The organism is Vibrio sp. 03-59-1, from assembly GCF_013114135.1.
Classification (GTDB): domain Bacteria; phylum Pseudomonadota; class Gammaproteobacteria; order Enterobacterales; family Vibrionaceae; genus Vibrio; species Vibrio cortegadensis.
Genome location: NZ_VTYA01000013.1, coordinates 1 through 57671 on the forward strand (window position 1 = coordinate 1; position 57671 = coordinate 57671).

Sequence of the window (57671 nt, forward strand, 5' to 3'; positions counted from 1 at the left end):
ATTTCGCGAAAGAAACGACGCAAATGACGAAGACACAAATTCTTGGTCAGGCATCAAGCTCAATTCTTGCTCAAGCGAAACAAGCGCCTAACTCAGCGTTAAGCCTACTAGGCTAATGATTTTAAGCACCTTTAATCAGGTGAATTAAAATAGAGATAGTTAAAAAGTTTAAAACCCAGCGTTGGCTGGGTTTTTTATTGGAAATAATAAAATAGGGTGCTGATAGCGCCCCAAGTTAGGCCTGAAGACGCTTCTTTCACTTTTTGATGTCCTGCATAGGGTGATTTTTGTGTTGTTTATTTATACGTGTAGCGCGTTTTATGAACGATTTGATCATTGGCTTTTGGTTTGAAACGAGATGATATTTTTAAGAGGAAATCGCCCAATAGTTTAGAAGTTGATCACATTTTTCTTTTTAGTTGAAAAAAAACACAAAAAAACTAATTTTTTTCCTAAAGCTTCTAATATAGGGGCCGTTAAAGGGATTGAGAGAAATGAGATGTGCCGAGGTGTGGTGAGAGACACCAAGGCCATCAAACAATGCCTTAAGGAGATCAACTATGGCTATAAATGTAAATACAAACGTATCTGCAATGACCGCACAGCGTTACCTAAACGGTGCAGCTGAAGGTACTCAAAAATCAATGGAGCGTTTGTCTTCAGGTTATAAAATCAACAGCGCAAAAGACGACGCTGCTGGTCTACAAATTTCTAACCGTTTAAACGCGCAAAGCCGTGGTTTAGATATGGCGGTTCGTAATGCTAATGACGGTATTTCAATTGCACAAACAGCAGAAGGTGCAATGGATGAAACAACCAACATCCTACAACGTATGCGTGATCTATCGCTACAATCATCAAATGGTTCAAACTCTAAATCAGAGCGTGTTGCTATCCAAGAGGAAGTAACAGCACTTAATGACGAGCTAAACCGTATCGCGGAAACGACTTCATTTGGTGGTAACAAACTTCTAAATGGTACTTTTGGTACTCAATCATTCCAAATCGGCGCTGATTCTGGTGAAGCTGTTATGCTTTCTATGAATAGCTTGCGTTCAGATACTATGGCAATGGGCGGCAAAAGCTACGCAGCTGAAGAAGGTAAGGACGCAAGTTGGAGAGTATCGGAAGATACTGATCTAACAATGACCTATACTAATAAGCAAGGTGAAGAGAAAGAAGTCGAAATCAACGCTAAACAAGGCGATGATTTAGAGCAGCTTGCGACTTACATCAATGGTCAAAACGATGAAGTAAAAGCATCGGTTGGTGAAAATGGTAAACTACAGCTTTTTGCTTCAACTCAAAAGGTGGAAGGTGAAGTTGAATTTTCAGGTGGCTTAGCTAGCGAAATTGGTATCGGCAGCAGCCAAGATGTGACCGTTAAAGATATTGATGTAACATCTGTTGCGGGTTCACAAGAAGCGGTGTCTATTATTGATGGCGCCCTAAAAAGTGTTGATAGCCAACGTGCGTCACTGGGTGCATTCCAAAACCGTTTTGACCATGCAATCAGCAACCTTGATAACATCAACGAAAACGTAAACGCATCTCAAAGCCGAATTAAAGATACGGATTACGCAAAAGAAACAACCGCTATGACTAAGTCTCAAATCCTACAACAGGCGAGTACTTCAATCTTAGCTCAAGCGAAGCAGACACCATCTGCCGCTCTTAGCTTATTGGGCTAATACACCTAAGTTAAACATATAGCTTAAAGGTGGTAGCAGATAAGGGTATGACTGTTACTAGCCCATGAGGCGGAAGGGAGATTGTTATGGACATTTCATCCTACACATCGAACATCCAGCCTTACGGTTCGCCAAGTGGCATACAAATTGCTTCTGAAAACAATAGTGGCGCACCTAATGTTTCTCGTTCTAAAGAGGTCAAACAACCAGAGAAGGTTGTGGAAGAACACGATGTTACCGTTGGAGCTGCAATCGAACTTGCAAAAGAACGACAAGAGCTAAACAAAGAACAGCGTGTGAAGATGGTTGAAAAAATGAATGAATTTATTTCTTCCATCAACAAAGGGGTCTCTTTTAAAGTGGACGAAGAGTCTGGTCGAGATGTTGTGACAATTTATGAAGCAACAACGGGTGATATCATTCGTCAGATACCAGATGAAGAAATGTTAGAGATACTGCGGCGCTTAGCAGCCCACACCTCTAGTAGCGGATTACTAGTGGAGAAGGTATAAGTCGTTTTTGAGGTGATTTAATGAGTTTAGGCCCTATGGGGATGTCTTCTGGCATGGATATAAATGCCATGGTCAGCAAAATTGTCGATGCGGAGCGTGTGCCAAAGCAGCAACGTATCGATAATGAGCGAATGAAGAATGACTCAAGCATTAGTGCTTATGGGCGACTCAGAGAATCGCTAGATACGATGAAAAATCTGATGACAAATTTTCGTCAGGAGAAGGCTTTTGCAGTTCGAAAAGTCGATACCACCAATGATGAAGTTGTCTCAGCAACTGCAACAACAGATGCGATAGCTGGTAAATATGCCATCGATGTGTTGCAGCTTGCTCAGAGTCACAAAGTGGCTTCCGATGTCATTCCGGAAGATACTAAATTTGGCCCTGGCAAGCTGCAGGTTTCGCTTGGTGATAAAAACTTCGACGTTGATATCAGTGCTAATTCAAAATTGATTGATGTTGTTAGAGGTATTAACGGCGCCGGTAAAAATCCTGGCGTTCGTGCTTCTTTAATTAACGACGTTGAAGGCCCACGTCTTATACTGGCTTCTAATTTGTCAGGTAAAGACCATGCGATAAAAATTAACGTAGATGCCGAGCCCGGTGATGCGTTAAAAACATTTGAATATAAAACTCTTGAAGAGCGTGTTTCCGATTTAGAGAAAGCAAGAAACGCGGCTCAAGAGCTGATAGTGGCTGACGATCCTAATGCGATTAATGGCCTAGGGGCTAACTCAGAAGGTTCAGATAAAGCCAACGGCAACGACCCACTTTCTTCACAAGATCAAGTCCCACAAGATCAAACAACGGGTCCAAACGCCACTACCGATCCCAATAGTCCACAAGCTCAAACGATTGACCCTGTGACAGGCTTACCTGTGGACGCGGCAACGGATGCTCTGCAAGCTGCCGCTAAAACCGCTTCTTTATTACCACAAGATAATATTCCAGGTTGGACAGAGACTGCTTCAGGAACGCTGCTTGATTCATATTACACGCCTGAAGCTGAACTGGATTCGAAAGCGATCGAAAAAGCGCCCGATGTACCAGGCTGGACAAATACGGCTTCAGGTACGCTTACTGACTCTTTTGTGACGCCGAAAGAAGCGCAAATCCAGCTTGATAAAAAGCTCGCAGATGAAAAAGCAGCGATTGAAAATGCCGTTTTAACTGGAGAATTAACGCCAGAACAAGCAAAACACATTGAACGAGCGAAGTTATCCCCGGAAGAAAGGGCGCATCTTGAAAAAGTGGAAAAAGCTCAAGTCGATCTAGAAAAAGCTCAGCGCTCATTTGATAGTTATAATGGGATGACGGAAGTTCAAGCGGGTCAAGATTCCGTTGTTGTCTTAGATGGTATTGCTCAGTTGTCGAGTAATAACAACATTATTGAAGATGCAATTGAAGGTGTCGATTTAACTCTCAAAGGAAAAACAGAGAAGAATAAAGCTCCGGCAGAAATTGGTATCGAATACGATAGACGAAGCGTGCGAGATGATATTGAGCAGTTCGTTGCCGCTTATAACCAGTTTTATCAGATGTCTAAGCAGCTCTCTTCGGTTGACCCAACGACAGGGCAGAAAGGCCCATTAGCGGGAGACAGCATTGTTAGAGGTGCCGATTCTCGCTTAAAGAGTGTCTTCTCCAGCAGCATTTCTAAAGCACCAAAAGATATTCAAAGTTTAACCGAGTTTGGTGTCACCACCACGCGTCAAGGTACACTTGAAATCAACTACGATATGCTTGATCGCCAATTAAATAATAACTTCAATAAGTTGGAAGATTTTTTTGGTGGCAATAATGGTTTTGCAAAAAAAGTCGAAGATGCGATTCAAAGCATGACTGGTGTAACCGGTGCGATTCGTACTCGCGAAAAAAGTATGGTTGAACAGAATTACCGTTTAAGTGATGATCAAGTCACTTTAGATCGACGGATGGAAGGCTTAGAAAAGAGAACTCACTCGAAATTTACCGCCATGCAAGAAGCGACAGGAAATATGCAGTCACAGCTTTCTGGCATGATGAATGCATTAGGCTAATATGATGCAAGCAGAATTGACACTCCTTTGTGAGTTAGATCACCAATTACTGAAAGCATTAGAAGAAAAAGAAATTAATGCTGAAGAAATCGTATCCTTGGTCGATAAAAGAGAACAGTTGCTGCAGAGTACTCTGCATTTTCTAGGTGAAAACCCAGAATTTAAACAAAGTAAGCAATGGCATGAGGCTATTGCTCGAACTAAACAATTAGTTGAATTGATGCAATCAGAAACCAATCGAGTCGGGCAAATACTTCAAAAGTATCGACACGGAAGCAAATCACTTCAGCAATATAAAAAGTTTTTATAAAAGAGGAATACTATGCGTGGTTCTTTACAAGCTTACAAAAAGGTATCAGTGGATAGCCAGCTAAGCGCTGCGTCCCCGCATAAAGTGATCCAAATGTTGATGGGTGGTGCTATCGAACGCCTTATTCAAGGTAAAGCAGCGATGCAAGCAGGTAACATTCCTGTGAAAGGCGAACGTTTAGGTAAAGCTCTAGATATCATCATTAGCTTGCGTAGTTGCCTCTCTATCTCTGATGGTGGAGAGATAGCAAAAAACCTAGATCAGCTTTATGAATTTATGATTACACAAATTTCAACGGCAAATCACAAAAATGATCCTCAACCCATTGATGATGTAATTGACATTATTCGCGAAATTAAATCGGCATGGGATCAAATTCCGAACGAATATCACAATTTAACGGCTGCTGAAGTAGGAATATAAATAACTAAAGTTTAAACCAAGCTCACATCGCCTAATTGCTTGGTTGCCTTATTTTTTTAATCAAATAAAATAGAAGCCATTAGACAGCCTAATGGCTTTTTTGTTGCTGATTTCCGTAATGTGTCTATCGTTATCTTATAGAACTGTTAAAAATAGCGCTATTTCAGGTGACGTATCTCAAAGTTTGACCGCAACGTTTCAAAAATTAAGGCAATAATTCTTACTTATGCAAGGCTTAGCAAAACTGCTTGTAATTGAAGACGACGCTCAAAGTCGTTTAAATCTAAGCAACATATTAGAATTCGTTGGAGAACTCTGCGAAGTAATCAGCACCGATCAGATCAATACTATTGATTGGTCTCGTGTCTGGTCGGGCTGCATTATCGGTTCGATCAAAGGCGGTGGCTTTTCCCCGCTGCTGATAGATAAACTTGCGCAATCTAACCATATCCCGCTGTTAATCATGGGTGAACACCTATATCCAGTCGATGATCTTCCTAATTATGTAGGAGATCTTGCTCTACCTTTAAACTACCCACAATTAAGTGATGCTTTAAGACACTGCAAAGAGTTTCTAGGTCGTAAAGGCGTACAGGTCTTAGCTTCAGCACGAAAAAACACACTCTTTAGAAGCCTAGTTGGGCAGAGCCATGGTATTCAGCATGTACGTCATTTAATTGAGCAAGTTTCGAATACTGAAGCCAATGTGCTTATTCTCGGCGAATCAGGAACAGGCAAAGAGGTAGTGGCTCGCAATGTTCATTACCATTCTGCTCGAAGAAAAGGCCCATTTGTTCCTATTAACTGTGGAGCCATTCCGCCAGATTTACTTGAAAGTGAACTGTTTGGACATGAGAAAGGCGCATTCACAGGGGCGATCACATCGCGTAAAGGCCGTTTTGAGTTAGCGGAAGGTGGCACTCTGTTTCTTGATGAGATTGGTGATATGCCAATGTCGATGCAAGTTAAACTGCTTCGAGTGCTTCAAGAGCGCAGCTTTGAACGTGTTGGTGGAAACACCACGATCAAAGTTAACGTCAGAGTGATCGCTGCGACTCATCGAAACTTAGAAACGATGATTGACGATGAATCATTTCGTGAAGACTTATATTACCGTTTGAATGTCTTCCCAATTGAAATGCCAGCGCTTCAGGACAGAAAAGAGGATATCCCACTGCTTTTGCAAGAGTTAATGACTCGCATGGAAGCAGAAGGTAGCTTGCCAATTTGCTTTACCCCACGTTCTATTAACTCTTTGATGGAGCATAGTTGGCCTGGTAACGTTCGTGAACTAGCAAATCTTGTCGAGCGAATGGTGATTCTATATCCAAATAGCCTTGTTGATGTTAATCACTTACCAACAAAGTATCGCTATAGTGACATTCCTGAATTTCAGCCTGAAAATCAGCTTTATGGCACAGTTGAAGAGCAAGAAAGAGATGCCCTTGCCGATATTTTCGCTGAAGATTTTAGCTTTGATCAACCCGATGAACTTGCTGAGCATATGAACGCGCCACAATCTCTTCCTCCAGAAGGGGTGAATTTGAAAGAGCTGTTAGCCGACTTGGAGGTCAATATGATCAGCCAAGCCCTAGAGGCTCAAGGTGGCGTTGTGGCAAGAGCGGCAGATATGCTAGGAATGCGCAGAACAACTTTAGTCGAAAAAATGCGTAAGTATAATTTACAACGATAAAGAGTTCGGCTCATAGAGGATAGCGGTCAATTTTTTGACTGGTGTTAACTTATTGTTTATTAAATAATAATAGCCTGGTGTGTTTTTGCATATCAGGCTATTCTAGTTTTTAGCCGCGCCTGTTAGGAATAAAGACGACATGTCATCATCGAATAATATAGAGAATCAGTCACATTTAGATTCTGTTGAGCAGCAAGTTGAACGTTATAAGCAAGTGCTTGATGTTATGCCTGCTGGGGTCATCTTGCTCGATACTCAAGGGGAAGTTCGAGAAGCAAACCCTGAAGCTCATCGTATTCTGGGTGTGACTCTAGTCGGTGAGAAATGGTTTTCCATTATTCAAAGTGCCTTTGATCCACGTGAAGATGATGGACATGAAATATCACTAAAGAATGGACGAAAAGTTCGTCTAGCCATTTCCGCTTCTGCGACAGGCCAACTGATTCTTGTGACCGATTTGACCGAAACCCGGTTACTTCAAGCGCGTGTTGGTGACCTTCAGCGATTATCCTCATTAGGGCGTATGGTGGCATCTCTTGCGCACCAAGTCAGAACCCCACTTTCAAGTGCAATGTTATACGCTTCAAATTTAGCCGCTCCCAATTTACCTACGGCAACCAAAGACCGCTTTCAATCCAAATTGATGGATCGACTTCATGATTTAGAAAAACAAGTCAATGATATGCTGCTCTTTGCGAAGGGGGGTGATAATAAAGTTGTGAGCGCATTTACAATTCAGGATTTGGTCGCTGAATACCAACCAATGGTTGAAACTGCATTGAAAAATAATCAGATCGACTATTGCCAAGAGATAGAACATGAAGAGACGCAAATGCTTGGCAATTCCAATGCAATTGCGTCGGCATTAAGTAACCTGGTGCTTAACGCCATCCAGATTGCTGGTAAAGCGTCACAGATTGATGTTTTTTTCCGACCGGTTAATGGTGAATTACGTATTTCTGTGCAAGATAGTGGACCGGGTGTTCCCAAAGAGATTCAAAGTAAAATCATGGAACCATTTTTTACGACTCGTTCACAGGGAACAGGCTTAGGGCTTGCTGTCGTACAAATGGTCTGTCGTGCTCATGAAGGGCGACTAGAATTAATATCAGAAGAAGGGGATGGCGCATGTTTTACCATGTGCTTACCGCTAGATAAAAATCACACTGGAGAATCATAATGGCTCAAAGCAAAGTGTTAATCGTAGAAGATGACGAAGGTCTACGTGAGGCTCTCGTTGATACCTTGGCACTCGCAGGGTATGAATGGCTAGAGGCCGATTGTGCAGAAGATGCTTTAGTTAAACTTAAAGCGAACCAAGTTGATATTGTGGTCTCCGATGTCCAAATGGCGGGAATGGGAGGGTTAGCACTGCTGCGCAATATTAAGCAGCATTGGCCAAATCTGCCTGTTTTACTTATGACGGCTTATGCCAATATTGAAGATGCCGTTGCCGCAATGAAAGAAGGCGCGATTGACTACATGGCAAAACCTTTTGCCCCTGAAGTATTGCTCAATATGGTGAGCCGTTATGCGCCTGTAAAATCTGATGATAATGGCGATGCGATTGTTGCCGATGAAAAAAGTTTAAAATTATTAGTACTTGCTGAAAAAGTCGCAAAAACTGATGCGAACGTGATGGTTTTGGGGCCTAGTGGTTCAGGCAAAGAGGTCATGTCACGCTATATTCATAACGCCTCAAATCGTAAAGATGGCCCATTTATAGCGATTAACTGTGCCGCGATCCCCGATAACATGCTAGAAGCAACCTTGTTTGGTTATGAAAAAGGGGCATTTACTGGCGCAATTCAGGCGTGCCCTGGAAAATTCGAACAAGCTCAAGGTGGCACCATTTTACTTGATGAAATCAGTGAAATGGACATGAACTTACAAGCTAAGCTGTTACGTGTACTTCAAGAGAGAGAAGTGGAACGTTTGGGCAGTCGCAAAAGCATTAAGTTAGATGTTCGAGTACTAGCGACCAGTAACCGAGATTTGAAGACATACGTGTCAGAAGGTAACTTTCGTGAAGACTTGTACTACCGCTTGAATGTTTTCCCAATTACGTGGCCTGCGCTTTGTGAGCGTAAAGGTGACATCGAACCATTGGCTAAACACCTTGTTGAGCGCCACTGTACCAAGTTAGGTTTGGCGGTTCCGACGGTTTCACCTGATGCGATCAATAAACTACTTCAGTACCCATGGCCAGGGAATGTCAGAGAGCTTGATAATGTTGTTCAGCGAGCATTGATTTTAAGCGAGCAATCAAACATTACCTGTGATCATATTTTATTAGAAGGCGTTGATTGGGCAGACGCTACTAGCCTTCAAAATATTGTATCTGAAGGTAATATAGCCACACCTGAAATTAAACCTATCGCAGAAGCGGATGCATCGGTTGCAAAAATACCGAGTGAAGGGTTAGGTGGTGAATTGCGAGATCAAGAGTACGCTATCATCCTTGAAACCTTAATTGAGTGTAATGGTAAGCGCAAAGAGATGGCGGATAAGTTAGGTATTAGCCCGAGAACCTTACGCTATAAACTCGCTAAGATGCGTGATGCTGGGATAGATATTCCAAATTAGTATCAGTAAACAATCACTATAAATGGAATTTGCTGTACCATATTAGGAATGGCATATAATTTGCTCTGTCAATATTAGGGCATAACGAATAGTCAAAACTTTGGCTTCTGAGGTAAGAATGAGAATTGATGGTTTACAAGGTGAAATGCAAACCATGATGCTAGAAGCAACAAACAGCAGACCTGCGGTGACGGGAAAGCAAGCCGGAGTTGACTTCGGTGATATGTTGAATCAAGCCATTAATAATGTGAATTCATTACAAAAGACATCAGGTAACTTACAAATGCGGTTTGATCGCGGTGATGAAGATGTCTCACTTTCAGATGTCATGATCGCTAGAAATAAATCAGGTGTTGCCTTTGATGCGACCATTCAGATTAGAAATAAGCTGGTGGACTCTTACAAAGAATTGATGAATATGCCGGTATAAATTTTGGGTAGTAAATAGTGGCTGACGATAATAATTCTACAGACTTAACCGTGACAGATGGAGCTGACAGTGCATTGATGGCGTCGTCTGATAACCATTTAGATGGACAGAATCCAGATTTAGATGAGCGCAGTTCGTCTAAATTTGATATGGCTGTTGGTGATCTCGATCTTCTAAGACAAGTGGTACTGGTTCTCTCAATCTCAATCTGTGTCGCGTTGATTGTGATGCTTTTTTTCTGGGTCAAAGAGCCAGAGATGCGACCGCTTGGTGCTTATGAAACCGAAGAGATGATCCCAGTACTTGATTATCTTGATCAGCAAAAAATCGAATACCGATTGGATGGGAATACCATTCAGGTTCCAGCTAGTGAATACAGTTCATTAAAACTCAATATGGTTCGAGCAGGAGTGAATCAAGCCAGAAATGAAGGCGATGATATCCTGTTACAAGATATGGGTTTTGGTGTATCTCAACGCTTGGAAAAAGAGCGTCTCAAGTTAAGCCGTGAGCGTCAACTTGCCAAAGCAATAGAACAGATGAAGCAAGTGAGAAAAGCTAAAGTTCTATTGGCACTACCTAAACAGAGTGTTTTTGTTCGACATAGCCAAGATGCTTCCGCTTCGGTTGTTTTGACGCTTAGCATGGGCGCAAATTTACGTCAGCAAGAAATAGACTCTGTGGTTGATATGGTGGCGAGTGCCGTACCTGGTATGAAAACATCTCGTATCACGGTGACAGATCAACACGGACGCTTATTAAGTTCAGGCTCACAAGATCCACTATCAAGTGCTCGTCGTAAAGAGCAAGAGTTAGAACGTAATCAAGAGCAAGAGCTAAGAGAAAAAATAGACTCCGTACTTATCCCAATTTTAGGGCTTGGTAACTATACTTCTCAAGTGGATATCGAACTTGATTTCAGCGCGGTAGAACAAACGCGTAAACGCTTTGATCCTGGAACACCGGCGACTCGAAGTGAATATACCCTTGAAGATTATAACAATGGCAATGTGGTTGCGGGTGTTCCTGGTGCGTTGAGTAACCAGCCACCTGCTGATGCTTCAATTCCACAAGACGTTGCTCAGATGAAAGATGGTTCAATATTAGGTCAAGGCTCTGTCCATAAAGAAGCGACTCGAAATTTTGAGCTTGATACTACTATCAGCCACGAGCGAAAACAGACGGGCGTTGTTAATCGTCAAACGGTATCAGTGGCAATTAAAGAGCACAGCTCAATTAATACTGAAACTGGTGAAGTTACTTATACACCATTAACTTCTAACGAAATTGATACCATCAGGCAAATACTTATTGGTACGGTTGGTTTCAGTGAAGCGCGAGGCGATTTAATTAACGTATTAAGCGTGAAGTTTGCCGTTCAAGAGGCAGACATAATCGCTGATGTTCCGATTTGGGAACACCCGAACTTTAATGACTGGATCCGTTGGTTTGCAAGCGCGTTGGTTATCATCGTTGTGATTCTTGTACTGGTTCGCCCAGCAATGAAGAAATTGCTTAACCCTGCGGAAGAAGATGAAGATCCAATGTACGGCCCAGATGGTTTGCCTATAGGTAGCGATGGCGAAACCAGCCTGATTGGTGGTGATATTGAAGGCGGTGAGCTGTTCGAATTTGGCTCAGGTATCGATTTACCAAATCTACATAAAGATGAAGATGTACTTAAAGCTGTTCGTGCTCTTGTCGCGAATGAACCAGAGCTTGCTGCTCAAGTTGTGAAAAATTGGATGATGGATGCCTAACGAACTCGTAAACCAAGAAGAAGGCGCTGATGGCGCTGGAACTGAAGTTGATATTTCAGGGATCAGTGGTGATGAAAAAGCCGCTATTCTTTTATTGAGCCTTAATGAAGAAGATGCTGCGGGCATTATCCGTCATCTTGAGCCAAAGCAAGTCCAACGAGTTGGTAGTGCGATGGCAAAAGCCAATGATTTGAGCCAAGAGAAGGTTGGGGCTGTGCACCGTGCATTCCTCGAAGATATCCAGAAATACACCAATATCGGTATGGGTAGCGAAGACTTCATGCGTAATGCACTGGTTGCCGCACTTGGTGAAGATAAAGCGAATAACTTAGTTGATCAAATCCTACTGGGTACAGGTTCAAAAGGTCTGGATTCACTCAAATGGATGGATCCAAGACAAGTGGCAAGTATCATTATCAATGAGCACCCGCAGATCCAAACTATTGTGCTCTCTTACTTGGAGTCGGATCAGTCAGCCGAAATACTGTCTCAATTCCCTGAGCGTGTACGCCTAGACTTAATGATGCGTATTGCTAACCTTGAAGAAGTACAACCTTCAGCGTTGGCAGAGCTAAATGAGATCATGGAGAAACAGTTCGCTGGTCAAGCAGGTGCTCAAGCCGCGAAAATTGGTGGCCTGAAAGCCGCTGCTGAAATCATGAACTACATGGATAACAGCGTTGAAGGCATCTTGATGGATCAAATCCGAGATCAAGATGAAGACATGGCCACTCAAATTCAAGACCTCATGTTTGTATTTGAAAACCTTATCGAAGTGGATGATCAAGGCGTTCAGAAACTTCTACGTGATGTGCCACAAGACGTACTACAACGTGCTCTTAAAGGTGCTGACGAAGGCTTGCGTGAGAAGATCTTCAAGAACATGTCTAAACGTGCAGCTGATATGATGCGTGATGATATCGAAGCGATGCCTCCTGTTCGTGTTGCCGATGTTGAATCTGCTCAGAAAGAGATTCTTACTGTTGCGAGGCGTTTAGCTGATAGTGGTGAGATTATGCTATCTGGCGGCGCAGACGAGTTCTTATAAAGACGACCCTGAAGCCTCCTCGTGAGGCTTCATTATTATTGTTTGTACGTTAATCCAATAAACATCATTCCCCAATTCCATTTTATACAGGTATCAATATGTCAGGTGAAAGAAAAAGAGGCTTCTTACGCCCCGATGAAGATGAAAACATTGAGCAACCTAAAAAGTGGGGGCTGCCCGATTATGGGGCTGAAATAAATAAACAAGCGAAAGATACCGCGTTTAATTACGATCCCGGTTGGATGCCTGATTTTGATGAACCCGAACCAGAGGCTCCTTTAGAACTCACCGAAGAACAGATTGAATTGATCAAGCAAGGCGCTTACCAAGATGGATTGCATCAAGGGCAAGAAGCTGGCTTTAAACAAGGTTATGAAAAGGGTAAAGAAGAGGGTTTCGAAGCGGGCCATTCCGAAGGCAATGAAGCTGGAAAGCTTGAAGGCGTCACTGCTGGACAAGAGTACATCCAGCAACAAGTGAGTATCTTTATGGGATTAGCCAATCAATTTGCTCAGCCACTTGAATTAATGAATGCTCAGGTAGAAAAACAGCTTGTTGATATGGTATTGACCTTGGTAAAAGAGGTCGTCCACGTTGAAGTTCAAACTAATCCACAGATCATTCTCGATACCCTTAAAGAGTCAGTTGAAGCCTTGCCGATATCTGGACATGCGATCACCATTAAGTTAAACCCTGAAGATGTCGCGATAGTGCATGCCGCTTATGGTGATAACGAACTTGATTGCCGTAATTGGTCGTTAGCGTCAGAGCCTGCGTTAAACCGCGGAGACGTGGAGATCGAAGCTGGAGAATCGAGCGTTAATTATCGAATGGAAGATCGTATTCATACTGTGATCCAAGGTTTTTGTGGCGCTAACCGACATCAAGGACACTCGTGATGTTGGCGCTGGCAGAAAGACTTGAACAATATAAAGTCGAAGGGCTAACCAGTCGTCCAATCGCTTCTGGTAAGCTAGTACGTGTTGTTGGGTTAACTCTTGAAGCGACAGGTTGCCGAGCACCAGTCGGCAGTTTGTGTCATGTGGAAACCATGTCTGGCGTGATGGAGGCAGAAGTTGTAGGTTTTGCTAATGACAACTTATTCCTTATGCCAAGTGAACAAATATCCGGTATCTTGCCCGGTGCAAAAGTGACGCCTTTAACCCGAGAAAGTGGTTTGCCTGTTGGGATGGAACTATTAGGCCGTGTTATCGATGGTGTTGGTAACCCACTTGATGGTTTAGGTGCTATTTATACTGAAAATCGAGCTCCACTAAACGCAGTTCCGATCAACCCTTTGGCACGTAAACCAATTTCTGAACCTTTGGATGTTGGTTTAAAAGCGATTAATGGGCTTCTTACTGTCGGTAAAGGACAACGTATTGGCCTATTTGCTGGTTCAGGTGTGGGTAAATCCGTAACCCTAGGGATGATGACGCGAGGCACGACCGCGCAGGTTGTTGTGGTAGGGTTAATTGGTGAACGTGGACGGGAAGTTAAAGAGTTCATTGAAGAGATTCTTGGAGAAGATGGGCGTAAACGATCAGTGGTCGTTGCTGCCCCTGCTGACTCCTCGGCACTGATGCGATTAAAAGGTTGCCAAACCGCCCTGACGATTGCGGAGTACTTCCGTGATCAAGGGTTAGACGTTCTACTGTTGATGGATTCATTGACGCGTTTTGCTCAAGCTCAGCGTGAAATTGCTCTGTCTGTTGGAGAACCTCCGGCAACGAAAGGTTATCCACCTTCTGTTTTTGCAAAACTACCAGCCTTAGTAGAACGAGCGGGTAACGGAAGCCAAGAACAGGGATCTATTACCGCCTTTTTCACCGTTTTAACCGAAGGTGATGACTTACAAGATCCAATTGCAGATGCTTCACGAGCAATCCTTGATGGACACATTGTATTGTCTCGTGAAATGGCGGATGCAGGTCATTACCCTGCGATTGATGTTGAACGATCTGTGAGTCGTGTGATGCCGCAAATCACCACTGATGAACATATGTTGATGTCAAAAGCGGTGAGACAAGTACTCTCAATTTGCCGTAAAAACCAAGATTTAGTGTCGATTGGTGCCTATAAACCAGGGACCGATCCCGCCATTGATGGTGCCTTTACATTGAAACCTAAACTTGATGAGTATTTGCAGCAGAAAATGAAAGAGAGCGTACCTTACGATATGTGTGTCAACATGTTGAAGCATGTTCTCGGAGGGTAGTAAGTTATGGATAATGCACTAGATTTCTTACTTGAGCAGGCGAAAGAGAAGCAAAATCAAGCTCAAATGGCACTGAATCAAGCCAATATCGAGCTGGAAGATTACTACAAGCAAGTGGCCCAGATAGAACAGTATCGATTGGATTATTGTCAGCAGTTGATTGAGCGTGGCAAAAACGGCCTTACCGCAAGCCAATATGGGCACTTGAATCGCTTCTTAACTCAGCTTGATGAAACCTTATCAAAACAGAGAGACGCAGAATCTCACTTCAAAAACCAAGTGGATAATTGCCAAGAGTACTGGCTAGAAATGCGAAAGCAATGCAAATCCTACGAGTGGTTGATGGAGAAGAAAGAGACAGAGAAGCGACAACTCGAAGAGAAAAGAGACCAAAAACAGATGGATGAGTTCTCTACACTGCTGTATAGCCGAAAGAAATCGCATTTCTGATATTTTTCTTTCATGTCACCACACCGATACCCTATTTGATGAACCATTTTAATAATGGTTCTCCCTCCTTATCAATTTAATAGCGAAGCTTTCCGTTAACTGGCTCATTTTTTGCAGAGTTTTCAGTTGCAATTGTATTTTGTCAATGTTTTAGCTGCTTCTGCTCTTGGCTCAGTACGTGTGGTCCTTCACTTGGTGTGAAATAGAACGATTTCAATCAGAAAACTTTTTTGTGAGAGCCTTTGACATGAACCTTAATATTCAATCAACTTCCGATAGCTCAAAGTCTTCCCTTCTGCAAAAGGGCAGCGGCAGTTCCGCATCTTCTTCCAGTGAGGCGGCAGAATCGAAAGGTTTCTTTGCTACGCTAAAAGAAGCGTTTGGCCAAGGTGAAGAGGCAAAAGTATCGGATGTAGAAAAAACAAAAACGAAGTCAGAGAAATCGTCTAATGACTCAGATTCAGACACTGAAATTGATGGCGAGAAAAAAGTCGATAGCAGTAAAGCGAGCGGTGACAACGCGAGCAAAGAGGTCTCCTCTGAAGAGGGCGAGATCACTGCTGATAGCGAAGCGCCTCTTACTTCAAATGAAGAGTCAGTTACTGGTGAAGAGCCAGGAGTAAAACAGACATCTAATATGAGCGGTGACTCGGTTCAGGCTGAGCAGTCTGATGGCTCAAAACATCAGGTAATGAGTGCGCAGCAAGGAAAAAACAGCGAACAAAACCCAGCACAGAAAGCAGGTGAGAGCGCGGAACCATCGAAAGTGTCGGCGGTGATGGATGAAGGAAACGAATTGCTTGGTCGACTGGATGAGGCAAATAAAACGCTTCAACCAGAAGACGGCAAAACATTGCCTCAGTCAAAAGATGCTTCTGAAACGGTGAGTGCGCAAACGAGCACCCAGAATCCACTTCCTAACCATTCAGATTTAATGAAGAGTGGCACATCTGAAATATCGAAAGAGCTAGATCCTACGCTTACGGCATCGGATGTCAGTAAAGAGCCCGCTTCGGGTGGGCAAGAGAGTGTCGCTGAAGAGTTGGCACCACAACATGTACAGTTAACAGAGCAAGAACGAGCTTTTATCACAGACGCTAAATTTGCGGATCAAAAACAACTCGACGCCTTGATTGCGAAAAGTGAGACGGTTCCTTTATCTGAACAAGAGCTGGAAGCGGTCGCTGTATTAAAAAGTAAGATCGCGGCTGAAGAGCAGATTTTATTATCGAACGAGCTTCCGGCTACTGATCTTTTGGCAAAACAGCCGCTGTCTAACCAATCTGCGGCTAACAGTTCTGCTGTGTCACCAAATAAAGTCGACACGAACTCGTTATCAAATAAAGCGTCTGCCAGTAGTGAACTTTCGAACAATAACGAACTCTCTAGCAACAATGTTGCTGCTAATCCTCAAGAAATTCAGTGGGGAAGCGTGGCAGCAATGGAGCCGAAAATAGACGGGCAGATCGCAGCAAAAGGGGCTCAAGGTGCATTAGCCACATCCGTTCATAATGCATTGAATCAGCAGCAAGCCGCTCAAGCGATGTTAACTGAGAATGACATTACAGAAAAAGTGCTGACTGAAAAAGCGGTCCTAGACAAAAGTGCAGCAGATAAAGCGATAATGGGACAATTTTCAGCACAGCAAGCGATGAACACTGATGCTAACGCTTTAAACATCGCGGCACAGGCTTCTGGAATGAGCGGTAAAAATGCGGCAAGCCAAGCGGCATTAGCGAGTGCGTTAGGGGCTGGAGCAATAGGGGCAACGCGCAAGTCATCGGGCAATGAAGCTTCAGATACATTAGCTCAGCAAATAGCGTCTGCATCTGGTCAGCCTGGAACGCCGACTCCAGCACAAGCTCGTGCTGAAATTCAAGCAGCACAACAAGCCCCGCTGCAGCTAACAAAAGAGTTAGCGAATGAGCAGGTTCAAGAAAAAATACAGATGATGATGTCTAAAAACCTTAAAAACTTAGACATTCGACTCGACCCGCCAGAGCTTGGTCGAATGCAAATTCGTATGACGATGAATAATGATTTAGCAAATGTGCATTTTACGGTATCAAACCCACAAGCTAGGGAAATAATTGAGCAAACATTACCTCGTCTGCGTGAAATGTTAGCTCAGCAAGGGTTGCAACTTGCAGACTCATCAGTACAACAACAAAGCTCGGGTCAACAACAGGGGCAGTTTGGATCGTCTGCAAGTGAAGGGGCATCATCAGGTTTTGGTTCAAATAATGATCAAAATGGTGAAAATTTTGATGCAGATGTCAAACTTGATTTGAATGTCGCTACAAAGCGTGATGGAATCAGTTATTACGCTTAAACTAACAATAAAATAATAACCTAGAGACAATTATGGCTGACGAAGTAGAAACAGGCGAAGCGCCAAAAGGAAAGAGTAAGCTCTTAATCATAATTATTGCCGTGGTCGTACTATTAGCTGGTGGCGGTGGTGCTGCCTTTTTCTTTATGGGGTCAGATAGCTCACCTGAACAAAGCGGAACGCAAGAAGCGGCGCCAATTGCAGTAGAAAATCTCGCCGCTTACGTAAATATTCCTCAGCCTTTCTTATTTAATGTTACTGGGGACAAAAGAGATCGTTTAGTACAAATTAAAGTTCAGTTGATGGTTCGAGGCAGCGAAAATGAAAACGCAGCACGTTACCACTCTCCTTTAATCGAAAGCGCACTGCTTGCTACTTTTGCTTCCGCCACAGTGAATCAATTACGTTCGGCGACAGGTCGTGTGGAATTGCGAAACAAAGCGACAGAAGACGTAAAAGCAAGTTTGACCAAAGCGGTAGGGAAACCTGTTATTGAGAAGGTACTTTTCACTGATTTCGTAATTCAATAGGTGTTACGTGACTGATCTATTAAGCCAAGACGAAATTGATGCGCTGTTACACGGCGTTGATGATGTTGATGATATTGATGATGACGATATTGGTGCCGAGGTTGAAGGTGCCACGAGTTTCGATTTTTCATCTCAAGACAGAATTGTTCGTGGTCGAATGCCGACCTTGGAACTTATCAATGAGCGTTTTGCTCGGCATATGCGAGTCAGCTTATTCAACATGCTGAGAAAAACGGCTGAAGTGTCGATAAACGGCGTTCAGATGATGAAGTTTGGTGAGTATCAAAATACACTATACGTTCCAACCAGTTTGAATATGGTGCGTTTCCGGCCTCTAAAAGGAACGGCTCTGGTTACCATGGAAGCGCGATTAGTGTTCATTTTGGTAGAAAACTTTTTTGGTGGCGATGGACGTTTTCATGCGAAAATTGAAGGCCGTGAGTTTACTCCCACAGAGCGCAGGATCATACAGTTACTTCTGAAAATCGTATTTGAAGATTACAAGGAAGCGTGGTCGCCAGTAATGGGCGTTGAGTTTGAGTATCTTGATTCTGAAGTCAACCCAAGTATGGCAAACATTGTGAGCCCGACGGAAGTGATCGTCGTTAGTTCATTCCATATTGAAGTGGATGGTGGTGGTGGTGATTTCCACGTCGTTATGCCGTATTCGATGGTAGAGCCAATCCGAGAATTGCTTGATGCTGGTGTCCAATCCGACAAAATGGAAACTGACGTTCGTTGGAGCACCGCACTTCGTGACGAAATTATGGATGTTCCGGTCAACTTCAGAGTTAATCTATTGGAACAAGACATTTCATTAAGAGATTTGATGGAACTGCAACCGGGTGATGTGATCCCGATGGAAATGCCTAAACATGCCACCATGTTTGTTGAAGAGCTACCCACTTACCGAGTTAAGATGGGGCGTTCAGGTGAAAAACTTGCAGTTCAAGTGTCTGAGAAAATTAGCAGACCACATGTAGTGAAAACGGATCTAGCATTCTTGGGTAAAGACATCATGTCTGATCTTGATGCTGAAGAGCAAAGTGAAGAATAAAATAATAGGTATTGAGAATGGAACCAAGTGACGACCAAAAGCTAGCGGATGAGTGGGCTGCCGCATTGGGTGAAGATCCAAGTGCACCAAGTATAGATGTTGATGAGATCATGGCTGCGCCTCTTGAAGAGTTACAAGATTCGTCAGCACCAATATCCGAAGATGAGCGACGTAAGCTCGATACGATAATGGATATTCCAGTGACCATCTCTATGGAGGTTGGACGCTCTCAAATTAGCATTCGAAATCTTTTACAATTAAACCAAGGTTCAGTGGTTGAGTTAGACCGTGTTGCCGGTGAATCTTTGGATGTGATGGTTAATGGCACCTTGATTGCTCACGGCGAAGTGGTTGTCGTGAATGATAAGTTTGGTATTCGCCTAACGGATGTTATCAGCCAGACCGAACGTATTAAGAAGCTTAGGTAGATCATTAATGCCACGTAAGTTAGGTGTTCAATATTTGTTGGTGGGCTGTGGGCTGTTTTCTACCCAAGCGATGGCAGCGCCACCAACTCAACTGGATTTAGCGACCACATTTGGGTCGCTTTTGTTGGTTCTTGCCTTTATCTTTTTTCTCGCCTTTATGCTGAAACGCATGAAAGTGCCTTCGCTGATTAACCAAAAAGATTTAAGTATTGTTCGCCAAATTGCAGTGGGGACGAAAGAAAGAATCGCAGTGGTGCAGGCCGGAGAAGAGCAGTTTTTAGTGGGGATTACGTCTCAATCGATCCAGCTAATTTCGAAACTAGATACCCCTATAAAACAGGAGGAGCTGGAGAAAAGCCAGTTTTCAAATCAGCTAAGCCAGCTATTAACAAAAAATGAAAAGAAATAGCGCGTTGAATACCCTATTGGTATACGTGGCGATCCTCGGTGCATTGCTACTCTCTCCATTCTCACTTGCCCAAGAAGAGCTTGAAACGGTTCTTCCTAATTCAGCTGCGACCTCAGAAAGTGTGACGGTCTCTGCGATGGAGAAAGAGCAAGGAGCATCACGCAGCTCAATGAGTAGCGTAAATGGCGCAGGTATTCCAGCCTTTACCATGACCAGTAATCCCGATGGAAGTGAGGATTATTCGGTAAACTTACAAATTTTAGCCTTAATGACCATGCTAGGCTTCTTGCCTGCGATGGTGATTTTGATGACCTCATTCACGCGTATTGTGGTGGTCATGTCTATTCTGCGGCAGGCGATGGGCCTACAGCAAACACCTTCAAATCAAGTCATTATTGGTATTTCGATCTTTTTGACATTCTTTATTATGTCCCCAGTACTTGATCAAGTGAACGAACAGGCGATTCAACCCTACTTAAATGAGCAGATAACCGCTCGTGCAGCCTTTGATGCCGCACAAGAACCGATGAAAACTTTCATGCTGAAACAAACCAGAGTAAAAGATCTGGAGACGTTTGTTGAGATCTCTGGGGCAGAAGTGAGAAACCCTGAAGATGTCTCGCTAGCAGTGTTGATTCCGGCGTTCATTACTTCCGAGTTAAAAACGGCTTTCCAAATTGGGTTTATGCTGTTCTTACCATTCTTGATTATCGATTTGGTAGTGGCCTCCATTTTGATGGCAATGGGTATGATGATGCTATCTCCGATGATTGTCTCTTTGCCCTTTAAACTCATGTTGTTTGTATTGGTTGATGGTTGGAACCTTATTTTATCCACCTTAGCCAGCAGCTTTGCATTGTGACGAGGAGTAACCTATGACTCCTGAAATGTTTGTCGAACTCTTTAGAGACGCACTGTGGATGGTTCTGATCATGGTGTGTGCGATCATCATACCGAGTTTGATGATCGGTTTAGTGGTGGCGATTTTCCAAGCCGCCACGTCAATTAACGAACAAACACTGAGTTTCTTACCCCGTTTGATTGTGACCTTATTATCGTTGATGCTATTCGCACACTGGATGACACAGATGATGATGGAGTTCTTTTTTAGTATCGTCGAACGATTACCACAAGTTCTTTACTAGGAACGACGATGGAATACCCCACAACGGTTGTATTAGATTGGCTAGCCAACTACTTTTGGCCCTATACCCGAATATCTGCCATGTTAATGGTAATGACGGTGACAGGGGCAAGGTTTGTTTCGCCTAGAATACGCCTCTATTTGGGGTTAGCGATCACCTTAGCAGTGATGCCTGCAATACCTGCTGTACCAACCAATATCGAACTGCTCTCATTTAAAGGGTTTATCACGGTTCTCGAACAGTTGATTATCGGTGTTGCCATGGGGATGGTGACTCAATTTATGATTCAGACATTCGTTATGCTTGGTCAAATATTGGGTATGCAATCGAGTTTGGGTTTCGCCTCTATGGTTGACCCAGCGAACGGGCAAAATACGCCAGTACTTGGTCAGTTATTTATGTTTTTAGCGACCATGTTCTTCCTCTCAACTAATGGGCATTTAAAGATGCTTCAATTAGTTATTTTCAGTTTTACAACCTTGCCGATTGGTTCCGGTTCGTTGACGACGGTTGATTTTAGAGAGTTAGCGTTGTGGCTCGGCATCATGTTCAAAACGGCACTGAGCATGTCTCTGTCAGGCATTATCGCACTGCTGACCATCAACCTCTCATTTGGTGTAATGACGCGTGCCGCTCCTCAGTTAAACATTTTCTCTTTGGGTTTTGCCTTCGCATTGCTGGTTGGTTTAATGCTCTGTTGGTACATTCTTGGCGGCTTGTTTAGCCACTATGAACTATTCTGGATGGAAGGTGAGCAACAAATTTGCCGCCTGATCCGGTTGAATTGTTAGGGGGCCGATTTGTCAGAATCCGATGGTCAAGAACGCACAGAAGACGCCACGCCCAAACGCTTGCAACAGGCAAAAGAGAAAGGGCAGGTTGCAAGGTCAAAAGAATTAGCGTCAGCATCAGTCCTTATCGTTGGGGCGATATCTCTCATGTGGTTCGGAGATGGGCTAGCGAAAGCTCTCTTCGAAGCGATGGGAAGAATGTTCACACTCAGCCGTGAAGAGATTTTCAATGCTTCTAAGCTCCTCGAAATCGCAGCAGGAGCGGTAGGAGGGTTGATATTTCCACTTCTGCTCATCATATTTATCTTGTTTGTCGCCGCAATAATTGGAGCTGCGGGTGTTGGCGGTGTCAGTTTTTCTGTTGAAGCGGCCATGCCTAAAGCATCAAAAATGAACCCGATGAGCGGCCTTAAGCGCATGGTCGGAATGCAAAGTTGGGTAGAGCTGGTTAAATCGATACTCAAAGTTGGATTAGTGTCTGGTGTAGCCGTTTATCTGATCCAAAAATCACAAGCTGATCTAATGCAATTGAGCATGGACGTCTATCCACAAAATATATTCCACGCCCTTGATATTCTATTGAACTTTGTTCTGCTTATTAGTTGTTCATTGTTGATTGTCGTCGCCATCGATATTCCTTTTCAAATATGGCAACACGCTGATCAACTGAAAATGACCAAGCAAGAAGTCAAAGATGAATATAAGGACACCGAAGGTAAGCCTGAAGTAAAAGGGCGGATCCGGATGTTGCAGAGAGAGGCGGCGCAGCGTCGTATGATGGCAGATATTCCCGATGCGGATGTCATCGTAACCAACCCAGAGCACTTCTCAGTAGCATTACGCTATAAACAAGACAAAGATAGAACGCCCGTCGTGGTCGCGAAAGGGGTTGACCATATGGCAATGAAGATACGAGAAGTAGCCCGTGAGCACGATATTTATATTATTCCAGCTCCGCCCCTTGCCCGTGCGCTTTATCACACCACAGAGCTAGAACAAGAAATCCCAGATGGCCTCTTTACCGCAGTTGCGCAGATCCTTGCTTATGTCTTCCAACTAAAGCAGTACCGTAAACGTGGTGGACAGCGACCGAAGCTCGACCCTAAAAATATTACGATCCCTCCAGAACTTCGACATTAACGGTGAATGCGGATTAAGTTCTATCGCTGACTTAATATTGAAGCAAATAGCGACCAACTAAACGAAAGGACTATTAACGCGCTATAGTTATACAGAGACTGATTAATTTAGAGCTAGTGTTCTTTGAGAAGTGAGTAACTGACATTTGATTTTCAAGCGAGCAAATTCAAGTCAATTGTGAGGATTTAGAGATAGTTGCCATAATTTTGACAAATACCTTGGACTGATAATTGCTTAGTCAGTGAAATTAATGCCAAAAACTGTTTAAATGACGTGTTCTTACGCCGAGATAGATAACCAATTTTTATATGAAATTTACCCTACCATTTGCGGATAAATTGCCTTCAATACCAAACCGTGCGATGCCTGCGATAGGCGCACCGGTTATGGTGCTAGCAACGCTAGCGATGGTTGTTTTGCCTATTCCAGCTTTTCTACTGGATATGTTTTTTACCTTTAATATCGCCCTTGCAATGGTCGTATTATTGGTGACTATCTATACTCGCCGTCCGCTAGATTTTGCGGCCTTCCCAACGGTTCTACTGATTGCCACCTTATTAAGGTTGGCACTGAACGTTGCTTCAACACGTGTCGTATTACTTTATGGTCATGAAGGCTCTGGTGCCGCCGGTAACGTAATCGAAGCGTTTGGTAATGTCGTTATCGGCGGTAACTATGCCGTTGGTCTTGTGGTATTCCTTATCTTGATGATCATTAACTTTATGGTTGTGACAAAAGGTGCAGGGCGTATCTCTGAAGTAAGTGCCCGCTTTACTCTTGATGCCTTACCAGGTAAGCAAATGGCTATCGACGCGGATTTGAATGCCGGATTAATCGATCAGGATCAAGCTCGTTTACGTCGTTTTGAAGTAACCAAAGAAGCTGACTTTTACGGTTCAATGGATGGTGCGTCAAAATTTGTAAAAGGTGATGCGATTGCCGGTATTTTAATCCTGTTCATTAACATTATTGGCGGATTAAGTATTGGTATGGTGCAGTACGATTTAGGTTTCGTAGAAGCGATTGAAATCTATACGCTGTTGACCATTGGTGATGGCTTGGTTGCACAGATACCGTCTCTTTTACTGTCTATTGGCGCTGCCATGATGGTTACTCGTCAAAATACAGATGAAGACATGGGGCAACAGCTCGTCTTTCAGCTGTTTGATAACCCTAAGGCCTTGATGATCACCGCGGGTATTTTAGGCGTCATGGGTATCGTACCTGGAATGCCACATTTCTCGTTCTTATCTCTAGCCATCCTTGCGGGAGGAGGGGCTTATTTGATTGATAAGAAAGCGAAAAAGGCGGCTAAAGAACCTAAAGTACCAGTCGTGCCAAGTGGTGAAGCTCCCTCTCAAAAAGAACTCTCTTGGGATGATGTACAACCCGTTGATATTATTGGCCTAGAGGTGGGCTATCGCTTAATTCCCTTAGTCGACCGAGATCAGGGGGGGGAACTGCTTGAACGTGTCAAAGGGGTACGTAAGAAGCTTTCACAAGACTTTGGTTTTCTTATTCCTGCTGTTCATATTCGTGATAATTTGGAACTCACTCCCAACAGCTACCGCATAACATTAATGGGAGTGGCTGTCGGTGAGGCTGAAATTCGTCCTGACTTAGAACTTGCGATCAACCCGGGGCAAGTGTATGGAATGATCGATGGTGAACCAACCATTGACCCCGCATTTGGACTTGAAGCGACTTGGATTCGAGTTGAACAGCGAGAACATGCTCAGGCACTAGGCTACACAGTGGTCGACTCTTCCACCGTTTTGGCGACGCATTTAAGTCAATTGCTCACGAATAACGCATCTCAGTTGCTCGGCCATGAAGAAGTTCAGAACTTGTTAGAGATGCTCAGTCGATCTGCGCCTAAACTAGTTGAAGGGTTTGTGCCTGATCTCATTCCGCTAGGAACCGTGGTCAAAGTGCTGCAAAACTTGCTCAATGAGGCGATACCAATTCGAGATATTCGTACTATTGTACAAACCTTGTCCGAGTATGCGGGTAAGAGTCAAGAACCTGACATTCTTACTGCGGCGGTTCGTATATCACTGAAACGACTAATTGTTCAAGAAATCAATGGCATAGAGCCTGAATTGCCAGTAATTACACTGATACCGGAACTGGAACAATTATTGCATCAAACTATGCAGTCGTCAGGTGGAGAATCAGCAGGTATTGAACCTGGTTTAGCTGAACGATTACAGATGTCTTTAAGCCAGGCGACACAAGAACAAGAATTAAAAGGTGAGCCTTCAGTTCTACTCACATCTGGAGTATTACGCTCTACTCTGGCTAAGTTTGTCAAAAATACCATACCGAATTTAAGGGTGCTGTCTTATCAAGAAATTCCAGATGAGAAACAGATCCGCATTGTACAAGCGGTTGGAAACTAGCTCGTGGTATACCCTAAATATGGACAATTGCTTTGAAAATTAAACGATTTTTTGCCAAAGATATGCGATCAGCTCTGCTCCAAGTCAAAGAAGAACTTGGCGCTGAAGCTGTGATCATGTCTAACAAAAAAGTCGCTGGTGGGGTAGAAATTGTTGCGGCAATTGATGGCGAGCCAAACGGCACGGCACAGCGCAGCGTGAGTCCTAAACCATCACGAAATGAATACACACAAGTTTCTCCTCAAGTACAACCAAAAACGAAGCGTCAGTTAGATGATGATAGGGTGAGCTTACAATCGAACCCTGCTGCTGGTAATGGATCGTCTATGACTAAGCGTTTTGCGAATATGCTGAAACAGTATAGTGCCGGAGCGGATGACGAGAGTGAACATCGCGCTGAAAACGAAGATTCATTGTCCGCTCTGCTCAATCGTCAGAATAATGGGCGAGGGGAGTCCAATTCCGGTAGTCGATACCAGCAAGAATCGGGCTTGGCAAAATTAATTGCCGAAGATCGTCGTGTCGAAAGGCCAAAACCAAAACTCGATCCTACCCGCTACGATCGTCATCGCGAGCCTCAATCACCGCCCACATCAGAAAAAGATATGGAGTCGATGCGCGAGGAGATGACCTCAATACGTCGCCTGCTTGAACATCAAGTTTCTGGCCTTATGTGGCAAGAAGTTGAGCGTCGGGAACCACTCAGAGCTATGCTGATAAAAAGACTAGAGCGGATGGGTGTTTCTTCAGAGTTCGCCGATCAAATGGCATGCTACATCCCTGAAGACACGCCACCTGCCCGAGCTTGGAAAGCCTTGCTAGCATTAGTGTCAGACCAAATCTCCGTCACTAAGCAAGATATCTTGAAGCGTGGTGGCATCGTGGCTCTACTCGGCCCTACAGGAGTGGGGAAAACCACAACTGTAGCAAAACTTGCCGCAAGAGCTGCAATGGAGTACGGCGCTGACAACGTTGCATTGGTTACAACGGATACTTACCGTATCGGTGCTCATGAACAACTGTCGATTTATGGCAGAATTATGGGTTGTCCAGTAAGAGTTGCTAAAGATTCCAGTGAGTTAGCCGATGTAATATATCAGTTACGGAATCGACGTCTGATTTTGGTCGATACCGCAGGTATGGGTCAGCGTGATGTACGTCTATCAGAACAGTTAGACACACTGATGCAAGAGAGTGGCGAAGTCATACACAGTTACTTGGTGTTACCCGCGACCGCTCAGCGAAAAGTACTACAAGAAACAATCGAACACTTTAGACGTATCCCACTTTCGGGATGCATTTTGACCAAGCTTGATGAGTCATTAAGTTTGGGGGAATTTATTAGCGTAGTTGTTCAAAATGCGTTACCCATTGCGTATATTGCAAATGGACAACGCGTACCCGAAGACATCGTCATCGCTCAGCCTAAATACATGATAGCTAAAGCGAATGAGTTACTAGAGAAGTCGACAGAGAATGAACCACACTACTGGAACAGTGATTCGGAAGAATTCTAGGGCGGCGGATAAATATGACTGATAATATGATATATGATCAAGCAAGCGGCCTCCGTCGCTTAACCCAACCTTCATTGACTAAAGTGATTTCGGTTACTGGTGGCAAAGGCGGTGTAGGGAAATCAAACGTAACTCTCGGTTTGGCTATTTGTATGGCTAGACAGGGTAAAAAAGTGACCGTTTTAGATGCCGATTTAGGGCTCGCCAATGTCGATGTTATGCTAGGAATTAGAACTAAGCGTAACTTAGGGCATGTCCTAGCCGGAGAATGTGAGCTCAAAGATGCCATTGTTGAAGGGCCTCACGGGGTGAAAATTATCCCTGCGACTTCAGGCACTCAAAGCATGACAGAGCTTTCTCATGCGCAGCATGTCGGTTTAATCCGAGCGTTTGGTAGCTTAGAAGATGACATGGATGTGCTATTAATCGACACCGCAGCTGGCATCTCTGACATGGTCGTGAGCTTTTCTCGCGCAGCTCAGGATGTCGTGGTTGTGGTTTGTGATGAACCAACATCGATAACAGATGCATATGCTCTGATCAAATTACTTAGCCGTGAACACCAAGTGCAACGCTTTAAAGTTGTTGCAAATATGGTCAGAAGTTATCGAGAAGGGCGAGAATTATTTGCAAAATTGACATTGGTCACAGAGAGATTTCTAAATGTAAGCCTTGAACTTGTCGCATGTATTCCTTTAGATGATAAAGTACGACAAGCAGTTAAGAGACAAAAAATTGTGGTAGACGCATTTCCACGCTCTCCAGCAGCTCTTGCTATTAGTTCGCTAGCGAATAAAGCCTTAACATGGCCTATTCCTAAGACCCCTAGCGGCCATTTAGAGTTTTTTGTCGAACGGCTACTAAATCGCCCAGAAATTTCAGAGGAACCATTTGGTGAATAAGGCGCTTACTTACGACCAACATGCAAATCTAAGTAGCCCCCAGGCTTTTATAGAGAAATACTCGGTGTTGGTTAAACGTATCGCTCATCATCTGCTCGGTCGTTTGCCACCGAATGTATTGGTCGAAGACCTCATTCAAGCAGGCATGATTGGTCTGCTTGAAGCTCAGAAGAACTACGATGGATCCAAAGGCGCAAGTTTTGAAACTTACGCTGGTATTAGGATCCGCGGTGCTATGCTTGATGATATTCGCAAAGGGGATTGGGTTCCTCGTTCTGTTCATCGAAACAATCGAGAAATTACTCAAGCGATATCAGAATTAGAGGGGATACTAAATAGAGACCCATCTGATGCAGAAGTGGCAAAACATATGGGGTTATCCCTAGAGCAGTATCATAGTGCGCTAACCGATATAAACAGCTCAAGAATTGTAGGCATTGAAGATCTCGGTGTATCTGATGATGCTTTATCACCTAATGAAGATGATAAAGATAATGCACCATTTCAGGGGGTTGCAGATGAGAATTTTAGAGTCGCTCTAGTTGATTCGATCAAACAACTTCCTGAGCGTGAGGCATTAGTACTTTCGCTCTACTATGATGAAGAGTTAAACTTAAAAGAAATTGGTGAAGTTTTAGGTGTCAGCGAATCTCGTGTCAGCCAAATATTAAGCCAATCAATGCAGCGTTTACGTACTAAATTAAGTGCGTGGACACAAAACGACTAACAACACTGATTTCGAGTTCAGTGGAGGCAATTTTGAACAAAAACATGAAAATCCTCATTGTTGATGACTTTTCAACGATGCGCCGTATTGTAAAAAACCTACTAAGAGACCTAGGTTTTAATAACACACAAGAAGCTGATGATGGATTAACAGCATTGCCGATGCTCAAGAAAGGTGATTTTGACTTTGTTGTAACCGACTGGAATATGCCGGGAATGCAAGGTATTGATTTGCTGAAAAACATCCGTGCTGATGCTGAGCTTAAGCATTTGCCTGTATTGATGATTACGGCTGAAGCGAAACGTGAACAAATTATTGAAGCGGCTCAAGCTGGTGTAAACGGTTATATTGTTAAGCCATTTACCGCAGCAACGCTGAAAGAAAAACTCGACAAAATATTCGAACGCTTATAAGCCAGAATACGTAATGTCTGCACTTGGTTTTTGTCTATTTAGTGATCGCCAAATATAAAAAGAGCGACATTAGACTAAGTGACTTATTAATACGAACGTTGAGTTTATAAAGGCTAGGCCCGGATGATTTCATTAGAACAAGCGAAGCAACTCGTTCAGTTGCTTGAAAATGACGAGCAGCAAGAAGCGAACCTTCTTGTCAAAAATATCTATGAAGGCAGTGATAACTTAATGCTGCAACAAATAGGTTCACTGACTCGTGATCTTCATAGCTCATTAACTCAATTCAACCTTGATGAGAGAATGAGTGAAATTGCCAATGACGAAATTCCTGATGCAAGGGATCGCCTTCAATATGTCATTGATAAAACTGAAGTAGCTGCGAATAAAACAATGGATGCCGTTGATCGTTGCTTACCTATTGCAGATAATCTTCATGAATGTCTTGTTCAGGTAAGGCCGCAATGGAACGAATTGATGCATGGGCGAATAGAGTTAAGCGAGTTTAAAGCTCTATGTCACCGCATTGATTCTTTGCTCGTTCAAGTTGAAGGTGACAGTACTGAATTACGCGGGCAACTCACCGAGATCTTGATGGCACAAGACTTCCAAGATCTTACTGGGCAGATCATTCGCAGAGTGATTACGCTTGTTGCTGAAGTCGAAGGAAGACTTGTTGAAATATTGACGGTATTTGGTACGAGTCCAACAACAGAAGAACCTAATAAAGAGAAGAAATCATCAACAGAAGCTGAAGGGCCAATATTGAACCCTGAAGAGCGTGAAGATGCAGTCGCATCACAAGATGATGTTGATGATTTATTATCCAGTCTTGGATTTTAAGGGAAACGTATGAGCTACGAGTTAGACGAAGATATTCTTCAGGACTTTTTAGTAGAAGCCGGGGAAATAATTGAGCTCCTATCTGAGCAGTTAGTAGAGCTTGAAAATAATCCTGACGATAGAGATTTACTTAATGCAATCTTCCGTGGGTTCCACACTGTAAAAGGTGGAGCAGGCTTTTTGGCACTTTCAGAACTGGTTGACACCTGTCATGGTGCTGAGAATGTGTTTGATATTTTGCGTAACGGCCAAAGAAGCGTAACTGCTGGATTAATGGATACGATGCTTCGAGCATTGGATACCATCAACATTCAATTTAGTGCTGTTCAGGATCGCGAAAAACCTGAACCGGCAGATCAAGCTCTACTTGATGAGTTACACCGTTTATGCCGACCTGAATCTGAAGATGCTGCTCCTGCTGAAGCTGAAGTTGTTGAACCAGTAAAAGAGCCTGAAGTTGTTAAAGCTCCTGCTGAAAGTTCTACGATTTCTAGCTCCCTGGATGAAATCTCTCAAGATGAATTTGAAAAGTTACTTGATGAATTACATGGGAAAGGTACAGCACCAAGTGCGGCTACACCTTCTGCACCAGTCACTTCTTCGCCAATAGCTTCAGCTCCAGTTGCCTCGGCCCCAAGTTCGACCGCTTCAGTGTTAGCATCTGATGGTGATATTACTGACGATGAATTTGAAAAGTTACTAGATGAATTACATGGTGCTGGACAAAGTCCTTCTGCCGCGTCGGAAAGTGCAGCTCCTGTTACACCTCCGCCAGCGCCAACACCAGCTCCGGTGGCAACATCAAGCTTCAGTAATGCAGATGACTTAATGTCAGATGAAGAGTTTGAAAACCTTCTTGACCAACTGCACGGTTCAGGTAATGGCCCGACAGCTGAAGAATTGGAAGCGGCAACGAAGCCTGCGATTGAGAATGTTGCACCACAAGCGCCTGCAGCGGCTCCAGCTCCTAAGCCAGCAGAACCAAAAGTAGCAGCGCCAGCAAAATCGGCTCCTACGCCAGTAGCGAAAGAACAAGCAGCAAAAACTCCTGCCAAGGGAGGACAAAAGAAACCACAGGCTGAAGCGACCGTTCGTGTTGATACGTCAACATTAGACACCATTATGAATATGGTCGGTGAGTTAGTATTAGTCCGTAACCGTTTGGTGAGTTTAGGCTTAAATAGTAACGATGAAGAGATGGCTAAAGCTGTCTCGAATCTAGATGTTGTTACTGCTGACTTGCAAGGCGCAGTGATGAAAACGCGCATGCAGCCAATCAAGAAAGTATTTGGCCGTTTCCCTCGCGTGGTCCGTGACTTAGCAAGAAGCTTGAAGAAAGATATCGTGCTAGAAATGCGCGGTGAAGAGACGGATTTAGATAAAAACCTTGTGGAAGCTCTTGCCGATCCGCTTATTCACTTAGTGAGAAACTCTGTCGATCACGGTGTTGAAATGCCGGAAGACCGTGTGAAAGCCGGTAAGCCTCGAACAGGTAAAGTAATTTTATCAGCATCACAAGAAGGTGATCATATTGAACTTGCTATCGTTGATGATGGCGGTGGTATGGACCCAGATGTATTACGTGGTATCGCCGTTAAGCGCGGTATTATGGACGAAGATGCAGCGTCTCGTTTATCTGATAAAGAGTGTTTCAATCTGATTTTTGCTCCTGGTTTCTCAAGCAAAGAGAAAATTTCAGATATCTCTGGTCGCGGTGTTGGTATGGACGTTGTAAAAACAGCCATCAATACATTGAACGGTTCGATTGATATTGACTCAGAGAAAAACAAAGGGACTAAGATAACCATCAAAGTTCCTCTGACCTTAGCCATTCTTCCGACCTTGATGGTTGGTGTTGCAGGTCATCCATTTGCGTTGCCATTGGCTTCTGTAAATGAGATTTTCCACCTAGATTTAAGCAGAACTAACGTTGTTGATGGTCAGCTAACCATTATCGTTCGTGAAAAATCAATACCACTTTTCTATCTGCAAAACTGGCTTGCGCCTAAAGATGGAATGGCAGAGCTACGTAAAGGACATGGGCACGTTGTTATTGTCCAAATCGGTAGTCAGCGAGTTGGTTTTGTTGTTGATGCATTAATTGGCCAAGAAGAGGTTGTTATTAAACCCCTTGATAACCTTCTACAAGGTACGCCAGGTATGGCAGGTGCGACAATCACAAGTGATGGTCACATTGCACTGATTCTTGATGTGCCAGATTTGTTAAAGCAGTACGCAGCAGCATCACGAATTTAAGATAAGGAAAGGTATGGCGATTAAAGTACTAGTCGTTGATGATTCGAGTTTTTTTCGTCGTCGTGTAAGCGAGATCATCAATTCAGACACACGCCTAGAAGTTATAGATGTGGCTGTAAATGGTAAGGAAGCGGTCGAGAAGGCGAAGCGACTCAAGCCTGACGTGATAACGATGGATATCGAGATGCCGGTGATGGATGGCATTACTGCCGTCCGTCAAATCATGGCAGCTTGCCCAACACCGATTCTAATGTTCTCTTCGCTTACCCATGACGGGGCAAAAGCGACGTTAGATGCGTTAGATGCTGGTGCATTGGATTTCTTACCGAAAAAGTTTGAAGATATTGCGCGTAATCGAGACGACGCTGTTTCGCTATTACAGCAGCGTGTTATTGAGATTGCCGCGAAACGCGTGTTTATGCGTCGTCAAGCGGTGAGATCAACACCAGCTCCGGCTCCAACATCACCTGCAGCGGGACAAAGAACCACTCTTCAAGAGCGTTCTGCGCGTCCTGTTGCGTCTAGCGTAGCGAGCAAGTTTAGAGCGTCGGGTAAAAAATATCAGTTAACCGCAATCGGAACGTCTACTGGTGGACCGGTTGCGCTACAGAAAATATTAACGAAACTACCAGCACATTACCCACATCCAATCGTGCTAATTCAGCATATGCCAGCGACATTTACCGCGGCCTTTGCGAGCCGTCTTAACTCACTTTGCAAGATACAAGTAAAGGAAGCTGAAGATGGAGATATTTTGAAACCTGGCGTTGCTTATCTCGCTCCAGGTGGAAAGCAAATGATGATTGATGGACGTCCAGGTACGGCGAAACTGCGCATTATTGATGGCGGTGAACGCATGAACTACAAACCTTGTGTTGATGTAACATTTGGCTCTGCGGCGAAAATATATGGCGATAAAGTATTATCTATGGTCCTCACTGGAATGGGTGCTGATGGTCGTGAAGGCGCGCGGATGTTGAAATCTGCGGGTGCAACGATTTGGGCTCAAAATGAAGAGAGCTGTGTGGTATATGGAATGCCTCAGGCCGTCGCTAAAGCTGGTATATCAACAGAAGATCTACCTTTAGAACGAATTTCAGAACGTATGCTAGTGGAAGTTGGCCTAGCCTAGGAATTATATTAATGATTGTTTGGAGTGTAGCAAACCAAAAAGGTGGTGTTGGGAAAACAACCACAACCGTAACATTAGCGGGTCTGCTGAGTAAGCAAGGCCATCGAGTGTTACTTGTTGATACCGATCCTCACGCGTCTTTAACTACCTATCTTGGGTTTGACTCTGATGCGGTGCCTGCAAGTTTGTTTGAGCTGTTTCAACTTAAAGAGTTCACCAAGCAATCTGTTGAGCCTTTAATTTTAAAAACAGAAGTTGAAGGTATCGATATTATTCCCGCACATATGTCACTGGCAACGTTAGATCGTGTCATGGGCAACAGAGGTGGTATGGGACTCATTTTAAAACGAGCATTAGCTTCGATTGAAAATGAGTATGACTACGTACTGATAGATTGTCCTCCGATTTTGGGGGTAATGATGGTTAATGCGCTTGCTGCCAGCGATAGGATATTGATTCCTGTTCAAACTGAATTTTTAGCGATGAAAGGGCTAGAGCGCATGGTTCGAACCCTCGCAATTATGCAGAAGTCGCGTAATACACCATTTAAAGTTACCGTTGTGCCGACAATGTATGACAAACGGACTCGGGCATCTTTGCAGACACTGACACAGCTTAAGCAGGACTACCCTGATCAAGTTTGGAACTCGGCGGTACCCATTGATACTAAATTTAGAGATGCAAGTTTGAAGCGATTGCCAGCTTCGCATTTTGCTTCTGGTAGTCGTGGCGTTTTTGCTTATAAGCAGTTGTTGATTTTCCTTGAGAGGTTAACAATTGATGAGCAGTGATTACGTACTGTCGAGTGAGCAAGCTCTAGATGATTACTTTAGCGCGTTGTTGGGGGAAGATACAGAGGCTGAAGTCTCTCCCTCTTTGCCGATAACGGAACTCGATATTGAACCTGAACTGAAGACCCACCCGTTGAAGGATGAGGCTGAAAGTAGCCAGTCTCTTTCATACGCTGAGATTCAAACTGAAGATTTTGACGTACCAAACCTTGAAGATGTTCAGAAACTACTGAGTCAATTAGAGTCCACCGATATTGTTGGTGAGCTTGATATCGACAGTATTCTTGAACAAAACACAGTCGAGATCGCAACGCTTCAAGATGATATTCTGATTCAAAATAACAATATCAAACTAGACCTTGAGCCAAGTGTTGAAGTTGTTGATGAGATTCAAAGCTGGGACATTCCAGAAGAGCCTAACGTTGATGTTTCAGTTCAAGATGAGACAGTTGAAAACGTTGGAAAATCAGATGAAAGCTTAGATACAGGCTTAGATACAAGCCCCATTATTGAGGCTGCTCAACCTGAAGTTGATACATCGGACAGTGCAGATGTGGCGACCGAAAGTGAGTTAGAAACCCAGGCTGGTGGACATCAATTAGATAACTGGCAAACCACAAGCAGAACAGAAGACTTTCAAGTACTATACTTTGACGTTAATGGTGTGACGTTTGCTGTGCCTCTTGATGAACTAGGTGGTATTCACCAGATAACGGAACTTAGCCATATCATTGGTAAACCAAGTTGGTATTTAGGTTTACAAATGAATAAAGAGCACCAGTTAGACGTCGTTGACAGTGCTAAATGGGTGATGGCTGAAAAATTAGCCAATGACGATTATAAAGATAACTATCAATATATCGTGATGTTGGGTGAAAGTTCGTGGGGGCTGGCAAGTACAGAACTCATGGGAACCGAATTGTTAAATACTGACAAAGTGCGGTGGCGTGAACAGGCAGGAAAACGCCCTTGGCTTGCCGGTATGGTAAAAGAAAAAATGTGTGCCTTGATCCATGTTGAGGCAATGGTAGCTATGCTAAATGCAGGGCTAGATGTAAAAGCATTAGATTGATAAAAATTTTAGTCGGGAACGACATTAAGAGGATTGACTATGTCTCAAGCTAACGAAGTTGAAGTAAGAAAAGAACAAGGTAATGACGAAGTTCTTCAGTGGGTGACGTTCCAATTAGAACAAGAAACATACGGTATTAATGTAATGCAAGTTCGTGAAGTATTGCGTTATACCGAAATTGCTCCAGTACCGGGTGCTCCAGATTACGTTTTAGGTATCATTAATCTTCGTGGTAATGTGGTTACTGTTATTGATACGCGCTCTCGCTTTGGTCTGATGCAAGGTGAAACGACGGACAATACCCGTATTATTGTTATTGAATCTGAGCGTCAAGTGATTGGTATCTTAGTTGATAGCGTTGCTGAAGTGGTTTACCTACGTTCTTCAGAAATTGATACCACACCAAGTGTTGGTACGGATGAAAGTGCTAAGTTCATTCAAGGTGTAAGCAACCGTGACGGTAAACTTCTTATCTTGGTTGATCTAGATAAGCTGCTTACCGATGAAGAATGGGATGACATGGCTCACCTATAATGACTGATGTTTTGTCACAAAATATCCCCTTCCTGATTGGTGGGGGTGTTTTAATTGCTCTTCTGTTTGTGCTTGCCTTGTTTCGAACAAAACAAGCATCACAAAAGCTTTTTGACGCATCTCGCTTGCAAACACGGCACCTTGAGAAAGAGCTTCAAAAAGCCAATAAGCAGTTGCTAGAAGTGAGATCTGTAGTGGTTGGTCTTGGTCAACGAGTGACTGAGCAGCAGGATATTATCAAGCATCTAAATGAGCGAGTAGTGGAGCTTGAACACGTTGATACTGATGGCCGTTTGTATACGAGAGCCAGTAAAATGGTTCAGTTAGGCGCGAGTGTCAATGAGTTGATTGAAGAGTGCGAAATCCCTAAAGCAGAAGCTGAGCTTATGATGTCTCTACAAAATAAGCTTACAGGAAAAGAGAAATTGCCACCATTGAGAGGGACCCCTCGCTCTACTGGTGAACATCGAGCATCGCCTCAATCGCCTAAAAATGTTCGGCGGTAAACGGTGTACAAAACAGAAGAAGAAAAAAGAAGCCTCGGCTTCTTTTTTTGTTTTTAGGAATAAAATGCAAAATAGAGGGATGGAAATTTAGCCATATCCAATATTAATTGTGAAATTGTGATAGAACATTAACAGTTTCTTACGTAGTTTCGTGATTCGTAAAGGTCTACTCCTGTTTTGTATTCGGCTTGCTGTGTTAAGATAACTGTTATGTTTTTGTGCCGAAAAAATTTATGCTCGAAGTATCTAATTTAACTGCAATTCGCGATGAGAGAGTTTTGTTTGAATCTCTTTCCTTTAATATTCAACCGGGTGAACTTGTTCAAGTTGAAGGTAGAAATGGCACGGGTAAAACAACACTTTTACGCATTATTTCTGGCTTAGGCGAGAGAGACGAAGGTACGATTTCGTGGAAAGGTGAACAAATTGAATCTAGCCGCGATACCTACCATCAAGACTTGCTCTTTTTAGGCCATCAAACAGGAGTGAAGCGCGAACTCACCGCATTTGAGAACCTGAATTTTTACCAATCTATTCATGGTAATAACACCTCTAGAGAAGACATTTTCCAAGCGCTCACTCAAGTTGGGCTTGCTGGTAGAGAGGATGTACCCGTCGGACAGCTTTCCGCTGGTCAACAGCGACGAGTCGCGCTGGCTCGTCTATGGTTGAGTGAACAGATTTTATGGATCCTTGATGAGCCTTTAACGGCAATTGATAAGCAAGGGGTGAAAGTGTTAGAAGCGCTTTTTCTAAAGCATGCGCAAAGTGGGGGCATAGTATTGCTCACGACCCACCAAGACATGTTTGCTGATAATCCGATACTTCGAAAAATTAAGTTGGGTGGTTAACATGATCTCAGCGATGAGCACGATTGTACGCCGCGAATTGCTAATTGCATTTCGCAGGCAAGCTGACATTTTTAACCCTCTGTGGTTTTTTATTATTGTTATTACTTTATTCCCGCTGAGTATTGGGCCGGAGCCTAATTTATTAGCGCGAATTGCGGCAGGTATTGTCTGGGTAGCGGCGCTGCTATCTGCTTTATTATCATTAGAACGACTATTCCGTGATGATTTTCAAGACGGCTCTTTAGAGCAGATGATGCTAATGCCCATCCCATTACAATTAGTTGTGATGTCAAAAGTCATCGCGCATTGGTTGTTAACGGGGTTGCCTCTTATCTTAATCAGTCCGTTACTGGCGGTGTTGTTATCGCTTGATTTCGATACTTGGTTAGCGGTCGTTCTAACCCTCTTTGTCGGAACACCTACGTTAAGTTTTATCGGTGCAATTGGTGTCGCTTTGACTGTCGGGCTGCAAAAAGGTGGCGTGCTGCTGAGCCTATTGATTTTACCTCTGTATATTCCAATCCTAATTTTTGCTACCTCAGCAATTGATGCGGCATCTTTAGGGGTGGCTTATAATGGACAACTTGCCGTTTTAGGTGCCATGTTTATGGGAGCAATGACGCTGACACCATTTGCGATTAGTGCGGCATTAAGAGTCAGTGTGAACTAATTGATTTTCGACAGCTCTAATTGAGTTAATTATAAATATAATAATCAACAACGCGTAAAAGCATTGTTAGCAATTTGAAGTAAAAGTGAGAGTGAACATGTGGAAATGGCTCCATCCCTATGCCAAACCGGAAACCGCTTATCGCCTAAGCGGCACACTTCTTCCGTGGTTTTCTGTATTAGCTTTATTGTGTTTGTTTAGCGGTAGTGTTTGGGGGTTAGCATTCGCTCCTTCAGACTATCAACAAGGCGATAGCTTCAGAATTATCTATATTCATGTGCCAGCGGCTATTTGGTCTATGGGCGCTTATATGTCTATGGCAATCGCAGCATTTATTGGTCTTGTTTGGCAAGTTAGATTGTCGAATATGGCAGCAGCGGCCATGGCTCCAATCGGTGCTGTTTTTACCTTCATCGCTTTGTTGACTGGAGCGGTATGGGGTAAGCCTATGTGGGGCGCTTGGTGGGTTTGGGATGCTCGTTTAACATCTGAGCTTATTCTTCTATTCTTATATTTAGGTGTAATTGCGCTTTATCACGCATTTGACGATCAGAAAACGGCGGCTAAAGCGGCAGGTATTTTGGCTATTGTTGGTGTGATTAATCTACCTATTATTCACTTCTCAGTTGAGTGGTGGAATACCCTTCATCAAGGTGCCTCAATTACTAAATTCGATAAACCATCTATCTCTTCAGATATGCTATGGCCACTATTATTGAATATATTTGGTTTTGCATTTTTCTTTGGAGCGGTGACAATGCTGCGCTTTAGAAATGAAATCATCAGTAAAGAAAGCCATCGTCCTTGGGTACAACAATTAGCATTAGATAACGCTAAGAGAGGTAACTAACATGCATTTTGAATCATTCAGCGCGATGTTGAACATGGGCGGCTATGCGGCTTACGTATGGAGTGCTTTCGGGATTACCTTCTTATCAATGTTTATTTTGCTTATCTCAAGCATTAAGCGTGGTAAAACCTTACTTCGCGATGTACAAGCTAAAATCGATCGTCAAGCTCGAATCGATGCTGCAAAAAATATGGAGAACACACTATGACCCCAAGACGCAAAAAGAGACTTGGTATTATTCTCGCTCTTTTCATTGGTATTGGTGCCACAGTAGGTTTAATGCTATATGCACTGAATCAAAACATGGATCTGTTCTACACGCCAACGGAATTGGTCAATGGCAAAGATGATGGGACGAAACCAGAAGTCGGCCAAAGACTTCGTATCGGTGGTATGGTCGTGGTTGGGTCAGTGAAGCGTGATGTTGAATCTTTACAAGTAAGCTTCGATCTTGCGGATGTTGGTCCAAAAGTGACGATTGTTTACGATGGTATTCTTCCAGACCTTTTCCGTGAAGGCCAAGGTATTGTTGCTCAAGGGGTTCTACTTGACGCAACAACAATTGAAGCATTTGAAGTGCTTGCTAAGCATGATGAAGAGTACATGCCGCCTGAAGTGGCTGAAGCAATGAAGAAAACCCATGAGCCATTAACGTACACAGACGAACAAACTCAAGGAAGTAATCAATGATTGCTGAAATTGGTCACTTTGCTTTAATCCTATCGTTAGGGTTGGCAGTGTTACTCAGTCTGCTTCCACTGGTGGGAGCATCGAGAAATAACACCACATTGATGAATACTGCGAGACCTTTGTCTTGGGGTATGTTCATCATGCTTTGCCTATCATTTTTTATTCTATGTTGGGCTTTTTACAAAAACGATTTTACGCTGCAATATGTGGCGAGTAACTCGAATAGCTTACTTCCTTGGTACTACCGCATTACCGCTGTTTGGGGTGCGCATGAAGGCTCTTTGCTTTTATGGGTTCTCATTCAAGCAGGATGGACGGTTGCAGTAGCGACATTTAGCCGAGGCATGCCGCAAGAGTCCGTTGCGCGGGTACTCGCGGTTATGGGGATGATTTCCGTTGGTTTCTTACTGTTTATCATCGTCACTTCGAACCCATTCCTGAGAACACTGCCATTCTTCCCAATTGATGGTCGAGATCTAAACCCACTATTACAAGACCCAGGTTTGATCATCCACCCACCAATGCTATATATGGGTTATGTTGGTTTCTCAGTGGCGTTCTCATTTGCTATCGCTTCTTTGATGACTGGTCGTTTAGATACAGCTTGGGCACGTTGGTCTCGTCCTTGGACTATCGCTGCGTGGTCATTTTTAACGGTTGGTATCGCGCTAGGTTCATGGTGGGCTTATTACGAACTTGGTTGGGGCGGCTGGTGGTTCTGGGATCCAGTAGAAAATGCTTCGTTTATGCCGTGGTTAGCGGGTACAGCATTAATGCACTCTCTTGCTGTAACAGAAAAGCGTGGCACATTTAAAGCTTGGACAGTGCTACTCGCTATTTCAGCGTTCTCTTTAAGCTTATTAGGTACCTTCCTTGTTCGTTCGGGGATTTTAGTCTCTGTTCATGCGTTTGCCTCAGATCCGGCTCGTGGCATGTTCATTCTCGGCTTCTTAGTCTTTGTGATTGGCGGTTCATTACTGCTGTTTGCAGTGAAAGGTGCATCGGTACGAGTTCGCGGCAACTTCAGTCTTATTTCACGCGAAAACGCATTGCTTTCAAATAACATTTTATTGATTGCAGCTTTGGTTGTGGTACTGGTTGGGACACTGCTTCCGCTAGTGCACAAACAGATTGGCTTAGGCTCAGTTTCAATCGGTGCTCCATTCTTTAACATGTTGTTTAGCTGGTTAATGATTCCTTTCTCGTTCCTCTTAGGTATTGGTCCTTTGGTTCGTTGGAAGCGTGACAATATGTCAGCACTGATCAAACCAATGTTGATCTCTGGTGTTGGGTCATTCACTTTAGCCGCAGCTATGGTTTGGCTATTGGCAGACCGATTCACTGGAATGGCCTACATGGGCTGGGTTATGGCGTTATGGATTGTGTTCATGCACAGCTTTGAGCTGTATGAACGTGCAACTCACCGTCACGATTTTTTCACAGGGTTAAGAAAACTTCAGCGCAGTCACTGGGCGATGATGTTCGCACATATTGGTTTGGCTGTTACTGTGATTGGTATCGCAATGGTGCAGAACTACAGCATTGAACGTGATGTTCGTCTTGCGCCAGGTGAGCACTTCCAAATAGAAGATTACAATTTCTACTTCTCCGGCGTACGAGATGAAGATGGACCAAACTATGATGGTTACATCGCTGATTTTGAAATCACGCAACAAGGTAAGTACGTTAATACGCTACACGCTGAAAAACGTTTCTACACAACGACTCGTTCAATGATGACAGAAGCTGCTATCGACAGCGGTTTCACTCGTGATTTATACATTGCAATGGGTGAGAGACTGGATGATAACCGCTCATGGGCTGTTCGAATTTACTATAAACCCTTTATTCGTTGGATCTGGGCTGGTTCAATATTGATGGCACTAGGTGGTTTAATCGCAATTAGTGATAGACGCTACCGCTTCCGTAAATCGTCATCATCAAAAACAACCAGCAGTGAACAAGAGAAGGTCGCGTAGATGAACAAGAAAATATTATTTGTCCCACTGGTTATGTTTATGGTTCTAGCGGCGGTTTTTGCATCGCAGCTTGTTCGAAACTCTTCAGGTGATGACCCGACCAAATTGGAATCGGTATTGATTGGTAAACAAGTTCCAGAGTTTCGTTTAGAAGACTTAGCTCAACCAGGAAAGTTGCATGATCAAGCTATTTTCAAGGGCGAACCCTTGCTGTTGAATGTTTGGGCTACCTGGTGTCCGACATGTTATGCCGAGCATCAATACCTTAATGAATTGTCGTCAGATGGTGTGAAAATCATTGGTCTTAACTATAAAGATCAGCGTGATAAAGCGGTGCAGTGGTTAACTGAATTAGGCAACCCATACCTGATTAGCCTGTTTGATGGTGATGGTATGTTAGGGTTAGATCTTGGCGTGTATGGCGCACCTGAAACTTTTTTAATTGATGCAAATGGCGTAGTTCGCTATCGCCATGTTGGTGATGTTAATCCAGCTAACTGGAAAGAGACATTGCAACCAATGTACCAAGCTCTTCTGGAGGAGGCGAAATGATGAAACGTATCTTCGTTGCTTTTATGACGAGCATGCTTCTGTCAATTTCAGCTTATGCCACAATTGAAGTTCATGAGTTTGATAACTTTGAACAAGAGCAGCAATTCAAAGAGCTAAGTAACACGTTGCGTTGCCCTAAGTGTCAAAATAATACGATTGGTGACTCTAACGCAGAATTAGCACAAGATCTTCGCCAAAAAGTATATGAAATGACGAAAGCAGGAAAGTCGGAGCAGGAGATCATTGACTATATGATCGCTCGCTATGGCAATTTCGTTACTTATAACCCGCCGTTGACTCTAGCAACATCGGTGTTATGGGGTGGACCACTGTTTGTCATCGTTCTAGGTTTTGCTCTGATTGTGGTACGCAGCCGCAAATCTAAAGTGGTAAAAACGGCAGAATCTAAAGAGTGGGATGAAGAGAAAGAAGCACGTTTGAAATCGTTGCTTAATGAAGAAAAAGACGGAGATAAACAGTAATGACGTTATTTTGGATATCGAGTCTAGTTCTTACTCTTATTAGTTGCCTCTTTATTGCGATGCCTTTCATTAAAAAAAGGGCAAATAATGATGAAGCACTACGCGATGAATTAAACAAAGCTCTCTACAAAGATCGTTTATCTGAACTTGAAGAAGAAGCCGATGAAGGGCTTGTGGATGATCAACAAGATCTGATTTCAGACCTGAAGCAGTCGCTTTTGGATGACATCCCTACGGAGCAAAAAAACAGTCGTGGTAGCGAAATACCGGCGGCCGTTATTTTACTACCATCGTTTTTATTGGTGATTGCACTCTCTTATGCCATGTATATGAAGTTTGGTGCGATAGATAAAGTGCAGCAATGGCAAGACGTTTCAGCCAATTTACCGGCATTAACGAAGAAATTGATGTCTCCAGAAGGCGATGCATTAACTGATGATGAGATGCAAGACCTGACGTTAGCACTTCGTACTCGCTTACATTATCAACCTGAAGATTCCACAGGGTGGTTGCTACTTGGGCGAATTGGGTTAGCGAACCGTGATGTTGAAACTGCCATTAACTCTATGCGCAAGGCGTATAGATTCGAACCAGAGAATGAAGATGTTAAATTGGGTTATGCTCAAGCTCTGATGTTGTCTCAAGATGACGCTGATCAAGACAAAGCGCGTCGATTGCTCGGTAGCCTCGTTCAGGAAGACTATGTCGATTTGCGAGTCTTTTCTCTACTTGGTTTTGATGCTTTTGAGCGTCAGGATTATCCGGCTGCGGTTAAATACTGGAGTATTATGCAGCAAATGATTGGCCCTGATGATAGCCGTTATACTATGTTGGCTCGTAGTATTGAGAATGCTAAGAAGAAAATGGGCGTTGAAGCAACTCCAAGTGGTAAAAATGTCGCGGTTACTATCTCATTAGGTGCTCAAGTTAATCCATCAAGTAACGCCGTTTTGGTCGTTTCAGTGCATAGTGCTGATGGCGCGCCAATGCCAATTGCTGCTGCTCGATATCCTTTAGGTTCATTCCCAAGAACGATCGTATTGGATGACGGCAATAGTATGATGCAAGGTCGTAAACTATCGGATCTAGAGAGCTTAATTGTTCGAGCTAGACTGGATAGTGACGGAAATGTTTCAACGCGAGATGGTGATTGGTATGGTGAAAGCTCAGTCGTTTCTCTTGGTGAACCTGCGTCGTTGAAGATTGAGCAGCAATACTGATGTAGTTAAACGGTTGATTACATATTAAATATACTTATTTCTATGGTATTGAATATCAGTATAATAAGTATATTGCTACTTAGGCCAGCATCGCTGGCCTTATTTATGGAAGATAAAATGCTAACACGCGGATTACAATTACATTTAAGTCTGTTTTTAGCTTTGATGACGGTGGGTTGTTCTAGCGCACCGGAAAAGCAAGTCATTGATGAAAGTAATGCTGTGAATGGAACTGACTCTACAGCTAATATCGATGAAACACACCCTAACGATCCCTTTGAAAGCTTTAACCGAGCAATGTGGGATATCAACTACGACTACCTTGACCCCTATTTAGTGCGTCCTGTATCTGTCGCCTATGTTGAATATGTTCCGCACCCAATACGCTTAGGTATTATTAACGTGCTTGCCAATTTAGATGAACCTTCTAGCATGGTGAATAACCTCGTAATGGGTAATGGAGAACAAGCGGTCAATCACTTTAACCGTTTTTGGATTAACACTACGTTTGGTTTAGTGGGCTTAATTGATATTGCATCAGAAGCAGGAATACCTAAAAACGATGATAAAGCGTTCAGTGATGCGCTTGGTCATTATGGTGTCGGCAACGGCCCGTATTTGATGCTCCCTGGTTACGGACCTTATACGGTTCGAGAAGTCACCGATACCGTTGATGGAATGTATGTGCCGCTTAGTTATTTGAATGTTTGGGCTGGGCTAGGTAAGTGGGCGTTAGAGGGGATGGAAAAACGAGTGCAGTTGATTCCTCAAGAGGGACAGCTAAAAACGTCGCCAGATCCATATGCATTGTCTCGAGAGGTGTTCTTGCAACGCCAAGATTTTAAAGCCGAGATTAACACCACAACTGAAATTGATGAAGATGAAGAAGCTTATCTTGATGAATATCTAGATGAAGAATTTTAACGGTTCTTGTTATTGTCGATAAAAGAAAGGCTTGGTATGAAACCAAGCCTTTTTTGTACGAAGAAGCTTTTTGCTAAGAAACTCTTTATTCAGAAGCTTTTTATTAAGAAACCTTTTATTCAGAAATTCTTTATTCAAAAACTTTTGATTCAGAAACGGAATTAGAAAACGTAGTTAGCTTGAACACCGATCAACCAAACATTACCTGTTACTTCGCCTTCAAAGTTGCCACCAAACATAGATGATTTAGCATCATCTTCGTGCATTTTCGCATCTTTTGCGAAAATATAGGTGTAACCAGCATCTAAAGACAGTTGGCTAGACCATTGGTAGCTTGCACCAACGCTCAACCAAGTACGGTCGGTTTCTGGAATAGTCGCGGTACGGTCGGCTTCGTCTACTGCTGAAGTATCGTAAGCTACGCCTGTACGTAACGCTAATTTTGGTGTTGCTTGATAAGTTGAACCAATGGCAAAGCGATAGTTGTCTTTCCAGTTCTCTTTTTTGATATCTTGTGTTGGCTGAGGTAGCTCAGGAATGTGTGCTACCAATTCTTTAAAGCTGCTCCAATCAGTCCAGTTGATACTAGCATGGACAGCTGTTTTGTCTGTTAATTGATGAAAACTTGCAAGTTCAGCGGTTGCAGGAAGTGCTAGCTCCATTGAGCCCGCATATTTTGCTTTAACATTTGGAGCTGCAATAAGGTCAAACCCTGCACCATTAGCATGGCCTTCAAGCGTTAGTGCTACTTCAGACTTATAAGCAAAACCAATTCGATGAGCGTCATTGATTTGCCAAGCGGTACCCACTTGCCAGCCCCATGCTTTATCATCCCCTTCCATGTACTTTAGAGTGGTGCCTGCTAGTGCCCCCGTTTGTGGTGGAGCTACTGCACCAAAACTGCCTTCTGCGATCACATAGCGTACACCGCCACCAACACTTACTTGTTCATTTAATTGGTAAGCAACGTTGAGGTTTAGTTCTTTACTGATCACGCTTGCTTCGTTGCCGTGGTTAGCACCAGCAAAGTCAGTACCAAGATCCGTTTCCATGCCGTAGTTTGTGCTTAGTGCAACACCAACGGCAAATTGGTCATTATATTTGTGGGAAATATAAAGGTTCGGGATTATCGCATCGTGAGCAAAGTCGTGTGATTCAGCTTTAATGCTGCCAGCACTTGTGCCGTCAACGTCAATATTTGGGTTTACATAAATAGCACCAGTTGAGATCTGTGTCCCTTCTAAATAAGTCAACATTGCAGGGTTGCGCCATTGTGCACTTGCATTGTCGGCCATTGCCGCTTCACCAGCATAAGCACGGCCAAGACCGGTTGCTGAATATTCAGCAAGCTGAAAACCTGCCGCGTTAGTGGCGCTTGATACAGATGCGAGGCTAAAAGCGACCGCTAAAGATAGAAGAGTTTTATTTGATTTCATTATAATGTTCGCTGAACTGATAAAATTTAGTAGCGTGATTCTAATGTTAGAGTGATTACTTTAAAAATGTAATTCGATGAAAAGCATGTTTTGAGGATAAATGGCTAGATTTAATTTTTATATAGATGTTTATGCTAATTGTTGCGAGAAGGTTTTGATTTTTGAGCGAACACATGTGGTATGGAATAGGCAGTTTCGCTAACAACTGTACACTGAAAATATGATATTGAAGTATAGCAGCCACAAAAAAAGGCTGGAAAACCAGCCTTTTACATAGAGTGCTAAATAGCTTGTGCTTAGAAAGTACGGCTGTACTGTAAGCCGACTAAGATTGCATCTGCATGAGTGGTTGCAGATAAAGTAGATAAGTTTTTAGGCCCAGCAAGTGGGTTGTTTGGATCATAGAATGGATTTCCAGTGGACTCTTCAACTGAAACATCAGCACCTAGCAAATAAGTAAATCCAAAGTCGATGTTCGATTTTTTATTTATGTGGTAAGTGAAACCTGCTGAAAACCATTGACGATCAGAATCAGGAACTGAAACTGAAGTTAGAGAGTCTTGCGCGCTAGTGTCATACATGTAGCCTGTACGCAGTGTCCAGGTATCATTTAGGTAGTAAGTACCACCAATAGCATAGTGCCAACCATCTTGCCATTCATATAGTTTGTCGTAACTTGAACCTAAAGGTGAGCCTTCTAAATTACGAAAATCAATCTGATCAAATGAACCCCAACCTATCCACTGGACACTGTAGTGAACGGCAAATTTGGTATCTTCTATTTTGTGATAGCCTGAAAATTCGAATATGTCAGGCAATGGTAAAGTGATTTCTTGTTTCTTATCATCTTCAGCTGTGAATTTTGGACTATAGTGATATGCAGCGCCAAAACGGTTATTTTGGTCAAGTTCGTAAACGGTACCTAAGTTAAAGCCAACAGCAATACCATCTGCTTTATCAACATTAATTAGGTCCATACCTCCAATGTTAGCAACATCATTACTTGCTACTCGTTTCATCGTGCCCTGAGCATAGATTAAATCGAGGCCAGCACCAAAACTCCATTGATCATTAACTCGGTATGATCCTGCTAAACCTATATTGAAGCTTTTAACATCAGTTACACCGCCATATTCCGACGCAGAATAACTATCAGAAAATTCAGTCTTTGTTCCAAAATTAGAGTATGCATTTACGCCCCATGCGAACTGCTCGTTAATAGGGACAATCAAATGGATATTAGGGGCAATAGAAGTTCCGCCAATATCATCATCGCTTGCGTCTTTTGGAGGTGATAGCCCTGGGACTACTTGGCATGTTGTACCACAGTATTTAGCATCCTTCACTTCAATTAGCGAAGTGATGCTTTCGAAACCGATGGAGAAAGCAGTTTCATCGAATAGTGCCATTGCCGCTGGGTTACGCGCCATGACAGAAGCGTTATCAGCAATTACCGCATCACCAGCAAATGCACGGCCAATGCCGGTTGCTGATTGTGCATTAAGTTGGAAACCTGCCGCCATTGCTTGGCTAGAGGCTAAAGTAATTGTCACTGCTAAAAGAGACTTTTTAAACAGACGCGTTTTATTAGTCATTAGTGTTTTCCTTGAGATGTCCCGCCTCTAATAGGGCGATTTAATTTGAGTTAATACTCAGTTGGGAACGGATAATAGCGGTTAGTATAAGGTATAGAAATCCGACCATTGAATTAAATGTCGACAAAATTACAGAAATGATGGCTATCTGGCACGATATTGGTTGTAAATGCATGGTTTTAGAGTTTTAACTCTAAGTTGAATTGCCGATGCAGGAGGAAATTGAATGATAGATTAAAATAAAGCAGCCCAGCACGAATGCTGGGCTGAAAATTGAATTAACTTGCAGGTTGTATCATTGGTGTTAGGTTTTCGGCGATCTTAGCGACATCTTCTCCATTTTCCCCGACGATGATCATACTGGTGTTGCCAATTGGAGTAACAACGCCTGACATACCTTTTTCATTGAAGTCGATAGGCTGCTCACTTTTAATGCCTGTTAGGAACAGTGTGACTTTGCCTTTTTCACCCTGAAAAACCATATGCATCGCATTAGATTTACCAAAGCCACAATGATTTAAGTAGTAAACATGGTAAGGAAAGTTCTGATCGAACTGGTAAGCAAAAGGTGACATCTTGGCATTAATTTGCTGAGAAGTGACTTTTTCATCCAGTACGTTTACAAAGCTGCTTTCATCGACGACATGCTTCATCGCGGTATCGGCTAAACTTGCTTGTGCTGGGGAAACCACAATATTACCCCAATTGACTTGCCCAACTAATAAACCAAATGCAAAAGCCACAGATGCCGCCATCGCCATGGCACGCTTAGCAAAAGTCGGTCTGATGATATTCTGTTCATTCGATGTTTGCTTAAATAGAATTCGATCGGCTAAATCATCCGGAACATCAACGTTCATTGCGTTAGATATTTGTGTATCTAAATTTAAAACGTCATCAAGAAACTTCCCGTTAGCTTCATTATTTGTTAATGCGTCTAATAGCTGTTGATCTCGCCGTTTTGGGTCAGACAAAACGCGGCGGCGAAATTCTAAATCATCCATTTTGCTGCCCTCTCTGTTTCTCATCCGAATCCAACATCTCTTTTAATTGATTGCGGGCTCGGAATAAGCGAGTCATTACCGTATTTTTGTTGAGATCTAAAATATCTCCAATCTCTTCACCACTGAATCCACCTACAACTTGTAGGAAGAGGGGTTCTCGGTAATCGACCTCTAGTTTCATTATTTGTGCTTGAAGCCACTCTTGTTGATGATGTGGGTCATCATTGATCTTGGCTTCATGGCCGTGATCATCAATATCGACGAGATCAAGCTGTTTTCGTTCAAAGCGTCGTGCATTTTCTCGTCTCAAGATAGTAATGAGCCAAGATTTTGCCGCTTTTTCGTCTTGTAGGCTATCGAGAGATTTCCATGCCCTTAAGCAGGTCTCTTGCACAAGATCTTCAGCAACGCTCTTATCTTTACATAGCCAATAAGCGTAGCGGAATAGATCTCGATGGTAGGCCCTTACAAGCGCTTCGTATTTTCTTTGTTTGTCCATATCAGAGTTGACCGGACGATCTGGCTTTTTATTTCCAAACATTTTTAATATCGACACATGAGCCTCCATTTTTGCTCTGCGGATAGCATTTTTTTTATTTATGTCCAGTTTCGAAAGTTGCAAATCACACTAAAATTGATCTACTTCAAAATATCGCGCTCTCAAGCCGTTATAGTACACATTGTTGTCTAGTTAGTCATTTATGACTAGCGTGTTGAGCAAGACAACAACTTCCTTTTGAAGGCTGACTTTACTTTCTCCTAATCAGGAAACTGATTATTTCAATTGGCGCAAGTTAATTGCTTTATATACATTCCAACCACACAGCTTTGTGTGGTTTTTTTTTGCTTTAAATTCAAGTGGTTCGAACCTACTCCTTCCCAATAGTTCCCTAGATTAAGTAGTAAATTGTTAATCCAGAACACGATTGTAGTTCACGTTTAGTTAAACGAGCGTTTGATTCTTTTAACAACTTCGTTACAATGCAATCAGGTCAGACCTCTTATTCTAAGGAGAAACAATGGGCAAACAGGAAGTCACCACGCGTTCAGGTGAACGTGTAGCAATCGTTGCGGGGCTGCGAACACCATTTGCACGTCAAAGCACTGAATTTAGCCAAGTACCAGCCGTCGATCTTGGAAAAATGGTGGTGAGTGAAATGCTTGCTCGTACCGATATCGATCCTGCTTTAATTGAACAAGTCGTGTTTGGTCAGGTGGTTCAAATGCCTGAAGCGCCGAATATTGCCCGTGAGATTGTCCTTGGAACAGGAATGAATATCCATACTGACGCTTATAGTGTTACTCGCGCTTGTGCGACGAGCTTCCAAGCTTCTGTTAATGTTGCAGAGAGCATTATGGCTGGCTCTATTGATATCGGTATCGCTGGCGGTGCAGACTCCTCTTCTGTTTTGCCTATTGGTGTGACGAAAAAACTGGCGGCAAATTTACTTGCTTTAAGTAAAACCAAAACGGTCGGGCAGAAACTTAAAATCCTCAAAAGCCTATCACTGAAAGATTTGATGCCAGTACCTCCTGCGGTGGCTGAATATTCCACAGGGCTATCGATGGGGCAGACGGCTGAGCAGATGGCAAAAACTCACGGTATCACTCGAGCCGAACAAGATGCCTTGGCTCATCGCTCGCACTCCTTAGCATCAATTGCTTGGAACGAGGGTAAGATCCAAGATGAAGTCATGACTGCATTTCCTGCGCCATATAAGAAGTGGATCTCTCAAGATAACAATATTCGACATGACTCGACTCTAGAGGGTTACGCTAAGCTTAGACCTGCTTTTGACCGCCAATACGGAAGTGTCACTGCTGCAAATAGTACGCCTTTAACAGACGGTGGCGCTGCGGTAATGCTTATGCGTGAAGGAAAAGCGAAGGAGCTCGGTTTAGAAATCATGGGTTACATTCGGTCGTATGCCTTTTCTGCGATTGGCGTTGAGACAGACATGTTAATGGGGCCATCTTATGCGACGTCAATGGCGTTACAAAAGGCGGGTCTAGAACTGTCAGATTTAACTTTAATTGATATGCATGAAGCCTTTGCCGCACAAGCTCTTGCGAATGTGAAGATGTTTGCGAGTGATAAATTTGCACAAGAAAACCTCGGTCGTTCAAAAGCGATGGGGGAGATCGATATGGACAAATTTAATGTACTTGGTGGTTCTATTGCTTATGGGCACCCATTTGCAGCAACAGGCGCAAGAATGATGACGCAAACTCTACGTGAATTAAAACGCAGAGGTGGCGGAATTGGTTTAAATACAGCATGTGCAGCTGGTGGTTTGGGCGCGGCAATGATTTTGGAGGTTGAGTAATGAGTGAGCAAGCATTTAATTTAACGATTGATGAGCAAAACCTAGCTTGGCTCGCCATCGATGTACCCAATGAAAAAATGAACACCCTTCAAGCGGCGTTTGCTGATGATATGAAAGCCATCTTTGTTCAGTTAGAAGAGAAAAAATCGACAATTAAAGGGTTGATTGTTCACTCACTGAAACCGGACAACTTCATCGCAGGTGCTGATATTCGCATGCTCGATGATTGCACGACAGCAGAACAAGCCGAAGCCTTAGCGACACAAGGGCAAGAGATGTTCCAGACATTGTCTGACTTGCCATACCCTGTTGTGGCTGCGATTCACGGCCCATGTTTAGGTGGTGGACTTGAGTTAGCGCTCGCTTGTGACTACCGAGTGTGTAGTGATTCTGATAAAACGCGCTTAGGTTTACCGGAAGTTCAATTAGGACTGCTTCCGGGTTCCGGTGGTACTCAGCGTCTGCCTCGCTTGATTGGCTTGCTTCCGTCTCTTGATCTTATTATGACGGGTAAGCAACTTAGAGCTAAAAAAGCGAAGAAACTCGGAGTGGTGGATGCTTGTGTGCCTAATTCGGTGTTACTCGACGTCGCCAAAGATTTTGTAGAAAAGTATTCAGGTAAGAAAAAAGCAAAACGTAAAGTATCAACCAAAGAGAAGTTGATTGCTCATAGTGGACTTGGACGCAAAGTCATCTTCGAACAAGCGGCAAAGAAATCATATGAGAAGACTCGCGGAAATTACCCTGCGATTGATGCCATCCTTGAGGTTATTCGCAACGGATTAGAAAATGGGTTTGAGAAAGGCCAGCAATTAGAAGCGAAAAAATTCAGTGAACTGGTGATGACGCCAGAATCTAAATCGCTGCGTTCGATTTTCTTTGCAACGACGGAAATGAAAAAAGACAACGGCTCAGATTCTACGCCATTGCCCGTTAACCGTGTTGGTGTACTTGGTGGCGGTTTGATGGGAGCGGGAATCAGTCACGTTAGTGTCGCTAAAGCGAAAGTCCCAGTTCGGATTAAAGATGTGTCTAATGACGGTGTATTAAATGCGTTGAACTATAACTACAAGTTGTTCAACAAGCAGTTTAAGCGCCGGATCATTACTAAATCTGGTCTGGAAAGTAAGATGTTACAGCTTTCTGGGGGCATTGATTTCACGAGCTTTAATACTATTGATGTTGTCGTTGAAGCGGTATTTGAGGATCTAGAACTTAAACAGGGAATGGTTGCGGATATCGAAGCAAACGCAAAACGAGATACTATTTTTGCTACCAATACGTCATCGTTGCCAATCCACAAAATTGCAGAAAAAGCACAGCGGCCTGAAAATATTGTTGGTTTGCACTACTTTAGTCCGGTCGAAAAAATGCCGCTAGTGGAAGTGATTCCGCACGCAACAACCTCTGACGAGACTATTGCGACAGTGGTTGCTTTTGCTCGTAAACAAGGGAAAACGCCAATTGTTGTAAAAGATTGTGCGGGTTTCTACGTAAACCGAATCTTAGCGCCATACATGAATGAGTCAGCTCAGGTGTTGATAGGTGGTGAGCCTATTGATGCACTAGATAAAGCGCTGCTTAATTTTGGTTTCCCAGTTGGGCCGATTACGTTATTAGACGAAGTTGGTGTGGATATTGGGGCGAAAATTATGCCGATTCTTGTGGATGAATTAGGCCCTCGTTTTAAAGGCCCGGATGTTTTCGATATTTTGCTTAATGATGATCGTAAAGGTCGTAAGAGTGGTAAAGGCTTCTACAGTTACAAAGGCAAGAAAAAGGAAGTCGATAAATCCGTTTATAAACTACTGAAATTACAGCCAGAAGCTAAGCTAACAGAAAAAGATATTTCACTTCGCTGCGTGCTTCCTATGTTGAATGAAGCGGTTCGCTGCTTGGATGAAGGTATTATCCGTAACCCAAGAGATGGTGATATTGGTGCGATCTTCGGTATCGGTTTCCCTCCTTTCCTCGGTGGCCCATTCCGATATATGGATCAGATTGGAATCAAAGCCCTCGTTGAAATGATGAATGAATACGCGGAAAAATATGGTGACCGATATGCTCCGTGTGATGGTTTGCTCACTCGCGCGGGTTTAGATGAAAGCTTCTACTGATATATAGTCGCAGAGGATAAATGGTAGCCATTGCTTTATGGTTATCGTTTATTCACAAGATACAAAAACGCCCGCTAACTATTTGCGGGCGTTTTTATTACTTGCTTTTACATTTCGCCAATCACTGACCCTAAATTAGAAACTTAGGCCAATTTATCGATTAGCCTAAATCACAATCTTTAGCTCTGAGCTGAAATTGATCAATTGAATCAATATCGTGCCCTAGATCCAGCCTTTTCTCTTCTAGGTGAGCGTTACCTAAACTGTGCATGATCAGTCGATTTGATGTCCGAGGTTTTAATTCATTAATAACAAAACGAATCATGTCTGAACGGCTAAGGGCTTTTAGTTCCTCTAACACTTTCTCTCGCTGATTGAACTCTACATCTTTATTCCCAATGGCAACCCATAAGCGCTGAGAGCGTCCACGTAAAGTCACGTCTGGTGTCGCCATTTGATTCCATAATCCTTTTTTACTGCTGTGCCATTGGTACTCATTCAGCTCAAGTAGCACTAAGTAGAAAGCATTTAAGAACTCGTCAATCGACGCAACTAACTCTGTTGGAGCAGCATTAGGCGATTGAACATAGAGGACGATCCCCGGGTGGCGGTTTAGAGGCATGTTACCCGTTCCCACCATATAGCCTAATTGCTGTTTGGTACGGATCTCATGAAAGAATGTTGCCGACATAAGATGATTAGCTAGCGAATATAGCGCGATGCTGCGCGGAAGAATGTCATCGCATTGGTAATAAACAACCACCGCAGAATCTTGCTGATCGCATACAACCTCATGCTGGAAAGTACCACTGTTGCCCAACATGATTAATGGTCTTAGTGACTCTTCGTATGCTTGGTTTTTTACTCGTAATGCGTTTTTTAATGTCGTGGCAATATCGTGAGCTTGTTGCTGAGTCCAATCCCCATAAACAAAGGTCTCTACATGAAGTTCTGCGAGAATAGCGTCAACAAAAGTGGATAATTCATCTACTTTAATCTGTTCTAATGCTTCGATTAATACCGTGTATGGAGGGTTGTTTGGTTGAAGAACTCCAGACATCGCATTAAAAAGCTGTGAAATTGGGCGATCTTGAGCTGAATTTCGCCAACTACGCAAAAGTTGATTCTTAATCGAATCAAATCTTTCCTGGCTAAAATCTCGTTGTGAGAAACGCGATAGGATCATATCGAGCAGTTGAGGTTGTTTCTGACTAAAGCCCGATAATGTCAGTGTGACTCCACCTTGATGAGCGTACATGTTATAGCCCATACCAGCAATTTCAGCCTGATAAGTCTCTTCGGCCAGTGAGTCTAGGAACATCTCAACACACAGCCGAGTTTTAACGATGTTAATGGGTGTTTCAACAGCATGAGGGCTGTCTATTGCCACATAGACGACCCCTTTTGGTACTCGGAATTGAGCATCTTGCAAATGCCACAATCGGAAACCCTCAAGATCTTCAATCAGCTCAGGAGTCTCTGCCTCTTTTTCCAGTGGCGTTGGGTCTAAGTCGTAGCAGATAAAGGGGTTTTTATCTGGAAGTTGAAAATCCCAACTAGGATCGATCTGCTGGAAATGGGTAAGTTGTTGTTGGCTAAACGGTGTGACGGAGTAGGGGGTAAAATACCACTTAGCGGTCTTATCATAGCTTAGCCCTTTACCTATCACTGTCGCTTTTAGGTTGAGTGGGCAAAAATAGGAGAAGAGGGAGCGCAGGAACGTCTCATCGTAATGAGACATTTTATAATCCCCATAGATCACATCTTCTGGTGAATAGTGCTGCATGTTGATGACGAGATGGCTGACTAAATCCATAGAGCGTGTTGGTTCTTGGAAACGGAACGCTGATTCAAGAACGGCTTGTTTCTCAATGTAACGCCATTCATCCATCCCTTGAAACTCTATAAGCTTGAAGTATTGGAAAACCGCTTGAGTGATCTGATCGGTATGCGCTAACCCTTCATCGGTTAGTGAGCAACTGAGGGTAAACTCTCGATAGTTACTGCCGCTTGCGCCTCCTCCTGCGGAAAGCGAGGTGATCCAACCTTTATTTTTCAGTTGCATCATTAGGCTTCCTTTCCCTTCATAACCTAATAGATGAGCAAAGTAGGATAAAGGCTTGCTGCCATAATATTCGTCCATTGAGGGAAGAGGGAACGCGAGAATTAGTTTGCGGATCTCTTTTACAGGTTCGATACAGATAGTGATACCAGCGCTATTGTCGTCTGTCATCGGCTCTGAAATGGACTTTTGATTGAGATTTTTATTTTGGATAGCGGAAAATTTGTCTTCGACCCACTGTTGCAACTCATCTAATGGTTGAGGGCCTGTCACCGCGAGCGTCATGAGATCAGATGAGTAGCACTGCTGGTGGAAATTTAAAATCTCTTGGCGAATGGATTGCCCGTCACGATCATTGAGGGTTTCAAGATTGCCCACCGAAAATTTAGCAAAAGGGTGTTTGGGGTTGGCCACTTCTTTCTGAACTTGATACAAACGCCTAGAGTCATCGGCGAGTTTCAGTTTGTATTCCGACTCGACGGCTTGGCGTTCTTTATCTAATGCTTCTTCATTAAAGAGAGGTGCTTCAAAAAATTGGGCAAAGCGATCGAGTGCTTTTTCGAAGACGTTCGGCGATATATCAAAGAAAAAGCAAGTATGTTCAGTTCCAGTCCAAGCATTATTTCTACCACCATGTTGGCTAATATAGCTTTGAAACTCACCCACTTTAGGGTATTTTTCCGTACCCAAAAAAAGCATGTGTTCAAGATAGTGAGCGAGCCCTTCACGATCGAGAGGATCATCAAAGTGGCCAACATTCACGGCAAGAGCGGCGGCAGATTTTTGTGCGTCGATTTCTTGAATCAACAAAACACGTAACCCGTTCGATAACGTTAAATAACGATATTGATTGGTATCATTTGGACTTAGGTGCACAGAGCATCTCCAAAAAAAGCGATGTATTAATTATGACTCTGATATGAGCAGGTGCAAATCTTGATTTTAGATTTTGGGATATATCCCCAAGCTAGCCCAAGTGGGTTGTATTTACTAGAATTTAATAGACTGTTAAGAGTATCGAAGTCTTTCATTCGTGAATTGATATAATTAAGTGTCGGAAAATAATAGTCAGTTAGCATGAGCGGCATTCGCTTGAATACAAAACTGACGTATAAGAGATAAACAGCAATAAGACTGTTTTATCAATTAGCGCAAATGCCAAGAAGTGTCTAATGCTTGGTAAAATAGGATAGAACATGAAAATTTTTATTATGCGCCACGGGGAAGCGGAGCACTATGCTGCGAGTGATGCAGAAAGAGCGCTTACGGAGCGAGGTCAACGTAGCTCCGCGGCTGTCGCTAAAGCATGTAAAGAGCAAGGTTTCAGCCAATTTGATAAAGTGCTAGTTAGTCCTTACTTACGTGCGCAGCAAACATGGCAAACGATTAGCGAATATTATAACGCGAAAAGTGTTGAAACATGTGACGACATCACGCCTTATGGCCAATCTGACTATGTGCGTGATTACGCAACGGCTCTCATCGAAACAGAGCAATTAGAGTCACTACTTTTTGTATCTCACCTTCCATTAGTGGGTTACTTAACGGCTGATTTTGTCACAGACATGATGCCGCCAATGTTCCCCACATCAGGTTTAGTGTGTATTGAATTTGATCCAGAAACCCAAACCGGAGATTTGTTATGGAATATTAATCCGTAACCACGCCTACTTTTCTGGAATCGATAGCAGAATCAATAAGGCACCATTTCCGCCAAATTCGAGTGGTGCTTGGTGAAACGCCATGACATCAGGGTGTTGGGCGAGCCATAGCGGCACTTTCTTTTTCAGAATGTGTTTGCCAATACCATGTTGCACACAAGCACAATGTACACTCTCTTTTACACAGTGAGCGATCATGGCACCAAGTTCGCGTTTGGCTTCTTGCTGAGTCATGCCGTGCATATCTAGATAGACATCAGGGACATAGACGCCTCGACGAAGGCGTTTGACCTCATATTTTGAGACATCATCACGGGCGTAGCGTGTTGGTCCGTCTTCATTTAACAGCGGTACAAACTCATCAGAGAAATAAAATTCTGTATCACTCGCTTGGCGGGCCGTACGTTTTATTTCTTTTTGTGTTGTATCTCTTTTTGGCTGCTGGATTATGGTATCCTGTTGCAACTTTTTAACGCCCTGTACTGCATCCTTGAATAAGGCGAAATCATCATCGATATCGGTGTTTTTTTTGCTCATCAGGTTATCAATTCTAAACAGAAACTAAATTAGCAGTATTGTAGCGCTTTTCGGAGGCAATTTTGGATAAGATTTTTGTAGAAGAGGCCGTGTCTGAACTTCACACTCTTCAAGATATGATTCGTTGGACGGTTAGCCGCTTTAATGCAGCAGGTTTATTCTATGGTCATGGAACCGATAACGCATGGGATGAAGCAGTTCAATTAATCCTACCAACTCTTTATTTACCGATTGATGTGCCTCCTCATGTTTTGAATTCTCGCTTAACTAATAGTGAGCGTTTACGTATTGTGGAACGAGTAATTCATCGTATTAATGACCGAACGCCAACCGCTTACTTGACCAATAAAGCTTGGTTCTGTGGTTTAGAGTTCTTTGTTGATGAGCGCGTTCTTGTGCCTCGTTCTCCAATTGGTGAACTTATTGAAGCGCAATTCCAACCGTGGTTAGTTGAAGAACCAGTACGCATTATGGACTTATGTACCGGCAGTGGTTGTATTGCGATCGCTTGTGCACATGCATTCCCTGATGCGGAAGTGGATGCTATCGATATCTCAACCGATGCACTACAAGTTGCTGAGCAGAATGTACAAGATCACGGAATGGAGCAGCAAGTGTTCCCAATTC

General features: G+C 43.3%; 56 protein-coding genes (1 of these 56 running past the window's edge). 50 read left to right on the forward strand and 6 right to left on the reverse strand.

Features of this window, described 5'->3' with window-relative positions:
* The 46 genes from F0249_RS13760 to F0249_RS13985 all read left to right on the forward strand — a co-directional run.
* A partial coding sequence (locus tag F0249_RS13760) for a flagellin (RefSeq protein WP_253825283.1) occupies window positions 1-116 on the forward strand: 116 nt, incomplete at its 5' end.
* Window positions 117-560: 444 nt separating this feature from the next.
* A complete protein-coding gene (locus F0249_RS13765; protein WP_113796764.1) occupies window positions 561-1691 on the forward strand; it encodes a flagellin in 1131 nt (376 codons plus the stop codon).
* A gap of 86 nt (window positions 1692-1777) precedes the next feature.
* Entirely contained in the window at window positions 1778-2203 is a 426-nt protein-coding gene (flaG, locus tag F0249_RS13770) for a flagellar protein FlaG (RefSeq protein WP_113796766.1), read from the forward strand.
* A gap of 20 nt (window positions 2204-2223) precedes the next feature.
* Complete coding sequence (gene fliD, locus F0249_RS13775; protein ID WP_171757011.1) at window positions 2224-4242, forward strand: flagellar filament capping protein FliD; 2019 nt, start codon at window positions 2224-2226, stop codon at window positions 4240-4242.
* A gap of 4 nt (window positions 4243-4246) precedes the next feature.
* Window positions 4247-4552: a flagellar protein FliT gene (locus F0249_RS13780; RefSeq protein ID WP_113796770.1), complete on the forward strand. Its 306-nt coding sequence runs from the start codon at window positions 4247-4249 to the stop codon at window positions 4550-4552.
* A 12-nt stretch (window positions 4553-4564) separates the two neighbouring features.
* Entirely contained in the window at window positions 4565-4975 is a 411-nt protein-coding gene (gene fliS, locus F0249_RS13785) for a flagellar export chaperone FliS (protein WP_113796772.1), read from the forward strand.
* A 226-nt stretch (window positions 4976-5201) separates the two neighbouring features.
* Window positions 5202-6668, forward strand: coding sequence for a sigma-54 dependent transcriptional regulator (locus F0249_RS13790; protein WP_113796774.1), 1467 nt, complete (start codon window positions 5202-5204; stop codon window positions 6666-6668).
* 139 nt (window positions 6669-6807) lie between these two features.
* Window positions 6808-7848 (forward strand): PAS domain-containing sensor histidine kinase, encoded by a 1041-nt coding sequence (locus F0249_RS13795; protein WP_171757012.1) that lies wholly within the window; start codon window positions 6808-6810, stop codon window positions 7846-7848.
* Window positions 7848-9254 carry a sigma-54 dependent transcriptional regulator gene (locus tag F0249_RS13800; protein WP_113796778.1) on the forward strand — a complete coding sequence of 469 codons (1407 nt, stop codon included), beginning with the start codon at window positions 7848-7850 and terminating at the stop codon, window positions 9252-9254. The genes F0249_RS13795 and F0249_RS13800 overlap by 1 nt, the downstream gene beginning before the upstream one ends.
* 118 nt (window positions 9255-9372) lie before the next feature.
* Window positions 9373-9684, forward strand: coding sequence for a flagellar hook-basal body complex protein FliE (fliE, locus tag F0249_RS13805; protein WP_017052506.1), 312 nt, complete (start codon window positions 9373-9375; stop codon window positions 9682-9684).
* Between the two features lie 17 nt (window positions 9685-9701).
* Complete coding sequence (gene fliF, locus F0249_RS13810) at window positions 9702-11444, forward strand: flagellar basal-body MS-ring/collar protein FliF (protein WP_171757013.1); 1743 nt, start codon at window positions 9702-9704, stop codon at window positions 11442-11444.
* Window positions 11437-12492, forward strand: a complete 1056-nt coding sequence (gene fliG / locus F0249_RS13815; RefSeq protein ID WP_017052504.1) for a flagellar motor switch protein FliG — start codon at window positions 11437-11439, stop codon at window positions 12490-12492. Before fliF ends, fliG begins: the two co-directional genes overlap by 8 nt.
* 98 nt (window positions 12493-12590) lie before the next feature.
* Window positions 12591-13391, forward strand: coding sequence for a flagellar assembly protein FliH (fliH, locus tag F0249_RS13820; protein WP_017052503.1), 801 nt, complete (start codon window positions 12591-12593; stop codon window positions 13389-13391).
* Window positions 13391-14710, forward strand: a complete 1320-nt coding sequence (gene fliI, locus F0249_RS13825; protein WP_017052502.1) for a flagellar protein export ATPase FliI — start codon at window positions 13391-13393, stop codon at window positions 14708-14710. The genes fliH and fliI overlap by 1 nt, the downstream gene beginning before the upstream one ends.
* Before the next feature lie 6 nt (window positions 14711-14716).
* A complete protein-coding gene (fliJ, locus tag F0249_RS13830; RefSeq protein WP_017052501.1) occupies window positions 14717-15160 on the forward strand; it encodes a flagellar export protein FliJ in 444 nt (147 codons plus the stop codon).
* A 247-nt stretch (window positions 15161-15407) separates the two neighbouring features.
* Window positions 15408-17492 (forward strand): flagellar hook-length control protein FliK, encoded by a 2085-nt coding sequence (locus tag F0249_RS13835; protein WP_171757014.1) that lies wholly within the window; start codon window positions 15408-15410, stop codon window positions 17490-17492.
* Window positions 17493-17524: 32 nt separating this feature from the next.
* A complete protein-coding gene (gene fliL / locus F0249_RS13840; protein ID WP_017052499.1) occupies window positions 17525-18022 on the forward strand; it encodes a flagellar basal body-associated protein FliL in 498 nt (165 codons plus the stop codon).
* Window positions 18023-18029: 7 nt separating this feature from the next.
* Complete coding sequence (gene fliM, locus F0249_RS13845) at window positions 18030-19079, forward strand: flagellar motor switch protein FliM (RefSeq protein WP_017052498.1); 1050 nt, start codon at window positions 18030-18032, stop codon at window positions 19077-19079.
* Between the two features lie 17 nt (window positions 19080-19096).
* A complete protein-coding gene (gene fliN / locus F0249_RS13850) occupies window positions 19097-19507 on the forward strand; it encodes a flagellar motor switch protein FliN (protein WP_017052497.1) in 411 nt (136 codons plus the stop codon).
* 7 nt (window positions 19508-19514) lie between these two features.
* Window positions 19515-19916: a flagellar biosynthetic protein FliO gene (gene fliO / locus F0249_RS13855; protein WP_171757015.1), complete on the forward strand. Its 402-nt coding sequence runs from the start codon at window positions 19515-19517 to the stop codon at window positions 19914-19916.
* Window positions 19903-20778, forward strand: coding sequence for a flagellar type III secretion system pore protein FliP (gene fliP, locus F0249_RS13860; protein WP_113796788.1), 876 nt, complete (start codon window positions 19903-19905; stop codon window positions 20776-20778). Before fliO ends, fliP begins: the two co-directional genes overlap by 14 nt.
* A 13-nt stretch (window positions 20779-20791) precedes the next feature.
* Window positions 20792-21061 (forward strand): flagellar biosynthesis protein FliQ, encoded by a 270-nt coding sequence (fliQ, locus tag F0249_RS13865; RefSeq protein ID WP_017052494.1) that lies wholly within the window; start codon window positions 20792-20794, stop codon window positions 21059-21061.
* A gap of 8 nt (window positions 21062-21069) precedes the next feature.
* The gene (fliR, locus tag F0249_RS13870; protein ID WP_171757016.1) at window positions 21070-21852 is read left to right on the forward strand and encodes a flagellar biosynthetic protein FliR; all 783 of its coding nucleotides are present in this window, start codon (window positions 21070-21072) and stop codon (window positions 21850-21852) included.
* A gap of 9 nt (window positions 21853-21861) precedes the next feature.
* Window positions 21862-22992 (forward strand): flagellar biosynthesis protein FlhB, encoded by a 1131-nt coding sequence (flhB, locus tag F0249_RS13875; RefSeq protein WP_017052492.1) that lies wholly within the window; start codon window positions 21862-21864, stop codon window positions 22990-22992.
* 308 nt (window positions 22993-23300) lie between these two features.
* Window positions 23301-25394: a flagellar biosynthesis protein FlhA gene (flhA, locus tag F0249_RS13880; RefSeq protein WP_171757017.1), complete on the forward strand. Its 2094-nt coding sequence runs from the start codon at window positions 23301-23303 to the stop codon at window positions 25392-25394.
* A 32-nt stretch (window positions 25395-25426) separates the two neighbouring features.
* Window positions 25427-26911 carry a flagellar biosynthesis protein FlhF gene (gene flhF / locus F0249_RS13885; protein ID WP_113796792.1) on the forward strand — a complete coding sequence of 495 codons (1485 nt, stop codon included), beginning with the start codon at window positions 25427-25429 and terminating at the stop codon, window positions 26909-26911.
* A 14-nt stretch (window positions 26912-26925) separates the two neighbouring features.
* Entirely contained in the window at window positions 26926-27813 is an 888-nt protein-coding gene (locus F0249_RS13890) for a MinD/ParA family protein (RefSeq protein ID WP_017052489.1), read from the forward strand.
* Window positions 27806-28540 (forward strand): RNA polymerase sigma factor FliA, encoded by a 735-nt coding sequence (locus tag F0249_RS13895; protein ID WP_017052488.1) that lies wholly within the window; start codon window positions 27806-27808, stop codon window positions 28538-28540. The genes F0249_RS13890 and F0249_RS13895 overlap by 8 nt, the downstream gene beginning before the upstream one ends.
* Before the next feature lie 44 nt (window positions 28541-28584).
* Window positions 28585-28953, forward strand: a complete 369-nt coding sequence (gene cheY, locus F0249_RS13900; RefSeq protein ID WP_017052487.1) for a chemotaxis response regulator CheY — start codon at window positions 28585-28587, stop codon at window positions 28951-28953.
* A gap of 123 nt (window positions 28954-29076) precedes the next feature.
* Window positions 29077-29796, forward strand: coding sequence for a protein phosphatase CheZ (locus F0249_RS13905; RefSeq protein ID WP_017052486.1), 720 nt, complete (start codon window positions 29077-29079; stop codon window positions 29794-29796).
* 9 nt (window positions 29797-29805) lie between these two features.
* Window positions 29806-32052, forward strand: coding sequence for a chemotaxis protein CheA (locus F0249_RS13910; RefSeq protein WP_171757018.1), 2247 nt, complete (start codon window positions 29806-29808; stop codon window positions 32050-32052).
* Window positions 32053-32065: 13 nt separating this feature from the next.
* Window positions 32066-33184: a chemotaxis response regulator protein-glutamate methylesterase gene (locus tag F0249_RS13915; RefSeq protein ID WP_171757019.1), complete on the forward strand. Its 1119-nt coding sequence runs from the start codon at window positions 32066-32068 to the stop codon at window positions 33182-33184.
* 11 nt (window positions 33185-33195) lie between these two features.
* Window positions 33196-33975 carry a ParA family protein gene (locus tag F0249_RS13920; protein ID WP_017052483.1) on the forward strand — a complete coding sequence of 260 codons (780 nt, stop codon included), beginning with the start codon at window positions 33196-33198 and terminating at the stop codon, window positions 33973-33975.
* On the forward strand, window positions 33965-35047 hold the full coding sequence (locus F0249_RS13925; RefSeq protein ID WP_171757020.1) for a chemotaxis protein CheW: 1083 nt from the start codon (window positions 33965-33967) through the stop codon (window positions 35045-35047). The genes F0249_RS13920 and F0249_RS13925 overlap by 11 nt, the downstream gene beginning before the upstream one ends.
* Before the next feature lie 39 nt (window positions 35048-35086).
* On the forward strand, window positions 35087-35581 hold the full coding sequence (locus F0249_RS13930) for a chemotaxis protein CheW (protein WP_017052481.1): 495 nt from the start codon (window positions 35087-35089) through the stop codon (window positions 35579-35581).
* Window positions 35581-36087 (forward strand): DUF2802 domain-containing protein, encoded by a 507-nt coding sequence (locus F0249_RS13935; RefSeq protein WP_017052480.1) that lies wholly within the window; start codon window positions 35581-35583, stop codon window positions 36085-36087. The genes F0249_RS13930 and F0249_RS13935 overlap by 1 nt, the downstream gene beginning before the upstream one ends.
* A gap of 233 nt (window positions 36088-36320) precedes the next feature.
* Window positions 36321-36938: a cytochrome c biogenesis heme-transporting ATPase CcmA gene (gene ccmA / locus F0249_RS13940; RefSeq protein ID WP_017052479.1), complete on the forward strand. Its 618-nt coding sequence runs from the start codon at window positions 36321-36323 to the stop codon at window positions 36936-36938.
* Window position 36939: 1 nt separating this feature from the next.
* A complete protein-coding gene (ccmB, locus tag F0249_RS13945; protein ID WP_017052478.1) occupies window positions 36940-37608 on the forward strand; it encodes a heme exporter protein CcmB in 669 nt (222 codons plus the stop codon).
* A 97-nt stretch (window positions 37609-37705) separates the two neighbouring features.
* Window positions 37706-38458 (forward strand): heme ABC transporter permease, encoded by a 753-nt coding sequence (locus tag F0249_RS13950; RefSeq protein WP_171757021.1) that lies wholly within the window; start codon window positions 37706-37708, stop codon window positions 38456-38458.
* A gap of 1 nt (window position 38459) precedes the next feature.
* Window positions 38460-38666: a heme exporter protein CcmD gene (gene ccmD, locus F0249_RS13955; protein ID WP_017052476.1), complete on the forward strand. Its 207-nt coding sequence runs from the start codon at window positions 38460-38462 to the stop codon at window positions 38664-38666.
* Entirely contained in the window at window positions 38663-39148 is a 486-nt protein-coding gene (gene ccmE / locus F0249_RS13960; RefSeq protein ID WP_113796798.1) for a cytochrome c maturation protein CcmE, read from the forward strand. Before ccmD ends, ccmE begins: the two co-directional genes overlap by 4 nt.
* A complete protein-coding gene (locus F0249_RS13965) occupies window positions 39145-41127 on the forward strand; it encodes a heme lyase CcmF/NrfE family subunit (RefSeq protein WP_017052474.1) in 1983 nt (660 codons plus the stop codon). The genes ccmE and F0249_RS13965 overlap by 4 nt, the downstream gene beginning before the upstream one ends.
* Window positions 41128-41679, forward strand: coding sequence for a DsbE family thiol:disulfide interchange protein (locus tag F0249_RS13970; protein ID WP_113796801.1), 552 nt, complete (start codon window positions 41128-41130; stop codon window positions 41677-41679).
* Window positions 41676-42161, forward strand: coding sequence for a cytochrome c-type biogenesis protein (locus F0249_RS13975; protein ID WP_017052472.1), 486 nt, complete (start codon window positions 41676-41678; stop codon window positions 42159-42161). The genes F0249_RS13970 and F0249_RS13975 overlap by 4 nt, the downstream gene beginning before the upstream one ends.
* Window positions 42161-43381: a c-type cytochrome biogenesis protein CcmI gene (gene ccmI / locus F0249_RS13980; RefSeq protein ID WP_171757022.1), complete on the forward strand. Its 1221-nt coding sequence runs from the start codon at window positions 42161-42163 to the stop codon at window positions 43379-43381. Before F0249_RS13975 ends, ccmI begins: the two co-directional genes overlap by 1 nt.
* A 105-nt stretch (window positions 43382-43486) precedes the next feature.
* The gene (locus tag F0249_RS13985) at window positions 43487-44305 is read left to right on the forward strand and encodes a VacJ family lipoprotein (RefSeq protein ID WP_253825326.1); all 819 of its coding nucleotides are present in this window, start codon (window positions 43487-43489) and stop codon (window positions 44303-44305) included.
* A gap of 161 nt (window positions 44306-44466) precedes the next feature.
* On the opposite strand, the gene F0249_RS13990 is transcribed toward F0249_RS13985, so the two are convergent.
* The 4 genes from F0249_RS13990 to F0249_RS14005 form a co-directional block, all read right to left on the reverse strand.
* Window positions 44467-45741, reverse strand: a complete 1275-nt coding sequence (locus tag F0249_RS13990; protein WP_171757023.1) for an outer membrane protein transport protein — start codon at window positions 45739-45741, stop codon at window positions 44467-44469.
* Window positions 45742-46037: 296 nt separating this feature from the next.
* Complete coding sequence (locus tag F0249_RS13995) at window positions 46038-47336, reverse strand: outer membrane protein transport protein (protein ID WP_113796809.1); 1299 nt, start codon at window positions 47334-47336, stop codon at window positions 46038-46040.
* A 278-nt stretch (window positions 47337-47614) separates the two neighbouring features.
* On the reverse strand, window positions 47615-48340 hold the full coding sequence (locus tag F0249_RS14000) for a DUF3379 domain-containing protein (protein WP_136994358.1): 726 nt from the start codon (window positions 48338-48340) through the stop codon (window positions 47615-47617).
* Window positions 48333-48881 (reverse strand): sigma-70 family RNA polymerase sigma factor, encoded by a 549-nt coding sequence (locus tag F0249_RS14005; RefSeq protein WP_017052466.1) that lies wholly within the window; start codon window positions 48879-48881, stop codon window positions 48333-48335. The genes F0249_RS14000 and F0249_RS14005 overlap by 8 nt, the downstream gene beginning before the upstream one ends.
* 478 nt (window positions 48882-49359) lie before the next feature.
* Between F0249_RS14005 and fadI the strand changes: the two genes are divergently transcribed.
* Both fadI and fadJ read left to right on the forward strand, forming a co-directional pair.
* On the forward strand, window positions 49360-50667 hold the full coding sequence (fadI, locus tag F0249_RS14010) for an acetyl-CoA C-acyltransferase FadI (RefSeq protein ID WP_017052465.1): 1308 nt from the start codon (window positions 49360-49362) through the stop codon (window positions 50665-50667).
* Window positions 50667-52784 carry a fatty acid oxidation complex subunit alpha FadJ gene (gene fadJ, locus F0249_RS14015; protein ID WP_171757024.1) on the forward strand — a complete coding sequence of 706 codons (2118 nt, stop codon included), beginning with the start codon at window positions 50667-50669 and terminating at the stop codon, window positions 52782-52784. The genes fadI and fadJ overlap by 1 nt, the downstream gene beginning before the upstream one ends.
* Before the next feature lie 160 nt (window positions 52785-52944).
* Here fadJ and F0249_RS14020 read toward each other — a convergent pair whose 3' ends face one another.
* Window positions 52945-55722, reverse strand: a complete 2778-nt coding sequence (locus F0249_RS14020) for an insulinase family protein (RefSeq protein ID WP_171757025.1) — start codon at window positions 55720-55722, stop codon at window positions 52945-52947.
* 320 nt (window positions 55723-56042) lie between these two features.
* On the opposite strand from F0249_RS14020, the gene sixA reads away from it, so the two are divergent.
* Window positions 56043-56507, forward strand: coding sequence for a phosphohistidine phosphatase SixA (sixA, locus tag F0249_RS14025; protein ID WP_017052462.1), 465 nt, complete (start codon window positions 56043-56045; stop codon window positions 56505-56507).
* Window positions 56508-56513: 6 nt separating this feature from the next.
* Here sixA and smrB read toward each other — a convergent pair whose 3' ends face one another.
* Window positions 56514-57044: an endonuclease SmrB gene (smrB, locus tag F0249_RS14030; protein WP_017052461.1), complete on the reverse strand. Its 531-nt coding sequence runs from the start codon at window positions 57042-57044 to the stop codon at window positions 56514-56516.
* Window positions 57045-57106: 62 nt separating this feature from the next.
* On the opposite strand from smrB, the gene prmB reads away from it, so the two are divergent.
* Window positions 57107-57671, forward strand: the 5' portion of a protein-coding gene (prmB, locus tag F0249_RS14035; RefSeq protein WP_017052460.1) for a 50S ribosomal protein L3 N(5)-glutamine methyltransferase. 368 nt of this gene lie beyond the right edge of the window; 565 of the gene's 933 nt are visible here — the first part of the coding sequence; it begins with the start codon at window positions 57107-57109; its stop codon lies beyond the right edge, outside the window.

Coding starts and splice junctions, on each gene's coding strand:
- F0249_RS13765 (WP_113796764.1), top strand. CDS start 561: ATGGCTATAAATGTAAATACAAACGTATCTGCAATGACCGCACAGCGT.
- flaG (WP_113796766.1), top strand. CDS start 1,778: ATGGACATTTCATCCTACACATCGAACATCCAGCCTTACGGTTCGCCA.
- fliD (WP_171757011.1), top strand. CDS start 2,224: ATGAGTTTAGGCCCTATGGGGATGTCTTCTGGCATGGATATAAATGCC.
- F0249_RS13780 (WP_113796770.1), top strand. CDS start 4,247: ATGCAAGCAGAATTGACACTCCTTTGTGAGTTAGATCACCAATTACTG.
- fliS (WP_113796772.1), top strand. CDS start 4,565: ATGCGTGGTTCTTTACAAGCTTACAAAAAGGTATCAGTGGATAGCCAG.
- F0249_RS13790 (WP_113796774.1), top strand. CDS start 5,202: ATGCAAGGCTTAGCAAAACTGCTTGTAATTGAAGACGACGCTCAAAGT.
- F0249_RS13795 (WP_171757012.1), top strand. CDS start 6,808: ATGTCATCATCGAATAATATAGAGAATCAGTCACATTTAGATTCTGTT.
- F0249_RS13800 (WP_113796778.1), top strand. CDS start 7,848: ATGGCTCAAAGCAAAGTGTTAATCGTAGAAGATGACGAAGGTCTACGT.
- fliE (WP_017052506.1), top strand. CDS start 9,373: ATGAGAATTGATGGTTTACAAGGTGAAATGCAAACCATGATGCTAGAA.
- fliG (WP_017052504.1), top strand. CDS start 11,437: ATGCCTAACGAACTCGTAAACCAAGAAGAAGGCGCTGATGGCGCTGGA.
- fliH (WP_017052503.1), top strand. CDS start 12,591: ATGTCAGGTGAAAGAAAAAGAGGCTTCTTACGCCCCGATGAAGATGAA.
- fliI (WP_017052502.1), top strand. CDS start 13,391: ATGTTGGCGCTGGCAGAAAGACTTGAACAATATAAAGTCGAAGGGCTA.
- fliJ (WP_017052501.1), top strand. CDS start 14,717: ATGGATAATGCACTAGATTTCTTACTTGAGCAGGCGAAAGAGAAGCAA.
- F0249_RS13835 (WP_171757014.1), top strand. CDS start 15,408: ATGAACCTTAATATTCAATCAACTTCCGATAGCTCAAAGTCTTCCCTT.
- fliL (WP_017052499.1), top strand. CDS start 17,525: ATGGCTGACGAAGTAGAAACAGGCGAAGCGCCAAAAGGAAAGAGTAAG.
- fliN (WP_017052497.1), top strand. CDS start 19,097: ATGGAACCAAGTGACGACCAAAAGCTAGCGGATGAGTGGGCTGCCGCA.
- fliO (WP_171757015.1), top strand. CDS start 19,515: ATGCCACGTAAGTTAGGTGTTCAATATTTGTTGGTGGGCTGTGGGCTG.
- fliP (WP_113796788.1), top strand. CDS start 19,903: ATGAAAAGAAATAGCGCGTTGAATACCCTATTGGTATACGTGGCGATC.
- fliQ (WP_017052494.1), top strand. CDS start 20,792: ATGACTCCTGAAATGTTTGTCGAACTCTTTAGAGACGCACTGTGGATG.
- fliR (WP_171757016.1), top strand. CDS start 21,070: ATGGAATACCCCACAACGGTTGTATTAGATTGGCTAGCCAACTACTTT.
- flhA (WP_171757017.1), top strand. CDS start 23,301: ATGAAATTTACCCTACCATTTGCGGATAAATTGCCTTCAATACCAAAC.
- F0249_RS13890 (WP_017052489.1), top strand. CDS start 26,926: ATGACTGATAATATGATATATGATCAAGCAAGCGGCCTCCGTCGCTTA.
- cheY (WP_017052487.1), top strand. CDS start 28,585: ATGAAAATCCTCATTGTTGATGACTTTTCAACGATGCGCCGTATTGTA.
- F0249_RS13905 (WP_017052486.1), top strand. CDS start 29,077: ATGATTTCATTAGAACAAGCGAAGCAACTCGTTCAGTTGCTTGAAAAT.
- F0249_RS13910 (WP_171757018.1), top strand. CDS start 29,806: ATGAGCTACGAGTTAGACGAAGATATTCTTCAGGACTTTTTAGTAGAA.
- F0249_RS13915 (WP_171757019.1), top strand. CDS start 32,066: ATGGCGATTAAAGTACTAGTCGTTGATGATTCGAGTTTTTTTCGTCGT.
- F0249_RS13920 (WP_017052483.1), top strand. CDS start 33,196: ATGATTGTTTGGAGTGTAGCAAACCAAAAAGGTGGTGTTGGGAAAACA.
- F0249_RS13925 (WP_171757020.1), top strand. CDS start 33,965: ATGAGCAGTGATTACGTACTGTCGAGTGAGCAAGCTCTAGATGATTAC.
- F0249_RS13930 (WP_017052481.1), top strand. CDS start 35,087: ATGTCTCAAGCTAACGAAGTTGAAGTAAGAAAAGAACAAGGTAATGAC.
- F0249_RS13935 (WP_017052480.1), top strand. CDS start 35,581: ATGACTGATGTTTTGTCACAAAATATCCCCTTCCTGATTGGTGGGGGT.
- ccmA (WP_017052479.1), top strand. CDS start 36,321: ATGCTCGAAGTATCTAATTTAACTGCAATTCGCGATGAGAGAGTTTTG.
- ccmB (WP_017052478.1), top strand. CDS start 36,940: ATGATCTCAGCGATGAGCACGATTGTACGCCGCGAATTGCTAATTGCA.
- F0249_RS13950 (WP_171757021.1), top strand. CDS start 37,706: ATGTGGAAATGGCTCCATCCCTATGCCAAACCGGAAACCGCTTATCGC.
- ccmD (WP_017052476.1), top strand. CDS start 38,460: ATGCATTTTGAATCATTCAGCGCGATGTTGAACATGGGCGGCTATGCG.
- ccmE (WP_113796798.1), top strand. CDS start 38,663: ATGACCCCAAGACGCAAAAAGAGACTTGGTATTATTCTCGCTCTTTTC.
- F0249_RS13965 (WP_017052474.1), top strand. CDS start 39,145: ATGATTGCTGAAATTGGTCACTTTGCTTTAATCCTATCGTTAGGGTTG.
- F0249_RS13970 (WP_113796801.1), top strand. CDS start 41,128: ATGAACAAGAAAATATTATTTGTCCCACTGGTTATGTTTATGGTTCTA.
- F0249_RS13975 (WP_017052472.1), top strand. CDS start 41,676: ATGATGAAACGTATCTTCGTTGCTTTTATGACGAGCATGCTTCTGTCA.
- ccmI (WP_171757022.1), top strand. CDS start 42,161: ATGACGTTATTTTGGATATCGAGTCTAGTTCTTACTCTTATTAGTTGC.
- F0249_RS13985 (WP_253825326.1), top strand. CDS start 43,487: ATGGAAGATAAAATGCTAACACGCGGATTACAATTACATTTAAGTCTG.
- F0249_RS13990 (WP_171757023.1), bottom strand. CDS start 45,741: ATGAAATCAAATAAAACTCTTCTATCTTTAGCGGTCGCTTTTAGCCTC.
- F0249_RS13995 (WP_113796809.1), bottom strand. CDS start 47,336: ATGACTAATAAAACGCGTCTGTTTAAAAAGTCTCTTTTAGCAGTGACA.
- F0249_RS14000 (WP_136994358.1), bottom strand. CDS start 48,340: ATGGATGATTTAGAATTTCGCCGCCGCGTTTTGTCTGACCCAAAACGG.
- F0249_RS14005 (WP_017052466.1), bottom strand. CDS start 48,881: ATGTTTGGAAATAAAAAGCCAGATCGTCCGGTCAACTCTGATATGGAC.
- fadI (WP_017052465.1), top strand. CDS start 49,360: ATGGGCAAACAGGAAGTCACCACGCGTTCAGGTGAACGTGTAGCAATC.
- fadJ (WP_171757024.1), top strand. CDS start 50,667: ATGAGTGAGCAAGCATTTAATTTAACGATTGATGAGCAAAACCTAGCT.
- sixA (WP_017052462.1), top strand. CDS start 56,043: ATGAAAATTTTTATTATGCGCCACGGGGAAGCGGAGCACTATGCTGCG.
- smrB (WP_017052461.1), bottom strand. CDS start 57,044: ATGAGCAAAAAAAACACCGATATCGATGATGATTTCGCCTTATTCAAG.